We start from the raw sequence: 57671 nt of genomic DNA, 5'->3' as shown, positions 1-57671 counted from the left end.
ATATTTGCGTAAATAAAAATCACAATGTGTGATATCCGGCAGTCTATTTGCCTCTGGCGATTTTTGCTCCGGTTCTGTTCAATTTAAGGTTGTTTTCAGCCGTAGGCTAGCTTATGGCTCCGGCTGGAGGTTTATATTATGGAAGTATTATGGCTGGCTCAGGACGAAGTAAAAAGTGTTATGGATATGCATTCTGATATGCAGGTAGTGGAAAGAGCTTTCAGGCAGCATGGGCTTGGCAGGGTTCAGATGCCTCCCAAATCCTATCTTTACTATACGGCTTACAACGGGGATCTGCGGACAATGCCTGCATATCTTGAAGAAGAGAATATTACTGGCGTAAAAATCGTAAACGTCCACCCCGGGAATCCGGATCGCGGGCTTCCCACTGTAATGGCGCTCATCATCCTCATTTCTCCGGAAACAGGCGCTCCTGTAGCAATTATGGACGGAACCTACCTGACCGATATCCGAACCGGAGCCGCAGGAGGAATTGCCGCAAAATACCTTGCAAGAAAGGACTCAAAGGTCATCGGCCTGGTCGGGACCGGAAACCAAGCAAAGACCCAGCTCGAAGCTCTTTTTGAGGTTTTTGATCCCGAACTGGTAAAAATCACTTCAAGGACAAAAGAGAGCTGCGAACGGTTTATCCGGGAAATGGCAGACATTACTCCCTGCGAAATCCGTTACGAAGAAGAAGTTGAGGAGGTCTGCAACTGCGATATCCTTGTCACGACCACTCCGACCAGAAAACCAATCATAAAGGCCCAGTGGATCAAAGAAGGCACTCACATAAACGCAATAGGGGCCGATGCTGTGGGAAAAGAAGAACTTGACCCCGAACTTTTAATCCGCTCAAAGATCGTTGTGGATGATATTGTCCAGGCACTCCATTCAGGAGAAGTAAACGTTCCTATCTCCAAGCACTACATTTCGGAGAATGATATTCACGCTCAGCTCGGCGAAGTGATCACCGGCCTGAAACCAGGCAGGACAAGTGAGGAGGAAATTACGATTTTTGACTCAACAGGCCTTGCCATTCAGGACGTTGCAAGTGCGCATCTGGTTTATGTTAGGGCTGTCAGCAAGAAGCTTGGCAGGCAAGTCCGCATGTTCTGAAAATCGCTCAATATCTTTTTTGAAAATAAGTTTCATCAGGGTTTCATCAGGTATTCTGTTTAGAAGCACCTGAACATCCTGATGCCTGTATTTTTCAGACCCCTATTATCTCGTAGATTTTTTTCATGTCAAGATTCCGCTCGACCATATTTGCGAGTTCTTCATAGGCGTCGTTTTCTGTCGTGATATTTTCAGGCCTGTACTCAAGCCCTTTTTTCTCGAAGAGGTACTGCATAAGGGCATCTCTTACATTTCTGTTGTCAAAAAGTCCGTGCAGGTAAGTGCCAATTACCAGGCCGTCCTCGTCAATTGCACCGTCGTCCCCGAATATGTTGCGGCAGGAATCGGTGACACCCATATGGATTTCATACCCTTTGATCTCCTCCCCGTCTATGGAAGCCAGTATCGGGCCGCAACCATTCACTTTTTTCGTGACCTGGATTGTTTTCTTTTTGTATGCTCCGAACTTTGTCCCTATATCCAGAAGCTTCAGGCCTTCGAATTCTGCTTCAACCCCGTTTTCGATCCCAGAATCAAAAATTGTCCTGCCCAGCATCTGGTAGCCGCCGCAGATCCCGAAAATAGGAATTTTTCCTTTAAATGTCTGGATTTTCCCAGCCATGCCGCTTGCCTTAAGGTCGAGCAGATCGTTAACCGTATTCTTTGTGCCCGGGATCATGATCGCGTCCGGGGTTCCGAGTTCTTCGTCAAGATCCACATAGCGGATTTTAGCAAGCTCCTCCAGAGGTTCAAAGTCCGTGAAGTTAGAGATCCTGGGTAAGCGGATGACTGCGATCTCGATATCCTTTTTGGTTTCTGTGCTTTCTTTATCCTCAAGCGAAACCGAATCTTCTGAAGGGATATTAAGTTTGAAGTAAGGAAGGACTCCTAGTACCGGGATTCCGGTCTTTTCTTCAAGCTGTTTCAGGCCGGGTTTCAAAATTTCCAGGTCGCCCCTGAACTTATTGATAATAAATCCTTTGACGTTTTTCCGTACATCGTCAGGCAGAAGTGCAATTGTGCCGTAGAGGCTTGCAAAAACGCCTCCTCTTTCGATATCCCCTACAAGGATTATCGGAGCCTGCGTAAGCCTTGCAGTACCGACATTTACAATATCTCTTTCGTAGAGATTGATTTCGGCAGCTCCGCCCGCTCCTTCCATGACAATGATATCATGTTCCATGGAAAGCCTTTCAAGAGCTCCTTCAAGGACAGCATTCATCTCTGCAATGGAATCGTAGTACTGGCCTGCGCTTTTGTCAGCATAAGGCTCTCCTAGCAGGATTATCTGGGAAACACAGTCTCCTTTGGGTTTTAGAAGAACAGGGTTCATGTCGGCAGTGGGCTCGGTACCTGCGGCTTTTGCCTGGATTGCCTGGGCGATCCCGATTTCCTTTCCGTCCTTTGTGATCCAGGAATTCAGGCTCATATTCTGAGCCTTGAAGGGTGCAACCCTGTACTTTCTTGACAGGATTCTGCATATGGCAGTCACGACTGAACTTTTCCCAACATGGGAAGCGGTTCCCAGAATCAAGACGCTTTTCTTTTCCATTTTTACCACACCTTCTGCTCGGGCACTCATTTTTATATAATTTCAATAAATCGACAGTGATTCTTTTTCCGGCGGATGCAAATCAAGTAAACTTGTTTTCTTTTAATATTTATCTTCTTATACTTTAACTAAAGAATAAATACTTTCGGATTCACTTCAGGTTTTGTTTATTTACTCTGAAGAAATCTCGATTTTTCAGATTTTTTATCTTCTCAAGCTTTGTTTTTTTACTTTTATCTACCTTCCGTGTTTTTTCTCTACTTTCCACCCTTGTTCAGATTTTATTTTTCGTTTCTTTCCTTTTAATCGGGAAAACTGTAATTTCATCCGGTTACATTTCTTTTAAATAAGATCAAAACAATCTTTTTGATAATCGAATCGGGGAAAACAGACGATGAAAACCGCGCTTTTCTTACTTATTTTATCTATTATTTCAGCCACTCCAGTGTTTGCAGCAAATGGCTCTTCTGTCGGAGAAGCGAGCACAGCTCGTATAGCTGAACTTTATAGCGATCTTGAGTCCTTTGACGTGACTCTATATTCTGACCAGTCTGAAGAAAACCTGAGTCTTGAGATTCTTCTTGTCAGTTCCGAAGGAATGAATGAGAAAATACTTTCCAGACAGGTGTTTTCTGTTGACAGTCTTCCAGCGAATGCCGGAGTTATGAAGGTCGGCTGCTGGGATATAAGAAACCCTGAACGCGGAGCTTATGTCTCGAGGGCAAAGCTTCTTGAGGGGAAGCAGGTTCTTTCAGAGGCAGAGTATAACTTTGTTTACGGCAGCAACTCTGCATCGAGGCTTCAGGTTAATGACCTTGTCCCGAACTCCCAGGGAATCAGCGTTGCACTCTCTCCCAGGGAAGCCTCACTTTTTGATATCGAATATATGCTTATGAACGGCTCAGATGTCGCTTCTGTCACAAAAACCGAAAAATTATCCCTTACCAGTGTCCCGGATGTCTTTTCTACAACCTGGGGGACTCTTCTTGAAAACAATAAGGAGTACGTGGGCAGGGTAAAAATTCAGGTATATTCCCCGGAAAGAGATTTTATAACCTCAACAAGGAGGTTTACTGCCCGAGATAATGCTGAGATTACTGACATATTCCAGGATGAAACCGGAGCCAGTGCAACTGTTTTCGGGCGTTCTCAGGTACCTTTTGAAGGAAACCTGGTCTTTTCCGTATATGAACTGGCTGAGGTTTCAGGTAAAGTAAATTCCGAGCCCGTAGAATCTACCTTAGCAAGGGTTCCAGTGCTGCTAAATAATGATGATGAGACCGTTGAAGTTGCCTGGAGCCAGAGGCTTACGGAAGGAGTCTACAGGCTTGAGATAGAACTTCTCGGCAACGATGGAGATATTATTGAGCGCAGGGAAACCATAATCGAGTCCGATCTTTTCCCCTCTAATACGAGTGTAATAAACAGTTCTAATAACAGGGCAGTGAATCAGAGTGAGAAAGGTGGAAAAGACGTTCCTGGATTTTCTTTAGTTACAGGAATTACAGGGCTTGTCGCGTTAGCGATTTTTTTGAGGCAAAATAGAAGGTGAATGTTTTCACTTTACCTGCATGGCAATAAGAAAACATACACCTGCATACCGATATGGATACATAGAATATAAGATTAGATTCGAAGAAACTGCAAATTAAATTTGAGAGGAAACCCTTAGAAACAGAGCCGTGAACCCGATGCATTACGAACTATTCATTTCGCTCAGGCAGATTCGGGCAAGAAAGTTCCAGACCCTTCTATCAGTGGGAGCTATAGCCCTGGCAGTGATGGTGCTCACAGTTTCTCAGGCACTTATGGTTGGTTTTACGGGAGAACTTTATAACACTACCGTAAATAAACTTCCGCATGTCTCGATATCTCCAAAGGAAGGTGAAGATTACATTTACCTTTACAGGACACTTATTGAGGATATCAGCAAAATTGAAGGTGTTACTGCAGCTTCTCCATTTCTCACAGGAAAAGCTTCCTTCAGGTTCAAGACAAATTCCCGTAATGCCGAGCTGAAAGGAGTAGTCCCTTTACAGGAAAATTATATAAACTCTATTGAAGCCGATATGGTGGAAGGGAATTTCAGGGAACTCGAGTTTTCAAGAAATACAGTGGTAATTGGCTCGAAGCTGGCAGATAAGCTTGAGGTCAAGCTGGGCGATTCGGTTGATGTATCTTTTCCCAATGCAAATCCCCTTTCCCTGAGAGTTGTCGGCACCTTTCATACCGGCTCTCCTCTGGACGAGTCCCTTACTTATACGTCCCTGGATACTGCACAGGAGTTCTACAATATTTCTGATGTGGTTAATGGGATCTCTGTACGTCTTGAGGATTTTACCAGGGACAGGGAAATTGCTGCAGAGATCGGAAAAACAGGTTATAAGGCAAAAGGCTGGACAGAAACCAACCCGGCAATCCTTCGCACAATCGCTATCGAAAGCACTTCCAATAATGTTGTCCTTGGCCTGATTGTCGTCATCGCTTCTTTTGGCGTGGTAAGCACCCTGAACCTCTCGGTCATCGGCGCCACAAGCCAGATAGGCATGCTCCGTGCTATGGGTGCCACAGTTTCAAGTATCCGGACAATCTTCATTCTTCAGAGCGGCATTCTCGGTCTAGCGGGTGCCCTTGTGGGTACACTTACAGGAATTGTAATAGCCCTTGCAATAGGCCAGTACGAAATGCCAGCCGCTTCGTCAGAACTTTACGGTGGCCTTACAACTATTCCTATTATAATCCGAGTCGGGGATATTCTTGTCATTATTATTGCTGTTTTTCTGCTGAACTTGATTGCAGGAATTTACCCTGCCCAGCAGGCGGCAAAATTGGATCCTGTGAAGGCTATAAGTTCGAGGTGAATCGAGTGGAATATATTCAACGGTTCTTTTCATAATCTGGCTAAATTAAATTTAAAAATACTTTAGAGATATCTTGCAAATTATTAACAGATTTTTCTTTCATTTTTCCGTTTTTGCGCGTTCACTCTATATAATTTACATCAGTAAAAAAATAGCAACGCGGTTAAAATAATTGCTCTCATTAAACATTTCAACGTCAACTAATATCTCTCCAGGCTTAAAATTTAATTCCCGTTAATTATATATCGTTTTTGACTAATGTTTACATACTTCAGTATAGCGAACAAGAGCGAACAAAAAACCTTGTGCAGAATTCTCATCAACTGATCACTGTATGAGAATTCTCTTTTTCCGTTTTTTCTATTATATAAGATCCGAATAATCCTTTCATATATTTTATATATTATCTTTAATAATCTTTTTATATTGTGATTGATATTTTTTTTATATTGTGATTTTTACATAATTTACTTTTATCTCGAAAAAATTTCTAATTTATTTATTCTCTTTAATATCTGGAAGAATCTGCAGTAAATCGTATCAGGCAGAATATATTTATAAAATCTTTTAAACATAGGGCTGATCCCAAAACTAAAAATTCCGTCTCTAAATCTCGTATTCTGAATAATCAATCAAGATTTCCGATCGTGAAAATTATTTCTGAAACTTTTACTGATTGAGAATCAAACTGGTTTTGGGATAAGCTCATATTTTAATTAGTGGTGCTCAATACAAATATTTATATTGATTATTAGATATATATAATGTAATGGACAACAGTATAGAATACCATCTTTACCGTGAAGCCCTTGATAACGAAAGATCTGCATGGGGAAGGAGAACTGCCATAAAACGGCTCTGCGACTGTAGAACCGAGGAATCTCTATACTACCTTAATGAGATTGTAGTTGACAGGTATTGTCTGGTGCCTGATTGGCTCAAAAGGATTGCAAGAGAATATTACGTATCTCTGTGCCTCGAATTTCTTTGAATATTAATTTTTTAAGAGGTCAGATTTTGCAGGCTTTCTTTTGAAAAATGTATATCTCTGCTGAACAATAATGCATGCCGTATTATTCTTTCTGTTTTTTAAGATAACCGATTTTCAAAATAAGAGATTATCGGTTTATCTGATACCTGCGGGATAGTAATTACCTAAAGTTTATATGGAATTACCCCAATTCTTTGATAATTCTCAGGAACCGCTACGTTTAAGCTATACAGATTTACCTAAGTTATACATGTTTCATTTACTCCTGAGCTACCATCTTCGGTTCCTGTAACGAGCCAACAAGTAATTATTTCCATTAAAAATTTTAATTTAATATTTAATAATTTTATTAGATTTTGGGTTTTTTGTAAATGAGCTGGTCCTAAAACTAGAAAAATTCCGTCTCTGAATCTTGTATTCTGAATAATTATTCAAGGTTTCTGATCATGAAAATTATTTCTGAAACTCTTAATGATTGAGAATAAAATTGGTTTTGGAATGAACTCAATATTAAATCTTAAGTTGCTGGTAACTATCGCAGGGTGGATTGTACGATGAGCAGGGATACTGAAAAATCTTTAGGGGGCCCGGCAATAGTCTTGGTGGGCATTGGAGCTGTATTAGATGTTATTTTATTCTACTTTATGTTTAAATATGCTGATGAGGAAAACCTGTTTATGGTTCTCTTAAGTGCAGCTTTGATAGGAGTTATTGCAATAGGGATTGCTAAAGGCCTTATTTCTATATCCAGGCGTAGTTATAATAAATGATTTCGAATAAGTGGGACTGAATAGTGAATAAATAGTGACTGAAATCAGGGCAACTAACATATTAAAGAGTAATAAAAGCATTATTCCCATCTAACTTCTATTCTTTTATTCCGTTTAGTTTCCATTCTTTACTCATTCAAGGCTCGATTTAAGGTATTGGAAGAACCCTTTTCTTAAAATTTTGAAATTTCTTAACAGCTATTTTTACGGAATTACTTAAAATAATATGAAGGTTAATATGTTACCTCAGTTTATCATTTACTCTTCATCTTCTAAGTTTTTCTTAAGGCTTGGCTAGCGATTTCAGCACCCAGAAAAAACAGAACGTCTGGATTCAGGGGAAATAAATTATAATGACAAACTTACAATCATATGATAACTAAATGGAAGGAATTTATTCATGCAGTTAAAACTAGAACATTTTAACATAAAAATAGGGCAGCACAAAGCTTTGTTTAATATTGCCGATGCTAAAGAACTTGGAATTTATCCGGGAGATAGGGTCCGCATCCGCGGACACAACAGCCTTTCCGCTATTGTAGACACGACAGATGATATGGTTCCTCCAGGTACACTGGGAGTCTTTTCCGAAGTTTACGAGCATTTTCAGGATTGGGACCAGCCGGTCGAAGTTGTTCCGGCATTCCGCTCAAAATCTGCAAGCGTTATCAAGAAAATTATGGATAAAAAACCTGTTGTGCAGGATGATCTTAAAACGCTTGTAAACGATATAGTGGAAGAAAACCTCAGTGATATCGAACTCTCAGCTTTTATAACATCTTCTTACATTCACGGAATGACCGATGACGAGGTCGAATGGCTGACGAGGGCTATGATCGACAGCGGGGACAGGATTGAGTTTGATACTCATCCCATAATGGACAAGCACTCGATAGGAGGAGTGCCCGGAAACAAGATCTCTCTCCTGGTCGTTCCCATTATTGCCGCAAATGGGCTTCTTATCCCAAAGACAAGTTCCAGGGCAATCACAGGTGCAGGTGGGACTGCAGATCTCATGGAAGTGCTCTGTCCCGTAGAGTTCAGCTCCCAGGAGGTCAAGGAGATAACAGAGAAAGTGGGAGGTGCTCTTGTATGGGGCGGGGCTACCAATATCGCACCTGCCGATGACAAACTTATAAGAATTGAGTACCCTCTTTCTATTGATCCTTACTACCAGATGCTTGCCTCAATTATGGCAAAAAAGGGAGCCATAGGGGCCGACAATGTGGTAATGGATATCCCAGTCGGGCCAAGTACAAAAGTTCCAACTGTTCAGGAAGGGCAGAAATTGGCAAGAGACCTGATTAACCTTGGCCACAGGCTCGGAATGAATGTCGAATGTGCTATAACTTACGGTTCGTCTCCTATTGGAAGGAAAGTAGGACCCTCGCTGGAAGTCCGGGAAGCTCTGAAAGTGCTGGAAAGCATGGAAGGCCCAAACAGCCTTATTGAAAAGAGTTCTGCTCTTGCGGGTATCCTGCTGGAAATGGGGGGTGCAGCTCCAAGAAACCGTGGAAAGGAAATTGCACTGGAAACACTAAGGAGCGGAAAAGCTCTCGAAAAGATGAAGCAGATTATCGAAGCTCAGGGAGGAGATCCGAATATTACATCGAATGATATTCAGGTTGGGCAATATACTGCTGAGATTCTTGCTTCTACAGAAGGATATGTTATCGAATTTGACAATAAGTGGATTATTGAAATTGCCAGGCTTGCAGGGGCTCCCAGCGACAAAGGAGCCGGGGTTGCTATCCATAAGAAGATGGGGGAATCAGTTAAAAAGGGAGACTCGATCCTTACGATCTATGCTGAAAAAGAGTTCAAGCTCGAGACCGCATTGACAACAGCCCAGAGAACAAATCCGATAATTGTCGAAGGCATGCTTCTGAGAAGAATCCCTGGAATTTATGGGTTCCAGTAATTTTCTCCCATTTTCTTTTTTAGTGAAATCCTTTAATACCTTGTCCGGGTTTTAGCACGAGCATGAAAAGGATTGTTTTGTTGCGCCTGGGGCACCGCCCCGAAAGGGATAAAAGAATTACCACTCACGTCGGATTAACTGCCAGGCTGCTAGGTGCAGAGGGTATGCTCCTCGCTTCGGATGACCTCGGAATAGTGCAGACTCTTGAGGATGTTGTCAGGCGCTGGGGTGGGGACTTCTACATTAAAAATAATGTCAATTTTAAACAGGAAATCAGGGAATGGAAAGCTGAAGGTGGAAAAGTCTGCCACCTTTCTATGTATGGGGTCAATCTGCCCGCTGTTACTGATGAGCTTAAAAAGTGTGACAGACTTATGATAGTTGTTGGCGCCGAGAAAGTTCCTCCTGAGATTTACCAGCTCGCTGACTGGAATGTTGCAGTCGGAAGCCAGCCGCATTCTGAAGTTGCGGCAGTTGCGATTACCATGGATAGGATTGCAGATGGTGAGCCACTTGAAAAAGAGTTTCGCGGTGCTGAACTGACGATTATCCCTACAAAAAGGGGCAAACAAGTTATCGAGAATATCGGGGACTAACTCAGCTCCCTTTTCACTTTCCTTATAATTCAGATCCTTTAATGCTCCTTTAATTCTTCAGTATACTTTTTTTGCGGCTAATTTGTTCATTTCCCCCTCTCTGATCTTTTTATTTTTAGTGGAGATTTCCATCCTCATTAAGAATCTTAAGGAGCTCAATGATCGAATATGAAGCTCGTGTAATTCCCATGCTGCGCCTGTCAGTATCCGTGCCTGCTACATAGAGGTTCTGGATGGGAGTTCGGATATCTGCGAACTTTCCGTTAATTGTGACTGCGGCTTTTTCGGGAATCAATGTTTGTTCATGCTGCATATCGATATGTTTCTCAATATTTGGAAGAGCACGAAAAATAGTGCCATAGGCTTTTTTGAGTTCAGATTCTTCACTATTGTTTTCGTCGATCACGAAGGAAAAGCCTATAAGCTGTTTGTCTTTGGGAGCAAGTGAAGGGTCGTAATTACTGATGGGCGTTGCCCAGTAAGCAAAATCCTTAAACCAAATCTCTGAGCCTGTATAATTAAATTCCGGAAGCTCTTTTTTCATGCCAAGCCATATAGTCAGACTTTTGCTATGGACAATTCCATTGAGATCTTTAACATACTCCGTGGGAAGATCCTTTATCAATTGAGAAAGATCTGTTGCAAACCCCGTGTAAATTACGAGGTCAGAGGTATAAATCTCGTCGGCTTCCACGCCTGATACCTTTCCTTCCTGCACAAGGATGGATTTAACCTCACATTCCTTTTTGATTTCAACACTTTCAGGGAGAGATCTGAGGGTGGCATTGAGTAGGGCTTTTAATCCTTTTCTGGGGTATCCCTGAGAGTGATTTACATCATTTGTTGCAAGCCTTTCCAGAGATGTAAACGGCTGGGTGACTCTGGTCATTCTTGCCTGAAGAGACGCATGGAGATGATACGGAAGGATTGAGGCAAGAATTGACTCCGCAGAAGGACGTTTTTTTGACTCCAGTTTCCCTATCATGGAATCAAACTGTTCCTGGGTAATACTATCCCTGACAAAACTACTGCCTGAAAGTACACGCTGAGCCGAGGTCTCTTTCATAGACTTTCCAGAAAGGGAAATGGACATTGTGTCCACAAAATCGTAGGTATCCTTTGAAAGGTTTTTTGGCAGGAAATCATACACTGATTGGTCTGAGAGGTCTATGCCGAATGAGGAAAGGGTAAAAGCCTTTGTAAGGGTCTGAGAAAGCATAAGCCTGTCCTTTCTCGGAAGTACGTCAAAAGTCACGAAATCTTTCAGATTGGAAGGAACTTTGACAAAAGCGTTTTCAGTCCTAATGTAGTAATGCCCATAGTCCTCAAATACAGGCAGAAAATCAAAGTAGTTATCCATCAACATCTTCAGAGGCCCTTCAATCAGATGAGTAATTGCGTGTACTCCTGTGTCTACCTGATAGCCGTCTACCATGTAGCTGTTGCAGTTCCCACCCAGATGCTGCCTTTTCTCAAGAACAAGGACCTTTTTCCCATGCTTTGAAAGCGTCAGCGCCGCCAGAAGCCCGCTTATACCTGCCCCGACAACAATTACATCGTATTTTTTCATTTCCAAAACTACCTCTATTTTTTCCAGTGAATTAATTTTTCATTCAATGCAACTATTTGTAAATGTTCTATTTGTAAATGTTACTACTCTTTAGTTTCTATTTTTTTAACAGTACCAGACATCCCCAGAAACGAATAGAAGTACATAAATTAAAATAGTAGCAAAAAGTAAGGGTGTGTGACCCTTATGGATTCACTAGTGAAGGATATATTTTTTATGGCAGGATGTGCCTCTTTTTTTCTATTCCTGCTCCTGTTTCTTAATCTTTACAAAAGCAGGTTACTCTCCCATTCTCTGAAATTGTGCAGCTGGATCTGCGGGATGGCGATCATTTCGGACAGCCCCTGGGTTAAGATGTTTGTACTTCATCTTGTATTCTCCATCCGGCTCCTGATGTACCTTGCTATTATTTCCCTCGAACAGGTTGATAAGCTGACTGCCTGGGGCATTTTGAGGCGTTACGCATCAGGCACCAGATTTGTCCTGTCTGAATACATTTTTGCTTTCCTTCAATCCTCAGAAAAGTTTGAAAGGTTTATTCTCAGCTCTAATCCCAGGCAGATAGATACAAAAGATCAGGATCCAGGGAAATAAACTCTTCAAATTCAACCCTTTTATAAATCTTTTAATCTTTTTTAAATCCGTAATCCAGCTTTCTCATAGATCCCAATTTTTTGGAGAAATTATGGATTTTTGCTTTTTGTCTATCTGGCAGGTTTTCGGATTTTACGAAATTCTCCCTTATTTTTGTCAAAATAGTAACTAACGGCTGGATAATTTCGGTCCTGACTGCAATTTTAAATTCTAGCTTATAATTATTGGCTCTTTCCAGATGAATGATGACGTTGTATATTTTATATAGCTGGAGAATATATTTTGTCCGGGTGATTTGTCATCCACAGGTCCTTATGCCGGGAAACTTCAGGCAACGGATCCCCTTATATTAGAGCTGGGGAGGGTGCGGGAATGAATATAACATTTATTGGTATGGCAGGAGCGGGAAAAAGTACTATTGGCAGAGCACTTGCAAAGAGACTTGACTATACTTTTATCGATGTTGATAGATTGATCACGGAAAAAACCGGAATGCCACTTCAGTCCCTGATTGATAAACATGGAGACCCCGCTCTGATCAGGTTTGAAGAAGAAGCAATTCTCAGGCTCGGACAGGTGGACAGGTGCATTATTTCCCCTGGCGGAAGTGTGGTTTATTCCGAAAAGGCCATGGAACACTTAAAAAGTATGTCAAAAATAATCTTTCTGGACGTTCCTTTCAGGAACATTATGAAAAGGCTTTTCAATGCAAGAAAAAGAGGTATAGTAGGACTCAGGGACAGAAGCCTGAAGGACCTTTTTGAAGAGAGGATAGTCCTGTACCAGAAATATGCTGATTTTTCAATAAAACTCCAAGGGAAGGAGAATATTCCGGGTCTTGTTGAAACTATTATTGAGCTCTGTTTTAAAGAAGATGCCTGATATTTGTACCGGACTTAAATTTGTTTATTTTAAGTCTCAAGCTGAAATTTTAAAAATTTGCACTTTTTTGATTTAGCTTTTTTCGATTCGTATTAGATTCATATCATCTTGAACTTCCTTTAAGAACGGTTTACTTTAAGAATGGTTTACTTTAAGAACGGTTTACTTTAAGAACGGTTTACTTTATTAGCTATTAAGTCTTCAATCTGAACAAAATCTTTCAGTTCAGTCTTCAATAAGCATCGGCCTACAGAAAAAGGTCCGAGCAGCAGGAGATATATAATGGCATCAAGTCGTTTCATTATTACGGTTATAGGCAGCGATAGGGTAGGGATTGTTGCCAGGATCACTACTGTGATGGCGGATTTCAACGTAAACATTGTCGATATCAGTCAGACTATTATGCAGGGAATCTTCACTATGATTATGCTTGCAGAAGCTCCACAGGATAATTTTGACCTTGCGGCTTTTCAGGAATCCATGGGTGCCGAAGGAAAGAACCTTGGAGTCGAGGTCAAGGTACAGCACGAAGACGTCTTTCGCTTCATGCACAGGGTCTGATCGAAAGAACAGGAGGATTTTCATGCTTATAAACCCGAATGAAATCCTGGAAACAATCCAGATGGTCAGGATGGAACATCTGGACATCAGGACCGTGACAATGGGAATCAGCCTCAGGGACTGCAGCCATCCTGATATTGAAGTTTTCAATGAAAATATTTACGAAAAAATAACTGCCCGTGCAAAAGAGCTAGTTCGCACAACGAATGAAATCCAGAGCCTTTACGGAATTCCCATAATCAATAAACGAATTTCAGTAACTCCGATAGCCATAGCAGCCGAAAGTTGCAGGTCTCCTAATTTTGTTTCCGTTGCAAAAACTATGGATGAAGCTGCAAAAGAATCCGACGTGGATTTTATAGGAGGCTTCAGCGCCCTTGTCCATAAAGGCGCAACTTCAGGCGACCTGAAGCTTATAAATTCGATTCCTGAAGCCCTTGCAGGCACGGAAAAGGTCTGCTCGTCGGTAAATGTTGCTACCACAAGAGCTGGAATTAACATGGATGCCGTCGGCCTGATGGGCGAGGTCATCAAAAGGACTGCAGGACTGACTGCTGATAGGGATGGAGTAGGCTGTGCCAAACTTGTGGTCTTTGCAAATGCCCCGGAAGATAATCCCTTTATGGCAGGAGCCTTCCATGGAATAGGTGAGCCCGAATGCGTTATCAACGTTGGCGTTAGCGGGCCCGGTGTTGTGAATGCTGCTATCCGCGAACTTGAAAACCCGAATCTCACTGAAATTTCGGAGACTGTAAAAAAGACAGCTTTCAAAATAACCCGTATGGGAGAAATGGTAGGAAGAGAAGTTTCACGGAGAGTTGGAGTCGAATTCGGGATACTTGACCTTTCTCTGGCTCCGACTCCGGAAATCGGGGATAGTGTTGCTGCAATTCTGGAGGCAATGGGGCTTGAGCGCTGTGGAACCCACGGCACGACCGCAGCCCTTGCCCTCCTGAATGATGCAGTGAAAAAAGGCGGGGCAATGGCTTCATCCTCAGTAGGCGGCCTGAGCGGGGCTTTTATTCCTGTCAGTGAGGACGCAGGCATGATCAGGGCCGTTAAAGACGGAGCTCTCAGCCTGGAAAAGCTTGAAGCCATGACCAGTGTCTGCTCAGTCGGCCTTGATATGATCGCAGTGCCTGGAGATACGCCTGCCTCCACCCTTTCTGCAATCATAGCTGACGAGATGGCAATAGGAGTAATTAACAAAAAAACTACTGCAGTCAGGATCATCCCCGCGCCTGGTAAAAGAGTTGGAGACTCAGTGGAATTCGGCGGGCTGCTTGGAAGTGCCCCTATTATGCCGGTAAGCAACTTCAGTTCGGAAGTTTTTATAAAGCGGGGAGGAAGAATTCCGGCTCCGATCCAGTCCCTGACAAACTGAAATCAATCTCTATTTTATTTTTATAAGTCAGGGCTCTTGATAGGGTTTTCAACCCTATTTAATTTTGATTATTCTCTCTTTCAATAAATTGAATATATTTCTCGTTACTCTTAATTATCTATCTACATAGAACATCCTTATTTTTATTTTATTTTTTTATTTCGTTATCTACCCAGAGCGTTCTCATCATTTCCCTTATTTCTTCTATCTTTTTTATATTAGCTTCATCATTTATTATATCAAGCTCGTTGAAGGACTCAAGGGCGACCTTAGTTGCTATTGAGGCGTCGTTAAGGTATCTGTTTCCTGCATTGCTCATGATGGTCTGGAGGGCAGAAGCTGCCTGAAAAACCGCGTTTTCCATATATTCTTCCTCAGCGTTTTTTCTAATTTCTTCAATAGATGTTGCAATACTTCTTACCGTATTTTGGAGGTTTTCTTGCATGGCTGCCACAGCCATCTCTTCGAACATCAGTTCTACTCCCACTGCAGCCTCTTCGAGACTTTTCTGAGCCGTAAGTTTTCCCATATCTCCAAGACATGAGATACATATTGCAGCATTTTCCGAAATATCAGGGAATCTTATCCTTGCAACTGCTTTTCCGATTTCTCCAAGCCCTATGACAACTGCGATTGTTTCTCTTTCCCTGTTAAGGAGGGCTGCAGTATTCCCGCTTTTCCCAAGCACTGATGCTGCAAGTTTGGCTACCATTTCCAGGTGCTGTTCGGCAGCCGTTTTTCCTATAGCTCCAAATGACAGTAGCACTCTGACAGTCGTACCCTGCATATTCTGCTCTATGGAACACTGCAGTACCTTCTCAAGAGCCCGGATAGCATTGACCGCTGCGTTCTCCATCCCCTTAAGTGCAGCAGCCTTTCCGATTTCCTTTATGAAAACCACCATTTTTTCAGCTTCTGGCCCTCTTTTTTTGTTGAGGTAGCCTGTGCATATTTCTGTCAGAAAATTGAGGGCCTGGTTCACTCCTTCGTCGGACCTATCATTAATAGAATTAAACCCTAAATTTACCATTTTGTCTTCTTCCTTTGAAAACATGGCATGAGACTCCTTTTCGGGACTATTCTTTTTATATTAGACTCGCGAGCACTTTAAAATAGGTTTTTCTCAAAGATTCTTTTATTTCCGTCAATCCCCGTCCCTACTTATTTTTCAGATACTTTTTTCAGATACCTTGATTTATGGTTTCCTTGATTCAAATATTTTCATGTAATCATGTGAGTTTTCAGACGAATTAATAAGCCATCAAATTGATAAATCCGTTAGAAAAGATCCTAGTACTGGGATTCCAAAGTAAGTTCATAAAACTTGACTTTTTAATAGATCCGAAGATCACGGATTTTTCCAGGAAATAAGGAGTTGATTTTGGAATCGAAGCACTAGATTTCACCTTAAATATCCGTCTAATTTAATAATACATGCCCTTAAATCCAGGCTAACATTTTTGAGAAATATCCGTAAGCGGCTCAGGGCATTAAGGTTAAATTATTAATTCGCATTATCCGCAGGCTACAAAGAAGGTAGAAGGCGATTTATCTGATGCAAGAAAGGAATATACGGTTTCAGCAATCCCGATACTCTCAGGTAGAAAAGGACTCATTCAGGTGTGAGCTTATAAGTTTTAATGGTGTTTTGCGGCTTTCCAAAATTCTTGCCCGAAAAATCAAAGCTTCTGGCTATACTCCTGACCTGATTGTCGCTATAGGAAGGGGAGGCTATGTTCCTGGAAGGCTGGTTTCCGACTTTTTGCTCTTCAATGACCTTACCTCAATGAAGATCGAGCATTACACAAGAGCTGCAGATATGAGGAAAGAGGCAAGGATAAAGTTCCCCATTTCTGCGGATATAAAAGGAAAAAAAGTGTTAATTGTTGATGATGTGACCGACACCGGTGAGACACTCAGTCTTGCAGTGGACTACGTCCGGAGCCTGAATCCGGCAAATGTCAGGACTGCAGTGCTCCAGCACAAGATCTGCTCTCCTTTCCTGCCTGATTTTTATTCCCGGAAAATTCTTAAATGGCGCTGGATTATTTATCCCTGGGCCCGGTATGAAGATCTTGCTGGATTTGCAGAAAAAATCATCCTGGATAGGGCCCTTGATCTCTCCCAGATTACAGTCGAATTTAAGGACAGGTATGAGCTGGCTATCAAGAAGACAGAGCTTCTCGAGATTCTGGACGACCTGACTGAAAGGGGAGAGATTGAAAGCATAGAGGGAAATATACCGACATGGCGGGTTTTGAGAAATAATGTACAACCTAATAAGGAGCAAGATTTCTAATTACATTACCGCTTCAGTGACCAGTTCCATGTTTCCCTTTGAAAATACTCTGGATACCCGAACTTTCCAGTTCCCGTCTGAATTTTCGTTATCTGCCTGGATCAGGTTATAACACTGCGTGGTTTTGCCTCTGGTTTTGGAAGAGCATAGTGTGCCTGCATTTACTACAAGCATATTGTTGAGGTTCCAGACCCAGGGAATATGACAGTGTCCGCAAAGGACAAGGTTCACCTTACAGCGGTTCAGAAGTTCGAGGACATCTCCTGCATCTACAAGGACATTATTTTCCCTGCCAGCCAGAGGGATAGGGACAAGGTGGTGGTGCAGAGCAAAGACCTTGAAATTCTCTCCGGAAAAGGCTTCTTTGATCCAGCCGTAGTTTTCCCTGCCTATGTGGCCTTCGTTAATGTCCGGTTGCGAAGAGTCAGCCCCGACAACTGTAACATCCATAAAGCTCTGAGAAGAAAACCGATTCTCGAAAAGGTCTTCAAAGTGCAAATAGCCGGCATTTTTCGAATCATGGTTGCCCGGGACAAGGACTTTGTTTTCGCATTTGATCCTGTCAATAAACCGTTTTACTCCATCATATTCGGCTGAAAACCCGTTTTCTGTCAGGTCGCCTGTAATCACCACAAGATCCGGTTCCAGCAGGTTTATGCTGTCCACCATGGAATCTGCGATTTCAGGAATAAAATACGCATCTGAATAATGAATATCTGATAGATGTACAATCTGTATAATTTTTACTTCCTCTTTTCTATGAATTTTATAATATAAATCTTATTAGTTATGTTCAGTGCACAGGAGTTCTGTCCCATTATATATATGTATCTTCTAAATTTACATACTTTTAGATATCTAATTATAATTCGTTAAAAAAGAAGGTTTACATCTCAAAACCCTTTTAATCGCTATAAATATTTATCTAATATTTATTCATGATAATATCCATAAAAATTACAAATTATGATTTATTCAGCATATTTCAGTTCCAGTTTTCAGGAGTGGCCACCGAATGCGCGGCGAAATTTTATCTCTATAAATACAGAAATTATAGCAATTATTCCGATCCAAAAAAACATTACTTGCCCTTCAAGCTCTTACTCGTTGAAAAGTTCAAAAGAAATCAGAAACCTGGAAAAGTAAAAACAAGGTAACTTACCCATAAACTAGTCCGCTTGATAAAGGAGAAAAGCACTTTTTTAATGCCATAAATTAGTCCTCTTGAGCGAGCGAAGCGAGTGAAAAGGACAGCGTACTCCCGAGGCGCAATTCGGGTGGTGCAACAAATACATTAATAATGAGTTATGACTATTCACCTACGTTTCAGCTTCATCCTTACATTTTCATTTAATTTAGTCCCAATTAAGGTGAATTTATGTCTTTAGCAAATCTCAGAACACATTATACAGCCGATGTCGAGCCTGAAAAAGTTGATAACGGTCAGAAAATCACTCTTGCAGGTTGGGTCCATGAGGTCAGGGACCTCGGAGGGATCTGTTTCGTGGTGCTCCGGGACCGGGAAGGAAAAGCCCAGGTCACACTTGTAAAGAAAAAAATTGATAAAGACCTGTTCAATGCTGCAAGAAGGCTTGTCCGTGAGTCCGTAATCACAGTAACGGGCAATGTAAAATTCGAAGAGAAAGCTCCAAACGGATATGAGTTGCTTCCTGAAGAGATCAATATTCTGAATGTTGCAGGCTCTCCATTGCCAATGGACACTACAGGAAAGGTGGACGCCGAACTGGACACTAGGCTTGACTCCCGCTTTATCGACCTCAGGCGAGCCGAGACAACTGCGGTTTTCAAAATAAGGCACGAGGTTCTCCAGGCTATCAGGGAATACTTTGTAAAACACAAATTTCTCGAAACAGCAACTCCAAAAGTCGTGGCAACCGCAACCGAAGGTGGAACCGCACTTTTTCCGATCACCTATTTTGACAGGGAAGCTTTTTTGAACCAGAGCCCCCAGCTCTTCAAGCAGATCCTTATGAGCGGCGGTTTTGACAGGGTATTTGAAATCGGCCCGATTTTCAGGGCAGAAGAACATGATACTCGCAGGCATCTGAACGAAGCAACTTCTATCGACGTTGAGGTCAGCTTTGCCGACCATTTCGATGTAATGGAAATTCTCGAAAACCTTGTGGCTTACGCCTATACCCAGGTTATCGAAAACTGTAAGTCTTCTCTTGAAGTTCTCGGCGTTGAACTGAATATCCCAAAAACTCCTTTCCTTAAGCTCACCTATAATGAAGTAATAGAAATCATAAACGCCCGCTCGGAAGAAAAAATGCACTGGGGAGACGATCTTGGCACTCTAGGAGAGCATACTGTGGGCGATTATGTCTACGAGACCACAGGAGAATCCCACTACTTCATTATTGACTGGCCAACTGAGATTAAACCTTTCTATGCCATGCCTTATGAAGACAGGCCTGAATTCAGCAAATCTTTCGACATGATGCACCGCACAATGGAACTTTCCTCAGGAGCCCAGCGTATTCATATTCCTTCTCTGCTTAAGAGTCGGATAGAATCACAGGGTATGGATCCCGACGGCTTTGAGTTCTACCTGAAGGCTTTCGAATACGGGATGCCTCCACATGCCGGCTGGGGTATGGGCTGTGAACGTTTTGTCATGACCATGCTCGGGACTGACAATATCAGGGATACCGTGCTCTTCCCCAGGGATAGGAGAAGACTTTCTCCCTGAAATCCCAATTTTTTAAATTTTGAATGTTTTTTCCAATTTCAGACCTTATGATTCTGTTTTGAGGATTCGGACCGGAAGGGGACATAGCATGACAGAAAGAAATAAATCCGCTGATTCCGCGGAAAAACGTGCAGCAGGCATTGCTGCATCCCGGGCTGTAGAACCGGGGATGGTGGTAGGGCTTGGAACGGGCTCAACAGTTGCATACGCCATAAGGGAACTCGGCAGGCGGGTCAGGGAAGAAGGGCTTGAAATCCTGGGTGTTGTCACCTCATATCAGTCCGAAATGCTTGCTATAGAAGCCGGCATCCCGCTGACCACCCTTGCCCAGCATCCGGAATTGGATATTGCTATTGATGGGGCTGACCAGATAGATTCAAATCTGTATGCAATCAAAGGAGGGGGAGCTGCCCATACTCGGGAAAAGATCGTATCGATATCAGCAAAACGTTTTCTGGTTGTAGCTGACGAATCAAAAACGAGCTTGCAGCTTGATAAAGCCGTGCCAGTCGAGGTTCTTCCTTTCGCAAAAGAACTTGTGACCAAAAAGATACGAAACCTTGGAGGAAAGCCAGAACTGAGACTTGCTCTGCGAAAAGACGGACCTGTGATAACCGATAACGGAAACTTCATACTTGATTCGAGTTTCTGTGTAATAAATGACCCTGAAAGTCTTGCCCTCAAACTTTCTACAATTCCTGGGGTTATTGAGCACGGAATTTTTTCCAATGTGGATGAGCTCTATATTGGGAAAAAAGATGGATCAGTGGAGATCGTCAAGAAATAACAGTTCAAAATTGTTGCTGAATTAGATATAACCATAAGGTGATCAGACGTTCTAGAATTATTGAGGAGAAAAACACTTCAGGGGAAAGTATAGCAGATAACTAACTGCTTTTTCGGTTTTATTTCCGAATCTGATGCGGAAACAGAATTTAATCCTTCAGAATCGACATATACCCGGTATGTTTTTATAGAAGTATTATCAGTAATTTCCTGATCAAATACTGCTTTAGATAAGGCAATTAACGAAATCACGTTTTCAGGCTGATATCGGGCTAAAAGTGACTGTAAGCCAAAAACAACTTCAAATTATCCGGTAAAAGTTCTTCGATACATATATCATATTTTAAGGAGGCTTTGGTTTAGATGGAAAAAGGTGGCCAGCCAATCATAATAATAGATCCTCGGAAAGAGGAGACAAAAGGAAAAGAAGCGCTCAGTATGAATATTGCGGCCGCAAAAGCAGTGGCCAGCATAGTCAAAAGTACGCTCGGACCAAGAGGAATGGACAAGATGCTTGTCAATCCTATTGGGGATATCACAATCACAAACGATGGTGCTACCATCTTACATGACATGTCCATCGAGCACCCGGCAGCCAAGATGGTAGTTGAGGTTGCACAGTCGCTTGAAAACTCGGCAGGCGACGGTACTACAAGCGCTGTTGTGTTCACAGGTACTCTGCTGGAAAAGGCAGAAAACCTTATTGACAGTGGGGTTCACCCTACAGTTATTATTAAAGGATACAGACTTGCAGCCGATAAGGCTGTTGAACTTTTCGAGAACCTTGCAGTCTCAACTGGCGAGGACGAAAAGAAGATGCTTATAGAAGTTGCCAGAACCTCTATTACGGGCAAGGCTTCCGAAAAATACAACCGTTTGATTGCTGAACTTTGCGTGGATGCTGTTCTTGCTATCAGCGAGAGGGGAATAGCGGACCTTAAAAACATCATCATTACAAACGATATCGGCGGCAAGATTGAAGATACAGAGTTCGTCGAGGGAATCGTAATCGATAAGGTTGCCCTGGATAAAGAATTCCCTCTCAGGATTCAGAACCCTAATATCGCTCTGATCGATACGCCCATGGAAGTCGCCAAGACTGCAAACAAAGCAAAACTTCAGATCACCACTGTAGGAGAGATTGAGAGTTTTGTAAAGCAGGAGGAGGCAGCCCTCTTCGAAATGGCTGACTACATTATCAGGGCAGGTGCAAATGCTGTCTTCTGTTCCAAGGGCATGGATGACAAAATCGCAGCCTACCTGCAGAGCAGGGGAATTTATGCCACTCGCAGGGTTAAGAGTGAGGACATGCAGCACCTTGCAGACGCCACAGGCGGAAGGCCTGTCCGGAATATCAGGGAACTGACTGATAAAGAACTCGGGCATGCAGGGCTCCTTGAACAGGACCGGGATGGCGACCAGGGTAAAACCTACCTCAGAGATTGCAAGGGTGCAAAATCCGTATCAATTGTCATTCGCGGCGGAACCGAACACGTTGTTGACAACGTGGAACGTGCAATTGATGATGCCCTCAAGGTAGTGAAATGTGTGGTAGAAGACGGCAAGGTTGTTGCAGGCGGCGGGGCTTCGGAGATCGAAGTTGCACTCGAACTTCGCTCATATGCTTCCAGCATAGGCGGGCGTGAGCAGATGGCAATCAGAGCTTTTGCAGATGCCCTTGACGAAATCCCGAGAACAATTGCCCGAAATGGAGGTCTTGACACTATTAACTCTATAGTGAACCTCAGGGCAAAACATGCAGAAAACAAAAACGCAGGCTTAAACATCAACACAGGCGCTGCAGAAGACATGTTTGAGAAAGGTATAGTTGATCCTCTCAGGGTTAAGGTCAACTCTATCAAAGCAGGTTCCGAAGCTGCGGTAATGGTGCTCCGTGTGGACGATATACTCCGTGCACAGAGTTCCTCCATGCCGGACGTCAAACCCGAGCACATGGCAAGTACCTACGATGGCATGTCAGCCCCTCAGCTTAACATGCGCAGGTAAACCTGAGCTTTTAGAAAATTAGATCATACATTTGAAAAAGGAAAACTGCAGGTTCTATTCTGCAGCTCAAGTTGCACTTGCAGAGTTGCGGCTCTGCAGTGCGCTGTCCGTTTCGGTCGAGTTCCGGCTCGACGATGCATTACCCGTTTCACTCGCTTATTTATAGAGGAATATATAACGCAAGTTCTTCTGGATGTAATGGTGCGAAAGCAAGGTGGAACTCGCTGAAGGCTTTGAGAAAAAGAGCAGGCATTCCTGAAAACGGATTCCGAGCTGAAGACTTTGCGAAGTATGGATAAAAGCCTACTTCAAATTTCGGGACTGTATTAGATTTCTCCGTAAAACCGCTGATAGTCTTCGATTGCCTTTTTGGCCTGGGCAGGAAATTCTTTTTTCAGGTATTCGATAAATTCATCCCTTGATTGAGTTTCCTTGAGGATTTCAAGCATATGGGTGGTAAATTTTCTTGATTTCACATTCCCTTTCTGAAGCTCAAAAGAAAGGCAGAGGGCTTCCCTGGAAAAATTCTTTTTCCGGACCCAGGGAGAAACCGAGCCAAGTAGCACTCCTTCTTTCAGGATGCTATACGCAGGCACTCCTATTAGTTCAAGCCTGTTCTTCCCTGCGAGTTTTTCAAGGTTTTCCCTGGAATAGGAATGAAGTTCGATGTAAGTTTCAGGTTTTAACTCTTCAATTGCTTTGAGGATTTTTTTGCCTGTTCCTGAATAGTAATTCGGATTCAGGGTTGAGACGTACTTTCCGCGGTCTACAAGCGGGATCAAGGCCAGAGTACCGGTTTTAGGAGGCTTGATATTCTTCAGGATTTCAGTTGTATCTTTCCATTCCTCCCCATGCAGACCCGCAACAAAGAGGCGGACTGGCCTTCCACTGCCGTAAATCTTCATCCCGAGACCTGCGTACGTATCTGTGCATTCATGCCTGTCAGGAAGGGAACCTTCTATTCCATCAGCGTTCATCCGTTTCGATACCTCTGAACTCTTCCTCTCCGGTCGGCTCTTTCTCTTCGGACCGCTCTTTCTCTTTGGGCAGGAGCTTTCTTGCTACCACATAAATTTCCTGTTTTTCCGATTTAATAACCTGCTGAATTTCAAGTCCCAGGTTCTCTATTCTGTTCAGGATGGGCTTAGGATTTTTCTTTTTTTGAATTTTGATTACTTGAAGCAGTTTTCCCCCTTCTTTCAGCAGGGGTAGCACTCTAGAAAGAGCCTTAATGGAGTTTTCAGGTTCCATTGTCATGTCCGAAAGAATAACATCGACTGGATCTTCTGAAAGTATATTCAGCGGTACGGTAAAGGCGTCTCCGAACATTACCTCAACGTTTTCCCTCTCATATACGATTTTTCCAAGTTCGCTCCTGAAGTCCCGGCTGAATTCTATACCTTTTACATGGCCTGCAATCTCTGACGCAAAAAGGAGAAATCCACCCGCGCTGGACCCAAGGTCAAGAACCCTGTCTCCTGGTTTAAGAATGCCGCTTTCCTTTTGAACAAGCTGGAGTTTGAAATAACCCTGGGGCTGGTCCAGGCCCTCAGCGACTTCAATTACATCATCGGTAGACACGTCCTTCGAGGCTTTTGTTACCGCCGTGCCATTGACCTTAACATTTCCGGCAAGAATGGCAGTTTTGGCTCGCCCCCTTGACTTGAAATGTCCCATCTCTACAAGGTATGCATCCAGTCTCATGGGGCATTGTATCCGCAGAGCCTGTATATATAGGTTGCAAGTCGAGGTTCTGTAAAGGGAACAGGGAAAACTGTATTTCGAAATTAAGTACAGTTTTAATATATATCGTAAATAAATAGATATATTTTTAAATGACAATTTTATTTATTTTTTATTGAGATTTATATTCAGTTCTTTATTTTAAATACTACAAGGTATTTTGAATGAATAAAGTGCTGTTTATAATTTACATGATTTGTGAGAATCTACTTTATTATCGTCTACCTGATTGACCTCTCTTACTTACGCTTCAGGCATGATCCTTATCTGTAAATCTGGTGAGACAGTGTATAAAAAAATTCTTAAAAATTTCACATCGTTATTTCCCCTATGGGCAGTAATTTTGTCTGCTATCGCATATGTTTATCCTGAATACTTCGCCCCACATCAAGGTCTTATTGTACCATTTTTAAGCCTGATTATGCTCGGGATGGGAGTTACTCTCTCGGTGGACAGCTTCCTTGAAGTGTTAAAAAGGCCTTCTGTTATTTTTCTGGGCACTGTAATGAAGTATACCATTATGCCCCTTTCCGCATGGCTAGTCTGTCTGGTTCTAAGACTACCTGCCGATCTTATGACAGGTGTTATCCTGCTGGGCTGTTGTCCTGGAGGCACGGCTTCCAATGTAATCTGTTATCTTGCAAAAGGGGATGTGGCTCTTTCAATAGTCCTTACTTCGGTTTCCACCTTGCTGGCTTTTCTGGCAACTCCGTTCCTTACATGGGTCTTTATAGGGCAGACTGTGGAAGTCGATGTTATGGGCATGCTCATAAGTGTTGTAAATGTAGTAATCGTGCCTGTAGTGCTAGGGCTTGCAATCAGTTATTTCTTTGAAAAACAGATAAGAGCGGTCAGAGATATTTTTCCGGCAATTTCAGCTGCTGCCATAGTTATAATTATCGCTGTGATTATAGGGACAAATAGTGCGAATCTCAAACAGAGCGGTTCGTTAGTCCTGCTTGCGGTAATACTGCATAATGGGCTTGGCCTCGCAGGGGGCTACTTGGTTGCAAAGGCTCTGAAACTCAGTGAAACAGAAGCACGGACTCTGGCAATTGCTACAGGAATGCAAAACTCCGGCCTGAGTGTTGCCCTTGCAATAAAACACTTTACTGCTGTTGCAGCACTTCCGGGTGCAATTTTCAGCATATGGCACAACCTTTCAGGAGCTTTCCTTGCGGGGCACTGGTCAAAAACAGGTGTATCCGATATCGATAAAAAGGAGAAAAGTGAGGTGCCCGCAAAAGTGGGCATCTACAGTAAAAAGTTGGGGTGAAATCTTTCCGGATTTCACCAAAAATAACTGAATTTTGGAACAGAATCTAATAAATTAGTATCTTATTATGCTGTAAATTTGATTTAACTCACCAAAGTATCATACTTGATCGGTTTTCAGCATTATAACATCATATAACGAAAATAATTTGAATTCGGCTGCAGCATTTCTGACATATTCATCAGATTCCTCGCGGATTTCTGCGTATTTTGAGAGCATTTCCTGATTACCTTCGCCTTCTGCAAGTTTTCCGTACATCCAGACAAGCCAGTCAGCTTCACTGGAGTCTTTATTTTCGAGATATGCAGCTTCTATTTGCGGGAGAAGTTTCTCAACTAACCGCTTGTGCTTTCCACCCTCAAGTTCAAAGGACTCATCAAATTTATCGCACATTTCTTTAAGGTTTTCTATTGTCATATCTATCACCAATATGATTTGAAGGGAATTAAAACATAAATTTTTATTGTATATACCTTTCGCTATTTCTTTCTTCTATGGTGACTATCACTCCATGAAACTATATTTTGACATATAATATTCCATCAGAAAGAATCTCAAATCAGAAATAATAAAGGATAGTACTGGTTAATAAGGTAAAAGAGAAACCTATTAATTAATCCTGAAAATGTTGACAAGCTGGTGTCCTGGTAATTTAATTCTTGAGTATATTCTTTGGTAGCTTTACTGTGACTGCTAGCTTCAGGCTGTTTTTAGGAGAATTTTCACGCAATAAATGGTCTTACTTTCAGCAACTTACTTAAAATTAAAGTGCTCATTTCAAACATATTAATTGGCTTTAAATGCTCCTTTTTCACCTTTTTACTCCATTCTCCTATTCATATTCAGGTTATTATTTTCACTCTATATTCCGGTTTTGTACTTATTGCAGCATCTCTTATTTCGGATTTCTTGGCATGCGGACTGAATGCGGGGTTGCTAAGAGGAAAGTACAGATATTATTCGGTTTTTCAAAAATTAAGGCTTCCGGAGAGTATGCTTTTACGCTCCAGATCAAGATAGCTAAAGATTCAAAACCGGAGAAAATAAGAAAAATAAATAAAAAAAGGTTACCTTGCACTCATGTCAGGCTGCATTATCCCGAATATATTTTTTTCTGTGTCCAGGCAATATGCAAGCCAGCCGATGCCAGGTATCGGACCCTTTTCCATAGTCACTTTGCCGCCATGCTCCTGTATCTTTTCTAGGTATCCATCGATATTCGGGACATCTATTGTGCAGACATAGGTGGTTATCGGAGTGTCTATTCCCCGCTCTCCTCCCTGCCTTTTCATCAAGCCGCCGTTGATCCCCGGCTCTTCCTGGTTACCGGTTGTTATGTTCCAGTACTCCATTGGACCTTCCCATTTCTCTATCTTCCAGCCGAATACATCCTCGTAGAACTTTTTTGCTCTTGCAACATCTTCTGCATGGATCTCAAAATGGATTACTCTTGGTGTGATAACTACCCCCTTATTATATAATTTGGCTGGCATTTTATATATTAATTTAGGCTTGCTTCTTTAGACATTTAATTTTCTCAATTGGATGGGTATAAAGAGATCAGGTAATCAGAGAATCAAGGCCTTTTTGCCCTGTAGTTCAAAAGGTAGCTCTTTTTCCTTTTGTGCTGGCGATGCCGAAGGTTTATGGATTAAATCAGGTCTCAGCGGTCTTTCTTGAACAAACGATACTTTTCGCTATACAGCTATCGTCGATAGGTTGTGCTCTTCTATATAAAATGTATATAGAAAATATCTTTTTAGGTATCGTAGGATTTTTATAGGAGGTTACAAAATTTTATAACTTATTAAAGCATTTTAAAAAAAGCAATGAATCACACAATATCGTATAGTGTTCCAGATACGGTATATTCTTCGGCTCTTACCGCTTTTGGAATCCCTGTAATCGATATTATAATTTTTATTATTTTTATAATATGCATATATATTTTATATTTACTTTATAAGAGATTTAGGAAATAACATGTCTCCCACATTATTAATCGAAAGTTTACAGCATTTGGGATTTCCTGAAATATACACAATGATTTTAATTATTTTTATTTTATATTTATTTTATAAAAAAATTAAAAAATAATGTTAGCCTGCGCAATTTTTCCAAACTATATGCTCTAATTAACACCTCAGGCTGAATAGTTTGTAATTTTAAGTCCAATAAAAGCAAACCTCAATTCTACCTTTGAATTTTTTACATTCTCTTTTTTCAAGTCTCAAAAGCACCAGGCCTTCTATTTTCAAGACAATTCAAAAAATTTAACCACACAAATAAACAAACTATTAATAAAAGTTTAAAATAGTATTTCGAAAAGAAGGTATATTGCCCTGCGAGATGCTCTGGGTAAGCACAATGTCAGGGCCAGGAAGAAGCGTAAGCGCCGCAGAGGCTGCAATAAAATAGATTAGCTGCGGCTGTTCTATCAAATTTCTCACTTTTCCTTTTATATACCATTGTTCAAAAAAATTAATTAGATCTCCTGTAATAAAGGATTTCTGCAGAACATTCGCGTATTATTGGATTTCCTGCTTAAGAATCTCATAAAATCTCTCCTTTGCCTCTCTTTCAATCCACGGCTTGTGCCCGCATTTTTGCATTAAAATGAACCTGAAGTCTTTCAAAATCCCTGAAAGAGGCTTCCTGACTCCTTCAAAGGGATGTGGGTCGTAATTTCCATGAACTGCAACTACCTGGCAGCAGATGTTTTTTCCGAGTTCAAGAAGTTTTCCGCTGGTTCTCAACTTACTGGCTTCTTCCCACACGCCTTTGAAAATCTTGTAGTTACACTCAAGCAGCTCATCTTCCTGGAGAAGAGAGGCATATGTGTCTGATTTCGACATCAACTTTCCAAAATTGCACAGGGCTTTGTCCCTGTTTTTAGCTGAGAGGTTGTTCAGAGTTTCAGTCAGGCGAAGAAGGCTTTCCAAATCTTCTTTTCCGAGCCGACTTATCCGGGTTTTCATTATGTTTGCGGCATACTTTTCTTCGTAGGGACCGCTTCCGATTATAATTAGTTTTTTTACGAACTGAGGGTAGCGGGCTGTAAAGATGAAGCTGAGCATTGCACCCCAGGAAAAACCAATTAATGTTACCGGCAGGTCGGCATGTTCTTCCAGCACTGCTTTCAGTTCCAGAACCTGGCCTTCAAGGGTTGTTTTAGTCTGGAAGGGTTCAAGAACTCCCCGACCGGAGGCGAGTTCCCTGGCAACGGGGGCCATTTCACCGGGGGCGCCGGGCCCTCCATGGATAACGGCTACAGTAAAGGGCAGGTTTCCGTATTTTCTCAGACTTTCCATGCTTATACAGGGTTTAAGCTTTTTTAAAGCAAATAGGTTTTCAAATTTATTGATTTTCATCTTTATATCCGTAACCCTTATATACAACTCAATTCTTTCGATAATCGTTCAGCTTAGTTACATATGTAACCATTTATCTGACTAATAACCAATTAAATTACCACCCAATGATTGAACCCATTTTCCACAGAAGTCCACAAAAATGCCACCGATTTTCTCAATATGGCAGTAGCTTAAAAAATAATCTCCTTTATAATGAATAATAGTACAAATCGGCAAATAAATTCTACATATGTGGACATCTGCGGAATGTCTTATTAAAAACAAAATCGGGTTTTGCTATGGTTTTTCAACAAAAAAGAAATGATAATATAAATAATTCTAATGAAAATTCAAAAAGAAATTTGAAAGGAGCCGTCCCATTACTGGCTCTTCTGACAGCTTTTCCTGCACTATCCACGGATATGATCCTGCCCGCAATTCCATCTCTTGCCAAAACCTGGAATCAGCCTCTATCCGTCATGAACCTGACCCTGGTCTGTTTCTTTGTTACCTATGGTTTTTTCCTTCTTTTTTACGGTCCCGTTTCTGACAGGTTTGGCCGTCGCCGCCCACTCCTTTTCGGGCTTGCGGTATACATAGTGGCAAGCCTGCTCTGTGCCTTTGCATCCAGTGCTTCCATGCTGATTGGTTTGCGCATACTGCAGGCTGCAGGAGCTGCTGCCAGTTCATCTATCTCTATGGCTATGACCAAAGATATTTTCTCCGGACAGGAGCGAGAAAGGATTCTGGCTTACATAGCGGTTATAATGGCTCTCGCCCCTATGCTTGGTCCGGTCCTTGGCGGCTGGGTCCTTGCAAATTTCTCCTGGCCCTGGATCTTCTTCATTCAGGCAGTTATGGGCTTAATAGGGATGATCCGGGTTCTCCACTTTCCGGAAACGCTCCCCCAGGTATCCGATACTCCTCTTTCAAGAGTAATGCACACCTACGGCAGGCTGCTGCTCAACCCTTCTTACATAGTCATGGTCCTTGTCATGTCAACAAGCCTTTTCCCCCTGTACAGTTTCATTGCAGGTTCTTCTGACATCTACATTAACGGGTTTGGCATGACTGAGCAGAAATACAGCTACTTCTTTGCCTTCAACGCCATGGCTCTGATGGTCGGTTCCTTCGCCTGCCTCCGGTTGACAGGAAGTATCAGTTCAAGGCATCTGATAACGGTTGGATTTGTGGGAATTTTCCTGGGAGGAATTTTTCTTCTTCTCACCGGACAGCACGGCCCCTGGAGCTTTGCGCTCCCGATGTTCCTAATCACATTTTCCCTGGGTCTGAGCCGCCCTCCGAGCAACAACCTTGTACTTGAGCAGGTCGACCGGGATACAGGCTCAGCTTCTTCTTTGCTGATATTCAGTTACTTTACTCTCGGGGCTGTTGGTATGTGGTTTATCTCCCTTGAATGGGCGGATAAGATTCCTGTGCTCGGGGCAATTGCTCTCGGCTGCGGAGCTCTGGTTCTGGGCGCATGGGTCGTTTTGCAGCGAAAGGGTATAGGAGGTGTCGCTTGAATTTTTATAGGGCAGCCTTGCAAAAACTTCAATAGAACAACTTCAAAATAGAACAGGTTCTGATGTGTCGGATATCTGAAAAAGGAATTCTAGTGTTGTTTTTCGGTTTGCTTGTGGAGGGGCCTGGAGGGTTAAGAACCTCTCCCCGGATTTTCCACAATAACTCTATTTACAGATATTATGTTGCATATACATTTATAGTCAGGTTACATACAACCCTTACATTTGGAACAATCACCGCAGGTTGTTGCTTCCGTATAGTCACCGCCTGTAATTTTGAATGTACATTCAGATATCCTGTAGTCGGTTGTTTTAGTACCATCATCAATGATTACAGTATCATCACCAAAGAGTAATTTAATCGGCACTTTTTCATATTCCTCCATCAAGCCCGGTTTTAGTTTTGGGAAGATGACTTTCTTTTCACCATTGCTTTTTTTGGCCATAATGATATCAAAGGTAGCAAGACAAGTTAATCTACCGTTTATGTCAAAGCCCAGGGAGTTTTTATCCGCATCGATACCCACTGCATTCGTATCATATGCATTTATCGAACCAATAGGAGTCTCAACGTTGACTGGGGCTGCCGGTTCTACGGATTCTATGCTGCCATCTTCAAAAAGCTTAAATCCTGCTCGGATGAGGATTTTTCCTGCCGGGGTATCAATTGTGATTCTTTCGGTAGGCCATAAAATCAGGCTCCTGACTTTTCCGTTCGGATAAAAGCGCAAACCGATTATCTTTGCACTGAAGTTGCCAAAAGGAAATGTAAAATCATATTTTTGCGCCAGAGCACCTTCTTCTTCTTCCGACCAAAAACCGCTGATTTGCCCGTTTAAAGGGAATAAACTATTGATCGAGCTATTTTCAAAAAAAGTAACCAGTTCTGCGGGAAATATTCCTATTGAGGTGCTTATTTCAGTTTGCTGCTCTAAATAAATACTTTTAATTTTCCCGCTTTTATGGAAAGACAAAATATTTAACTGCTTTGTTCTAACTCCGGGATTTCCATACTGCGGAACAAAATCGCCGTATTTTGTGCTAATCAAATTATAATCTTTAAGCTTACATTCCTTCAGTTCTCCACCATCATATGTGGTAAAGCTCGTTATCCCTTTGATTCCGCTTGTTTCAACAGTTAACATATGCACCATCCATTATTAAAGAATGAACCTGACTTCTTTCCTTTGCCAGGATATCAAAGCCTTAATTCTGTTGCGCGTCCAACCGGCTTTCATCGTAAGTACAGCTTCAAGGCTCCGTTGTCGCAGTATTTTTGTTGGACGCTTACTCATATATACTACCTTGGCTAAAGGAGCACAGAATCCTTTTTCCTATTTATTATTATATATAGTTATTCCTAACCCGTGCCATCAAATATTCAGCAAGAAGGTATTTTCTACCATTCTAACTATGAAGAGAATTCCAAGTTTACGGTTTTTCATATTTGAGGACGAACATGAAGCAGGTACCGGACCTGGAAGCTTTGCCCTGCCCCTGTTGTTACTTTTTCCCTGGATCCGAGCCGGCCGCCGGACAATAACTTTGTGTTAGAACAGGTGGCTAGAGATACAGGTTCAGTTTTTCCCTGCTGATCTTCAGTGATTTTACCCCCGGAGCTGTGGAAATTGGCTATCTCTCTGGAATGGGTAGATAAGATCCCTGTGCTCGGGCAATTACTCTGGGCTGCGAAGCTGTGGTTCTCTCGGCATGGTTTATTTTGCAGAGGAAAGAGCTCATAAAAACTGCTAAACCCTTAGACAGTATCCTGGAATACTCGATAAGAACAGAATAACTAATTAGACAAAGTAATCGAAAAAACTCAAGCGTGTAAACAAAACCGAATTGAATACTATCTGGAAAATATTTATTTGCCAGTGTATTTTTTTGTTTATTTTGTGGGGTTACGAAGCTAGCACTCCTGATTGACTTCTAATTACAGAAACCGGCTTTATGGCTCCTTTTTTGATATATCTGATTTTATCGTTTTAATTCTATATCTTTACAGCTTTTTGTCGCTTTACAAACCTGGCTCCCATTTCAAACGCTTTCTCACAGTCCTGCGGGAACACTTCTTTTCGCCTGTTTGCCTTTTCCCCGGGGTCAAACGCAACATACTTTGAATAATCATCGAACTGGTATGTATCGGTACTGTACAGCGATTCGGAATATCCGAAGATTCTCGTTGCAATAGTTTCATTTAATTCAATTGTTTTCTTGAGCCCAAACATATCGAAGTTTTCTTCCTTTACCCCCATTGTGTAGATGAATCCAACAGGGATATTTTTCGGATAGAGCGAGGGTAAGTCAGTAGAGTAAACGAGAAAAGGAAATACATAGCGTTCCATGAACGACCTCATCTCGCCCGTAGAATTTCCTAGATAAATTGGGGATCCGAGTATAACTGCATCAGCGTCTTTCAGCTTATCAAGCACAGGTGACAGCTCATCCTTCATTGCACACTTTCCATAGCTTTTTCCCCCCTTTAATTTGCAGGCAAAACAACTTGTGCAGCCTTTAAAGTTGAGGTCATAAAGGTGGATTATTTCTGTTTCTGCACCCTCGGAGGCTGCGCCTTCAAGAGCTTTCTCCAGCAGGGTCGCTGTATTCCATTTCTTTCGAGGACTTCCGTTTATCGCTATCATTTTCATGATTTTTACCTCGTACTTTCAACTTCTTTTATACTTATATTCTCAATGTGGGTACCTGAGTTTTCTCTATGCGATCACTATGGTTATAGGTTTCATTATGGTTATAGGACTTACGCACTTGAAGTACCAAATCAAGTACAAGCAGCATCATCGGAATTAGTAGGATTTAGACAGTTAAGTGTTTAGTGTTGCTGTTTTTCTGTTCAACTGCGTAAGTCCTAGGTTATATATTATTATGATATCCTCTCAATGGCCAAACATAGAAAAGCCTGGAAAGAAGAGCAGTTCTTTATAAATTTCTTCTCCGAAATGAGGTAGTGAACTTCGACCGAAAAGCTGAGGAAGAAGTTAGCTAAATAATTAGCAGGCTGCGGATCCTCGGGAAAGTTTCCGAACTGTATGTGTTAGTCTGCTGACGTTGGTCTGCTGACCTGTGCTTTTCACTCTAATTATAAAGATTTTTCAAACAGCTTACAAAAGAAACACAATTTATTTATTAAGTTAGTATGTTTAATATAATGTTATGAAATGCTCTGATTTACCAACTCCTATTTGTTAAAATTCGAGATTTTATTCGTAACACCGACAGAGTCTTCAGTTTAATGATTCTTTTCGCAGGGTTGAAGGTTTCATGAATAAGCAAAAAGCCGTACTGATATTATTATTGCTCCTTCCTCTTCTTCTTGTGCTGTGTTTCTTCAGCCCTTTTCTTATTTATGCACTTTTTGACAGTTCCTGGTACTATTCCGAGGAAATTGATATCGGGTCTTTAAATTATAGTTCCGTACTTACGAAAGCTGAGAAAGCTGGTTATGAGGTAGAAGGTTCCTGGCCCTGGCCCGGAAACTTTTCGGGCTTTAATCCCGGGGATGTCCCGGAGATCCGGGAAAGCTTCGGAAGTGCTGCTCTTGTGCAGAATATAAGGCTTAACTATAATGAGAACTCCGAGCTTATGGTCTTTGTATGTGAAGACGGAACAGAAGCAGGGATCGGAACTTATGTTGCCGTCTCGAACTTCAGCCACTCCGATCCCCATTCCCCCTTACAGCTATCGGAATTCCCGGATGACTCCTGGATGCTTGAAAAACTCGGGCTCCTCTTCGGCCCGGATGAAAAAGCTCCGGAGAAGTATCTTGAGGCTCTGAAAAAAGCCACACAAAACCAGACATGGGATACTAAAATACAGGTGAATGAGTCTCCAGATTTCCCGGCTGTATTTGCCTATCTTACTGAAAGCAGTAACGGTTCAAATTACGAGTCTGGTTTGGGTTTTAATGCATATCCCACAGAAGTCTTTTTTATAAATGGGAAACGGATTGGCTCCGTAAAGTACTTAGTCCCAGAGGCAAGGGTAGTAACTTATGATAACGGGAACAAGTACGTAGTTGAACTCGATTCCTCTGGAAAAGTAAGGCTTGAAATCATAATGCATGTCGGCAGCAGCAGAGATTCGATACCTGAAGAGAAATACCGGGCGGTTTTCAGGGAGATGTTTGAAGAAATGGGACTTTCTCCTGAAGCGGTAGATAGCTTTGAATTTTCTCATAGCTCTTCAAAGGTGTGGTGAAATTGCCTCAAGCTTAATAAATTTCTTTATCTTCCAGGAACTGGAGTTTGTAAATTATTTGATAAATGTAAAAGTGGGATAGGAGACAGGAACTCTGAAATAGGTATAACTAAAGATATATAATATGTAAACTACACTTATTTTAAAATTATAGCTAGTGTTTCCCACAAAAACTTCAGGCTAATGACAATATGATACGTAAAAGACTTCATCGCTATGCCATGTTGAAAAGATATGGCCAGATAATTGAGGTTCTCCAGAAATATGGATTTGGATATATTGTTGACCAGATAGGTTTGAGCAGTATCAGGGATCTGACCTACAGGTTCAAGAATAAGGATAAAATGGATAAACTCAATACTTCAGGCCCTGTTAGAGCACGCAAGATACTTGAAGAACTGGGTCCGACATACATTAAATTCGGTCAATTGCTGAGCATCAGGCATGACGTTGTTCCTCTGGAATATGCTACCGAGTTTGCAAAACTTCAGGACGAAGCGCCTTCTTTTGAGTTTGAAGAAGTTGAGCTAATTATAAGAGAAGAACTCGGCCATTCCATCGAGGAATTATTCGATTTTTTCGAGGAAAAACCACTTGCTTGCGCCTCTATAGGACAGGTACATCGGGCAAAAACAAAAAGCGGTGATGACGTTGTCGTGAAGGTCCAGAGACCTGGCATAAAGGAAGTAATTCAATCCGATCTGGATATCATGTATAGTATAGCCAGGCTTCTCGAAGAGCACATACCCGAGGCAACACTGTACAGGCCAGTGGAAATTGTTGACGAGTTAGCACATAGTATTCTTGCAGAAATAGATTATACTCAGGAAGGCTGGAACGCAGATCGTTTTGCGGACAATTTCAGGGAGAATAGTCAGGTTCATATTCCAAGGGTTTACTGGGACTATACAAATACACGTGTATTGACGCTGGAATATATCAAAGGTATAAAAGGTAGCCATGTGGATTTACTGAACAGGCAGGGCTTTGATAGGAGTAATATAGCTTCTGTAGTAGTAAAAGCTTTCATGCAGCAGGTATTTGAAGATGGTTTTTTCCATGCAGACCTGCATCCCGGAAACATCCTTATAATGGAAGACGGGACCGTAGCTTTTCTTGATTTTGGAATGGCAGGTCACCTTTCCTCGGAAATATGTGATATATTTCTGGATGGCGTAGTAGCTTTAGTTAATGGAGATAGTTCGTCGTTCATCGAATTACTCCGGGATATGGGTTGTATAGACTCTTATGCAGACACAAGGCCATTGAAAGTGGATATTGAATCCTTTCGCTCCAAATACTATGGTAAGGCTCTGAAAAAGCTTGATGCCTCCATAATAATTGAAGAATTAATAGGTACTTTAAGGGATCATCAGGTTACGATGCCTCATAATATAGCCTTACTGGTTAGAGGTATAGTGGCTGTTGAAAGTTTTGGACTTATAATTGATCCTGATTTAAATTTTAGCGAACTTCTCGAACCTTATGCAAAAAATGAATTGAAAAAGCGTTTTTATCCGCAAAACCTGGCTCGCAAGGCCTACAGCAATATTTCAAGCTGGGCGCGTCTTTTTCAAAAAGCGCCGACTAAAATCTCACATATACTTGATCATGCTGAAAATGGCTATTTGAAAATAAAACTTGAATCTGAGGAAAGTAACCGACTGGTATCCGAGATTGACGTTGCAAGTAATCGGTTATCTATCAGTCTGATTATCTCTGCTCTGATTGTCGCTTCCTCTCTGGTCATTCAGACACATATGAAACCTTTCATTGGGGGCGCACCTCTTCTTGGCACATTCAGTTTCGTTATTGCCAGTATCTTTGGACTGTGGCTTGTATTCAATATCTTCAAGACGGGGCGGGTATGAATTCGTCTACAATGGGGTTTTCAAATTCAGCTTTGTTGTGGTGGGATGGAAGGGATAGATTACATTTCTGGAGTCCTTAACCTACCCCATCTTTGACATATATCCCTATCCTGTCATGGACCTATCATGTACTTTAATAAATTCAAACATTCTGCGTAGCTGCAAATCCATTTCCTGCATACGACACTACCGGCCTGGGAAGGTCAATATCCAGTGCCTCTTTTAAGACCTCCTCAATGGTCTCTACGGGTATGAATTTAAGTTCGCTTCTGACATCATCAGGCACATCCTCCAGATCTCTTTCGTTTTCTTTCGGCAGAATTACCTTTTTTATACCAGCTCTGTGTGCTGCCAGAATTTTCTCTTTTATGCCACCCACAGGCAATACTGCACCACTTAATGTTATTTCACCTGTCATGGCAAGTTTTGGATCAACCGCTTTGCCCATAATCAGGGATGTCAGAGCAGTAAAGAGTGTTATGCCCGCTGAGGGTCCGTCCTTAGGTGTTGCACCCGAAGGCACGTGGATATGAATGTCGCTTGAAGTAAAGTCAAAGCTGTTTGCAGTGTTTGCAAGCCTAGACCTGACAAGGCTCAAAGAGATCTTAGCAGACTCCTTCATCACATCCCCAAGCTGGCCTGTAAGCGTAAGCTTTCCGTTGCCTGGCATAAAGGTACCTTCGATGAAGAGAATATCTCCTCCTACAGGTGTCCATGCAAGTCCTGTGACCACGCCAGGCACATTCTCTTTTCTGGCTTCTTCCTGCCGGATCACCTCTTTTCCGAGGATCTCTTTAAGCATATCCGCCTTGACCACATAAGGAAAGTCAACCTTCCCTGACACGATCTTCTCGGAAACAAACCTCGCAGTCTTTGCAAGCTGTTTTTTAAGCTGCCTGACTCCTGCTTCGCGGGTATATTTTTCGATGATTACCTTCAGGGCTTCATCTTCAATTTTGAGTTTATCCGCATCGAGGCCGTGTTCCTCCAGGGTACTGGGGAGTAGGTGGTCTCTTGCAATTGCAAACTTCTCGTTCTTCGTGTAGCCCGAGATCTCAATCATTTCCATTCTGTCAAGAAGTGGCCAGGGGATATTTGCCACGGAGTTGGCAGTGGCTATGAACAATACTTCAGACAGGTCATACGGGACTTCCAGGTAGTGGTCTGAGAATGTGCCGTTCTGTTCGGGGTCAAGGACTTCCAGAAGGGCACTTGCCGGATCTCCTGCGTAGGAGGATGAAAGTTTATCGACTTCATCGAGGATAAATACCGGATTTTTCGTGCCTGCTTTTTTCATTCCCTGAATAATTCTTCCGGGCAGAGCGCCTACGTATGTCCGTCGGTGTCCCCTAATTTCTGCTTCGTCTTTGACACCCCCAAAGCTGACCCGGACGTATTTTCTGCCAAGAGCATCTGCAATACTTTTTCCGAGGCTCGTTTTACCGGTACCTGGAGGCCCTGTTAAGAGCAGAATTGAGCCCTGCTTCTCCTGTTTTAATTTCATTACCGCCAGATGCTGGATTATTCTCTCCTTGACTTTTTCGAGTCCATTGTGATTGCTCTCAAGCACATGGCGGGCTTCAGCAATATCGATGCTCTTTTTCTCTTCTGTTACCCAGGGGAGGTCCAGCAGGAGGTCCAGATAATTTCTGATAACGTGGCCTTCTGGATTATGAGGACCTCCGGCTTCGAGTTTCTTTAACTCTGACAATGCCTTCTTTTTTACCTCATCAGGCATCTTCAAATTCTCTATTTTCTCCCTGTATCCGGCATCGCCTGAAGCGGAATCATCACCTTCATTGAGTTCTTCCTGAATTACCTTCAGCTGCTCGCGTAGCATCGCTTCTCTATGTGACTTACTAATCTTATCGGTAACTTTTTTTGCCATTTCGACCTGGATGTTGATATTCTCTTTCTGGTTTGTCAGAATATGAAGAAACATAAGATACCTTTCACGAACAGAAACGATCTCCAGAAGGTTTTGCTTTTCTGCAAGTTTTACAGGTATGTACGGCATGACAAATCCCATTATCTGGTCAATGGAATCCATCTTATCAATTGGGCGGGTAAACTGTTCAGCCCCCTGAAACCGGCTGCTTATCTCATGAATTGTCTTTTTTATATTCACCATCACTTCTGCCTGAGTATCCTCGTCGAAATCCGACAGATCATAGATAGGCTTATATGAGGCATAGAACAATCCGTCCTTCTGGTACAGAGAAACAGCCTCTATTCTTTCGAGAGCCTTTGCAATGACAAGATATCCGTCATCAGCAGGCTGTACAAATGTTACCTTAAGCAGATTTCCGGTTTTATATAAATCGTCTTCTGATACGTCAGAAGGTTTTGTGCCACTCTTTACTGTCAGCCCGATAGCATTCACGAATTCGCCATTTTTCATCTCAGTTAATAGCATTTCTCCGGTGATTTTATCAGCCAGGAATTTTGTCCGGCTTTTCGGGTAAACCACTATGTCAAAGAGTGGTATTACGATGCTCTCTCTATTATCCTCGGTTTTTTTTGAATACATTGTCAATCGTCCCATTATTATCTCAAATATTTATTGTCTCAAATATTTAGTTTAAATTAACCTAACTATTTCGGCGGACAAAAAAAATTACCTTATCTTTTCCAGGATTTTGATAAGTGTATCCATCTCTTTTTCATCCAGTGAATTCGCCATCTTTTCAATAACCTTCAGCAAAGCATTCTTTTCGGCATGGGCTATCATCTGCCCTTTGTCTGTTAGACGAATGTAAAAAATTCTGCCATCTTCCGGAGACTTTTCTCTGTAAACACATTCCATTTTAGCAAATTTGTTGATCATCTCAGTGATCGTAGGTTTTGAGTTTCTGGTGATTTTAGCAAGCCTGCTAAATGTTACTTCCCCGTGTTCATCAATGGCTTTTAAATATCCGATCTGCTTCAGGGTGATATCCGATAATCCGCATTCAGAAAAAATCTGACAAGAGCATTCGCTTTTGATATTGATCAGGTTTTCAAAAACTATGAATAAATGCTCTTTTTTCTCCATCGTATCCTTATCCTTCTGGTTAGTTAGGTTTATCCTAATTATATACTTTTCGGTTCTGTCGGGTTTACTGGCTCCAAAAAGCAGGGCTAAGAAAAAATCAGGGCAGAACCTACCGTGGATATTTCGGTTTCTCGTATTTTTAAAGATAACCCGAATAATATATGCCCACTCTACTTCCGACCAGCAGCAAAACCTTGCCAGTATCTGTTCTGTATACATTTTCTTAACTCATTAATTCCGAAATTTATGTCCTTACTTGAAAACAGGTCAAATTACCGCTCTTATTCAGTTAAACCCGTAACTATTATATGTATCTAAATCTTACAGAGTGCCAGCAGATTAGTTTCGTATGTAACTATTTCTCAGACACCTTTTATTTCAGAATAAACCCCCGGCTTCATACAAATCGAGGATAAAGTTATGGAAAACTCAAGAGAAATCTGCGGCCCGATCGCTTATATCTACTGGAGTCCCCTGGCATATATAGCAAAAGAACTCGAAGCTTACAGGAATGGAAGTTTCCAACAGATTTGAATGAAGTCCGAGTGTGAGAAAAGAAGTGCGAGAAATCGATTTCTCTATACCCTTTATCTTTTTCTTGTCTTTATTCCCCGCATGGAATAATATTTAGAATCATTGTTTCAAAAGCAGTTTGAACCTGAACTACATACTTTTTCTATCACACAAATTGGGGTGACATAAAATTAATTGCAGCGAATTGAAAGATGGTCAGGTTCTTACTTGTGAAGGGTGCGGATTCGAGCTAAAGGTAGTAAACGAGTGTGGAGCTTCCTGCTGTGCTACGGATACTTGCTGTACAGGCAACATAACGTGTTGCGGAGAACCAATGAAATTAAAACGATAAGTTACTAAAACGATATAAGTTCCTAAAACGATAAGTCACGTAAATTAACGAATACATAAAAAATATTTTAAAGAAAAGACTGAAAAAAGAGCTTAATTAGGGTTTTTTCTGGAGTATGGAATCTCTAAGCTTATTTTTACTATCTTTTTTCTTTTTAACTCTCGTACCTATAGTTTTCCCTTATCTCGGATTCTTTGAGGACCTTAATCCCCAGTTTCTCAAGGACTTCGGAAATTCTGTTCCGATCTTCGCTTTTCATGGATTTCCGGTCAAAATAAGCAAAATCGGCCTTTGATTTCTCAACAGCCTGCCTGACTAGAGCCTCGTCCACGAATTCCAGCTGGTACTTGGGAAAATTGTGCCCGAAAGAGATCCCGGTTTCAAACAGAAGTCCTGTCTGACGCATGGCATAATGTCCTCCTCCAAAACCAAGAGCAACAGGCACTTTTTCAAGGGAGACTGCAAGGATGGCTTTTGCAGCAACCTCACCTGCTTCCTCATCTTTCCACTGTATTTCAGTGCTTCCTATTTCGGCATAAAGGGACGGGACTGAAAGTTCTGTAGGGCCGTGATGGGTTACTTCGAGGGTAACATCGTACTTCAGATTTTTTTGATCAACCAGAAGCTTCATCTCTGTCAGAATGGACTTCATTGCAGCAGGAGAAGAAACTGCAAGTGATCTCGGGCAGCCTCCAAGCCGTGCCTCTCCCGAAGGGTTTCCTGTGCAGTGCACGGTGAGGGAATTTATTTCCTCCTTACTTCTATGCTTGGATGCGAAAATTATAAGGGAAGCTGGCAGCCCTGCGGCTTCAAGTTTCTTATCCAGCCCATCCTGGAAGACATGTATCTCTTCAATTTCGACAAGCCTGAATTTCCCGTCCGCTGATTCGCGAGCTGTAGAAAATCCGGAGTTGTCTGGAAGTTTAAGAAGTTTCCATTCCCTAAGGCTCAAAAGGTGGGTTTTAATGTTCTGGCTGGCAAGGTCTGGGGCAGAACATATGATCGTTATTTTCGGATCATTTTTTTCGGGACTTTTTCCTTCCTTAGTGTTTAAGTTTTTTGGATTGCTTTCATCGTTCATTTTGATCAATCCGGGTTTTATTGCTTTTGCCCTATAGATTCCGTTAAAATAGATAAAGCCGACCCAAAAAGTTGTCTTCTGGTTTGCAAAATTACATAAAAACTTAAGGATTTCATTAAAGAGTTAAATTCCGAAGCGGAGCAGATAACTGGATACATGAGCCGGAATAGATAATTGGACCGAAATTTTAGACACCTATTCCTTAAAAGCAGATTGGAGAGTAATTCTGAAAAGCTTCAACGTATGAAGTTATTCTTAAAAAATCTTACAAAGGTGTGAGGAAAAATTATTTGTGCAGGTTCCTCTCCCTGGGGGGCGGGAACCATGCATTTTTCTGGTGGAAAAAAGAAAAAAGGTTTTATTAAAGTGCTGGAATTTGTATCAGCCAATGTGGAAATAAGCGTCCACAAGTTTCCTGATTTCTTCGTTCTTCCCGTAGAGCCTCTCACTGAGCTGATAGTCGTCAAGGGCCTCGAGGTCTTTTGTGGTATCGTTAATCATACCTTCGGTAAAGACATCGTACTGCATGAAAATATCCTTCTGTTTCTTCAGGGCCTGGGCGGACTCATAACAGGAAGCAGGAAGGTGCTCGAGCTCGGCAAGCCTGTCTTTATGTTCGTCCTTGAAGATGTTCACGTTGATGTAAAGGTTCTTTGCAACCTCAAGGGCATTTTCCATCTCAAACCCGTGGCGAATACCTACAGCGAAGGCTGCAAAGAGGAGATAAAGGTCAGCTGAAGGGTCTGCAGCACGGAATTCAAAGGTTGATTTGTAACTGTGGTTCCTGAGCTCCTCGCCGTAGTTAGGGTTGGCGATAGTCACCATCTTGCTGGATCCTTCGGAGAACCAGCCAAGGGGCACGCGGATAAGGGCAGAGCGGTTCCTGTCTCCCCAGCAGATGTTGGTAGGAGCTTCCTGGTGAGGAACAAGGCGCAGGTAGGATGTGGGGATCCTGTTTCCAAAGGCAGTAATTCCTGCTGCGATGTCAAGAATGCCAGCCATTGCACGCTTTGCAACGTCGCTAACATCACCATTCTCGACCATAACGCTCTTTCCGTCCTTCAGGAGTTTCATATGGACGTGCAGCCCACTTCCGGCTTTCCCGACAGTGATCTTCGGGGCAAAACTGACCCTTACACCATACTGCTCGGCAAGCATCCTGAGCATCCACTTTGCAATAAGCAGACGGTCGGCACTGTTTTCAAGTGTGTCAGTCTCAAATTCGATTTCGTTCTGCTCGTAGTAGTAATTGTCATCGGTGAAATTCCCTACTTCAGAGTGCCCGTACTTTATTTTTCCGCCAGCTTCGGAGATGTACAACATTGCTTCCTTCCTTAGCTGGTCGAATTTGGTGAAGGGATTAGATTCGTGATATCCTCTCTGGTCAACGGCCGGGAAATTCATGTTGACTTCATCTTTGTCGGCAATGATGTAGTATTCGAGTTCGCCCATTGCCTGAAGTTCATAGCCTGTCTTCTCGGTCAGGGTCTGGCCAGCCTTCTTCATGACGGTTTCAGAAGCGCTTTTGAGGGGGGCTCCTTCCTTGTCGAAATAGGAACAGAGAATGTCCAGAGTGGGGATTTCTTCGAAAGGATTTAAAAAGGCAGTCCTGTATTTAGGCATGACATAGAGGTCGCTTGAGTCTGCCTCAATGTATGAAAAAAGACTTGATCCGTCCACTCTCTCCCCGGCTGAAAGTAAGTTGTCAAGGTGCTCTTCGTCTCTAATAACGAAGGCGAGAGCTTTAAGTCTCCCATCCCCGCCAACATAGCGGAAAGTCAGCATTTTAATACCGTTTTCCTTGACGAACTTTATAATGTCCTCTTTGGTGAATTCGCTTGCTGGTTTATTGAGGTACTGTACCAGTTTGTTCGGATTCAGTTCTACAGATGATGTTTTCATTATTATCCCTTCTTTTTTAATTCGAATATCCAAGTATCAAAGCCTTATTTTAATACTGAACTTTTTTAGGCTTACTCGTTGCCACATTAACCATAATTTTGTGAATTCTTACGTGATAGGAAGAAGATAACTGACTGCTGTCTATATAAAGTTTTTCTTTTTTTAATTTTTCGAAAAAAATATTATGACTAAAGGGCAACGCAGCTTTATTTTGCATTGTTTTGCATAATTCTATTTTTCTCATTAAATGGAGATGTCAAGTTAAGGGTTTTGCCTAATAAATATATTGAACGAATACAATATAGTCATTCAGTAAAAATAGTTATCAGATTGATAGAGCAGCCAGAGATTTCTATCTGTTTCTTATTTCGATCTATTTTTATTCGTCAGGGAGGATGGAGGAAAAATATGGAGATTTACAATATTCCTGAAATTGCCAAACATGTTTACTGGGTTGGTGTAAAAGACTGGAACCGCAGAATGTTTGATGCTTTGATTCCGCTGCCTCAGGGGACAAGCTATAACGCCTACCTTGTGAAAGGAGAAGAGAAAACGGCCCTTATCGATACCGTGAATCCTGGTTTTGAAAAGGAATTCGAAGAGAAAATAAACCTGGTTTCCAGCCTGGAAAAGCTGGATTATCTTATCATGAACCATGCCGAGCCCGATCACTCCAGTGCAATTCGTTATATCATGGATAGGGCTCCTGACTCGGTGCTTGTTACGACGGAAAGAGGCGTGAAAATGGCAAGTCTTTACCACGAGCTGCCTGAAGCTCGGATTAAAATTGTTGCTGATGGAGATAGCCTCGAGCTGGGGGGAAAAACCCTTCGTTTTATAGAAGCGCCCTGGCTCCACTGGCCTGAAACCATGTTCACATACCTGCCTGAAGACAAAGTTCTTTTCCCATGTGACTTTTTCGGAGCTCATACTGCTCAGGGAGTCTACGATGAAGATATTGAAGACCTTATTCCTCTGGCAAAACGCTACTATGGGGAAATCATGATGCCTTTTGGGAAAATGGGGGCAAAAGCTCTTGAAAAAATAAAGGACCTTGAGATCGAGATCATTGCCCCCAGTCATGGACCTATCTACACAAATCCACAGCGTATACTTGAACCCTATGCAAAGTGGACTGCAGGAGAGACCGAAAATAAAGCCCTTATCGTCTATGTTAGTATGTGGGGTTCCACAGCAGAGATGATCAGGACAATTGCAGAAACCTTACTAAAAGAAGGTATAAATGTTAGAATTTATGACCTTGCAGTCTCTGACATAGGAGACGTTGCAAGGGAACTGGTCGATTCGCGTGCTATTATCCTTGGAGCTCCGACCGTCCTTGGAGGCATGCACCCTCTTGCCCTTTACGGCACATACCTGGTAAAAGCTCTCAATCCGCCTGCAAAGTACGGGGTTGTACTGGGGTCCTTTGGCTGGGGCGGAGGCGCACTTAAACAGGCAGGGGAAATTCTGGTACCTTCGAAAATGGAGATTGTGGGAACCCTTCAGGTGAAAGGCAGAGCCAGGGAAGAAGACTTAACAAAGGTTAAGGAAATAGGCCTGGAGCTTGCTCAAAAAATGAAATCATAACCTGAAAAGTCTCTGCCTAAAGATTCATGCCTGAAGAACCTTTTAAGCATGCACTCAGGCTATTTCAGTCCGGTAATATATTGCAGTTAATCTGGCCGAGAGACCTTACATAACCTTTTCAGCAGCATGTGTAAATATCCATAAAGGGAGATCCCTAAAAACGCTCCCCATAAAGGCATGAGGCTTTCAACTCCTGCCCATCCTTTTAGGGTTGCGAATAAAACTGCACTCAACAGAGCTGTCAGTTGAGCTGCATGGATGCGAAGCGGGTCTAAAGGAATTCCTGTAAGATCTCCTCTTGATTTGATTTTCCGGGAACTGAGAAGCTGTGGAATATATAGGAAAGCTGCTGCAAGCATGAATAACCCTAACTGTGTATTCATCAAAATGCTTTCTTTTCCTGCAGTTCTCATAAAAACGAACAATGAAATTAGAAATGCGATGCCCCCAAAAATGCGGTTGCACCGATTGGGTTCCGGAAGGAAAGAGTCCAGGAAAAATGCAAGTGCTGTAAATAAGCCGAAAAGCCATTCTCCCTGAAATGAAATCCAGCCTGAAAGCAGAAGTATCACCAGAGAATCGGAAGTTTTTGCAGCCAGGCCTGTACTCCGGTTTATTATACGGATAAGCAGGAGTTCCAGAAAAAGGGCTAGCAGGAAAGGGGAAGGAAAAAGCAGGAACCCTGCACAACCCAAAAAAGCCGCAACAAAAGCTGAGAGCTCATTGTCAGTATCCAGCTCCCTTGCAAATGCCCAGGCAAGAAATACCGATACTCCTGCCCTTAAGCCGGAATCCGAAGCCGACGAAATCTCTTCCCCCAGGAAAAGTTGAAGGCCTGTGGTTCCCAGGAGAAAAAGGAGGGTAATTATTACAATCGCCCTGTTTGTGGGATAAGCAAGGTTTATGGAGCGAGCAACTGAGCTTAACCTTTCAATCTTCATTTTTATCTCTGATGGCTTAAAATGTTTAATTTTTATGTTATTTTGTTTTTAACAGAAATTAAGAAACACAATTTCTATGGTATAGAATGTTTGAAATTAAACATGATTTAGGGAACTGAGTATTATTGTGGGGAAAAAAAATCATTCTATGAATTTCTTTTGAGAACCGGGTGAATAGGAGTCTTATCATAGTCATTTCATGAAACAGTCTTTTTAATAGGCATTAACGCCCATATTTATGTTTATATCTATATTCCTGAATTTCAAGTTTAAGATGCAGGAGTTTCTTATGGAAGGGGAGGCCGAACTAAAAAAAGAACTGAATTTACTTGAAATTACTTTGGTAGGAATTGGCAACATTCTGGGAGCCGGAATTTACGTCTTGATAGGAAAAGCTGCGGGGCTTGCAGGCAATATGGTCTGGTTTTCCTTTCTGTTTGCAGGAGCTACTGCTGCGCTTTCGGCCCTGAGTTATATGGAACTCTCTTCCATGTATCCAAGGGCAGGAGCTGAATATGAATTTGTAAAAAGAGCGTTTGGAGAGCGTGTGGGCCTATTTGTGGGGCTGCTCGTCATTGGGGTTGTGGTAATAACCAGCTCTGCAGTTGCCCTTGGGTTCGGAAGGTATTTCAGTACCATTTTCGGAGGTGGAAATCTAGTAGGAGCGGTGAGCCTGTTTTTTGTCCTTAGTCTTATCATGGTTTATGGAATAAAGGAATCTGCAAGGCTGGCTATTTTCATAACTCTGATAGAACTTCTGGGACTTTTAATTATTATTTACGTGGGACTCCCTTACCTTGGTACGGTAAATTATTTTGAGGCGCCGGAACTTACAGGGATATTTGAGGCTTCGACGTTGATTTTTTTTGCATTTCTCGGTTTTGAAGACATTGTAAGGCTGTCGCAGGAGACACAGAATGCAGAGAACACGACTCCTAAAGCCCTGCTTATTGCCATATTCTTTACTGTTTTCCTTTATATTTGTGTGGCAGTAACAGCCGTAAGCGTGCTCGATTTTCGGGTTCTCGGCCTTTCAGTTGTCCCGCTTGCGGATGTTGCAGCTGTCGAGCTTGGGAATGGTGCTTTTGTCCTTCTATCCTGGATTGCCCTTTTTTCTACGATGAACACGGTACTCGTAGTTATGCTTGGGGGGTCAAGGATTGTTTACGGCATGGCATATGCGGGTTCGCTTCCAAAAAGCCTCTCAAGAGTACACCGCCGTTACCAGACTCCATGGGTTGCAATTTTCGGAGTTGCATGCCTCTCAATCCTGTTTGTCCTGCTTAGGGATATTACGACAGTAGCAAATATTGCTAATTTTATGATTTTTATTGTCTTTTTTATGGTCAACCTCTCCCTTATAAAGCTCCGTTATGCCGACCCTACAAGAACGCGCCCTTTTAAAGTTCCTTTTAGTGTTGGCCGCCTGCCCCTGCTTCCGTCGCTTAGTGCCCTTTCTATCGTATTTCTCTTTTCCCGACTAAATGCGGAAGTCATAGCTTATGGGCTTGTTCTCATAGGGATCAGTGTGCTGATAGTGCTGCTCAAAACCCGAAAGAAAGGCCTGCCTGCTTAATTGTATAATTTTTCATTAAGTTCTGAAAATTGACCTGCTGTAAAAATGCTTAATACAGATTATTTATCCAAAATATTGTAAATTAAAGCTTTTATTGCCAATTAATCATTACAATATGTCTCGATTCTTTCTCAAGCCTATAATATTCTTTTTTATGGGTGAAAATCGCCCATGCATATTTTTGGATCATCTACGATTTCTCGTTTGCGCTGTGGGCTTGTAAGGGATTTTACGTTCCTTAATAACTAAAAGAAGCTTATTAAAGCTTTTTTTGAGAATGTGACTATTTATTTTAAATATTTATTGATTTCAGTTAATTTGGCATCTTTATATTCACCAATAATTAGTTTTATATACATTAAATCCTATTTGAATCGCTTTATTTTACGGATTATCAAAATAATTCATTATGGATTCAATAATTGATACAACCGATTAGATTCTAAAAATTATTAATCAGAATTAGCATAAGTTTAATTACGGATCAGTTTAAATTTAACAAGGGAGTAGATATGAGAAAAGAGCATTATGAGTTTCCGCTGGAGGATTTCGTTGCAAGAGACGATTTTAACAGAATTAAAAAGTTCTCCCGGGATAAAGAAACACCATTTTTGATCGTTGATCTGCAAAAGATAGAGCAAAGTTACGAAAATCTGGTAGAGCACATGCCCTTTGCAAAAATTCACTATGCTGTAAAGGCTAACCCTATGGACGAGGTTGTGCTTGCCCTGAAAAACAAAGGCTCCAATTTTGATGTGGCAACGGTTTACGAACTTGATCAGCTGCTCGGGCTCGGGATAGAACCTCAAAGGATCAGTTACGGCAATACTATCAAAAAAGAAAAGGATATAGCTTATGCATATGAAAAGGGAGTGAGGCTTTTTGTTACTGACTCTGAGAGTGATTTGAAGAAATTATCCAGAAGAGCTCCAGGTTCCAGAGTATTTTTCCGCATACTCACTGAAAGTGACGGTGCTGACTGGCCTCTTTCAAAGAAATTCGGTTCGCACCCTGACCTGATATACAAGCTTATTCTGAAGGCCGAAAAACTGGGGCTTGAGCCTTATGGGCTTTCTTTCCATGTTGGTTCCCAGCAGAGGGACATTGGCCAGTGGGACAATGCAATTTCCAAATGTAAATACCTCTTTGAGGCCGTGGCTGAAAAAGGCATCCATCTGAAGATGATCAATCTTGGTGGGGGTTTTCCTGCAAAATATCAGGCACAGGCTCATGATCTTGAGACATATTCTCGGGAAATCCGTCGCTTTTTACATGAAGACTTTGGGGAAGAGCTGCCTGAAATTATTATAGAACCCGGGCGCTCTCTTGTAGCCGATGCAGGTATAATCGTAAGTGAAGTCGTAATGATCTCCAAGAAGGCCAGATTCAACCAGTACAAATGGGTTTATCTTGACATCGGCAAGTTCGGGGGCCTTATCGAGACCCTTGATGAATGCATTAAATACCCTATATTCTGCGATAAAAAAGGTTGTGCCGAAGAAGTAATCCTTGCGGGTCCGACCTGCGACAGCATGGATATTCTTTACGAGCAATACAAATATGCCTTCCCCCACACAATGAGAGAAGGAAACCGCGTATATATCTTTACAACAGGCGCGTACACTCAAAGTTACAGTTCTGTGAGCTTTAACGGCTTCCCGCCCCTCAGGTCTTATCTTATTTGAAAGGGCTGTTCTAGCCCGTTTCTATATTTATTTTCCTGTCGTCTCGATTAATGCTTTTTCTCGATTACTGATTATATGTATTATTATGGAGTTATAATTTTTTTGTTTTATTGAAATTTTTGATTGAGGCAAAAATATACGTTGGATCAGTAAATTTAATCAGAAACTATTTTTCAGACGGATTATACTATATATTTACAGGATACTCTGAGAGAATGCAGGTTGAGAGTTTAGAGTGTTTCCTCTCAATCTAAAGGGGTTGGGATTATCGATAGGGCCCCGCTAAATGGGAACAGGGCCCTTATCATCTATTCTTATAAACTTTTTTTCAGGCATCCTTAATTTTGCTATATTTCTTTACTCTGTTTACGCTGATACAGAGTTTTTTTGCGTTAGAGCTAATCCCAAAACTTATAATTGATTCTCTGATCTCGTATTCTGGAGAATTAATTAAGGTTTCAGTTCATGAAAATGATTTCTGAAACTCTTACTGATGGGATAAAATTGGTTTTGAGATCAGCTATTAAATAAAACACGCAACTATTCAGAGACCATGAAATGAGCCAATTGATGCTGATTTTGACCCTCTGGGTAACCAAAATTAGGGATTCATAGCAAAATTAAAAACGCCTTCATTTGACATCAGAATCTAAAATAAGCTTAAGTATAACAGACATTACAGTCCACGTAAATTACGGCTTTTGATAGTGATTATTGGGTAGCTGAATAGTTACTAAAACACATGAGAAACCTGAACCTCTTTTCCGGTTTTTGTTCTCTGGAAGGCAGCTAAAAATATAGTCCTTTACTAAAATATATCTCTTATTTGTAGATCTCAGAAGTATTTAACGCTATTAAAATTTTAGAAGGAGAAAAATTATTTAATTCTATTGAAATTTTAGATCAAAACAGATTTTTTGGATCGGTTATGATATATATGTACACATGATTATAAAATGAATAGATTAAGAGTAATAGGGTTTCCTCTTAATCTTTGGGTTGGATCGCAGGTAGGGACCTGAGAATAGGGACTCAGACCCTACCATCTACTTCTATGCTGTTTCTCTGCTGACAATTGCTTTTAATGTAATTGCTTTTAATGTAATTGCTTTTAATGTAATTGCTTTTGACGTAATTACCTTTTAACTTCTCTTCTATAATTCTTCCTTTTTTTCGCAATGTCTTTAATTTTTATAAAGCTTATGATTTTTTCTGGATTCCTAAAGTTCTTTTATGGCTGCTTTTTTGGATCTGTATTATTTCGAAATTTTCCGAGTAGTCAGACGAAGCTTTCAATGAAATTTATCTGCAATTTAATATTGTTAATAATACTTAAATTAAATATTTTAACGTCATTAAAAGTTTCGCTGCAAAACAAATGTACAATATATTTGAAAATTCAAATTACAAATTGTTTTTTAGGTCGGTTATGATATATATCTTAACGTCATTATAAATGTATAGATTAAGAGTAATAGGGTTTCCTCTTAATCTTTGGGTTGGATCGCAAGTAGGGACCTGAGAATAGGGACTCAGACCCTACTATCTACTTCTAACTTGATAAACTACTTTTAAATACTGTCTGTTAACAGTCTGTTAACAAAAACTTTAAAAAATATTTTCTACAAGTCTTTCTTTTCCTTACAATGTATTTGGCTTTAATAAAGCTTATGATTGATTTCAAATTTATGCATAAATTTAACTTTCCTTTCTGTTTTGGAAAATTGTACCTTTTGCTTGCGTTTTTTATAGATTTCCATTCCTTAGGAGCAATTTCCTGGACAAGATAAACATGCAAAAAAATATCTGATATTAGAACAATTAAAGACGGTAAAGTCAGCTGAAAGTATTTTAATTACAACAATTAGTTTACAGAAGTAATAAGAATTTACTGAAAAATTGATGAAAAAATACTGAAAAAAGCTAACAGGTAGAGAAAGATATTCCTCCGCCTGTTTATTCATAGAAATCAGTTTTTCTTAAATTCAGTTTTTCTTCAGATCTTAACGTTTTCTCTGGCCCACTGTGCCCCTGCTTCGAGAACCGTCTGATTAAATTCAATAACTTTAGGTTTGCCTGCAAAGTTTTCGGCAAGAGCATCCTTGAAGGCTTCCTCTTCCAGGCCTGTTGCGTTAAGGCCCATAAGGACTCCGAGCATAAAGGAGTTGGCTGCTTTCTCAGAGCCTGCTTCTTTGGCTTTTTCGGTTGCAGGGACTGCAACGGCTTTAACACCTGCAGGCGTCTTGGCTTCGCCTATGGAGGAGTCATAGAGGATAAAGCCTCCTTCTCTGACTGCCCCTTCGAACTTTTCCAGGGAAGGGCGGTTCATAGCTACCAGGATGTCAGGGGTGTAGACAGTAGGAGAGCCTATCGGCTGGCCTGAAATCACAACCGAGCAGTTGGATGTGCCCCCTCTCTGTTCCGGGCCATAAGACGGGAACCAAGAAGCGTTGAGGTTTGCTTTTACCCCTGCCTGGGCTAGGATAATACCCATACTGAGGACTCCTTGCCCTCCGAAACCTGCAATCTTGGTCTGGATCGGGGCAAAGTCCTTTCTGGAAGGTTTTTCTTTGGCATCCGCTTCAATACCATAAAGTTTCTCAAGGGTTTCAGTAGTAAAGTCACTGACTCCACGGTGCAGGGGTTCGGTTTCTTCGGAGTTATCCCTGAACTTCTTGAGAGGGAATTCCTTTTCCATTTCCTCATTAATGAAACTGACAGCCTGTTCGGCATCCATCTTGAGGTTAGTCGGGCAAGCAGCAAGAACTTCGACAAAAGAATATCCTTTACCGTCACGCTGGATCTCAAGCGCCTTTCGCACGGCTTTTCTGGCTTTTCTTATATGGGAAATATCAGATACCGAAACCCTTTCAATAAAAACAGGAGCTTTCAGGTTGTCCAGAAGTTCGCACATATGCAGAGGGTAGCCTGCAAAACAGGGGTCACGGCCTTCAGGGCAGGTAGTGGTCTTTTCACCCACAAGAGTTGTCGGGGCCATCTGTCCGCCTGTCATTCCGTAGACTGTGTTGTTCACAAAAAAGACTGCAAGCTTTTCACCCCTGTTTGCTGCCTGAAGAGTCTCGTTCAAGCCTATTGATGCGAGATCCCCGTCTCCCTGGTACGAGATAACCACAGCATTTTCTTCTGCTCTGGAAACCCCTGTCCCTACTGCAGGGGCACGTCCGTGGGCAACCTGGATATTGCCTGCGTCAAAGTAATAGTAGGCAAAGACCGCACAGCCCACAGGGCTGATCATAACTGTCCTGTCCTGAATCCCGAGGTCATCAATTGCTTCGGCAATAAGCTTGTGAAGAACCCCATGCCCGCAACCAGGGCAGTAGTGAGTGGCTGTCGAGGCTACCGCTCCTTTGCGAGGGTAGTCTGCGTAAAGGGCTTTTGGCCTTCCTATTACTTTTTCTCCATTAATGATTTCCGCTGCCATTTTCATGCCTCCCCTGCAATTTTCCTGATTTTATCCATAATCTGGTCAAGGGTGATCAGGTTCCCTCCCATACGATTTACAAGCTCTACAGGCTGTGAGCAGCAGATTGCAAGCCTGACATCATCTATCATCTGTCCATTACTCATTTCCACGGAAATAAAGGAGCAGCCCCTATCTGCCAGGGCTTTCAGCGGTGCCTCAGGGAACGGGGAGAGAGTTTTCGGCCTGAAAAGGCCTACTGTGATGCCTTCCTGCCTGGCAAGGTCTACGGCTGATCTGCAAATTCTGCTACTGATCCCATAAGAAACAAGGACAATTGAGGCATCATCTGTCAGATATTCTTCATAATCCACTTCATTCTGCCTGATCAACTCGTACTTTGCCTGTAGCTTCTCATTGAACTTTCCGAGTTCATTGAAGTCCAGGTAAATTGAGGTTATCAGGTTAGGCCTGGTTTCGGCTGTACCGTTAATTGCCCAGCTGGTATCGATCTCAGGTACAGTAGCTTTCTGCGGGAACTCGAGAGACTCGATCATCTGTCCGAGCACACCGTCTGCGAGTACCACAACAGGATTCCTGTACTTGAAGGCAAGCTCAAAGGCTTTCATGGTAAAGTCGCACATTTCCTGCACGGAATTTGGGGCAAGCACGATATTTTTGTAGTTGCCGTGCCCTCCGCCTTTTACCACCTGGTTGTAATCCGCCTGCTCAGGCCCTATATTTCCGAGTCCAGGGCCTGCCCGCATGACATCTACAATCACACAGGGAAGTTCTGCGCCAGCAAGGTATGAAAGCCCTTCCTGCATCAGGCTGATTCCCGGGCCTGAAGAAGAAGTCATGACCCTGTGCCCTGCAGATGCACCTCCGTAGACCATGTTAATTGCCGCCTCTTCGGATTCGGCCTGGACGAATTTTCTCCCTATTTTCGGGAAGTATTTAGACGCATCATGAAGGATCTCACTTGCCGGGGTTATTGGATATCCGAAGAAACAGTCACATCCGGCATAAAGTGCACCGGCGATCACTGCGGAGTTGCCTTTTATCAGTTGTGTTGCCATATTTTTTCCTCCCTTTCCGCCTTTTATCTGGCTTCCTCTTCTTTCATGGGAATATGAATCTCGATTGCAAGAGGTTCAGGACAGGTATAATAGCAGCTTGCACAGCCTGAACAGTCCTCTCCTTTATATTCCACATAATGGTAGCCCCGAGAATTCAGGTTTTCACTCATGAAAAGTACGCCTTTGGGACAGGCGAGGAGGCAGCGCCCGCAGGCTTTGCACTCCAGAGTGTTGATAACAGGATATGGTTCTTTTTTATCGTTCATTGACATATGGGGGTCCTCATTTCGTTTATTTTTCAATTATCCTGTGGTTCTTCTCAGCTTCCAGGCCCGTCCTGGAGTCCAGGACCATCTGGAGTTTTTATTTTTCTTTTCCCAGATTTTTCCCAGTCCCTATTTTTCTCCAACCGGTTTTGTGTGACAGAAAGAAGAGCCTTCGGTTTCCACGTATTTTTCTTAAATTCTATAATTTGTTATATACCTTACATTAAAGGAAAATTGAGATAAGACTTTAAAGCAAGTCCGGAACCACATTTTTTTAAAACAAACTTTTCAGAAAAAGTTAAAGCTACTTATTTCTTTCCTTTCTTTTCCTTTTTCTGATTTAATCTGAATTTTTCTTTCTTTTCTGACCAGATCTGATCCATTTGCTTGTTTAATTTCATCTAAAACCATTTCAGATTAATTTTTATTTCTGGTTTACGTCTGGTCTTTATCCCGGATCTCAACCCTGCGGATCTTTCCGCTAATGGTCTTCGGAAGTTCATCCACAAACTCTATGATACGCGGGTATTTGTAGGGAGCAGTGACTCTTTTTACATGTTCCTTAAGCTCTTTTTTAAGTGCTTCTCCCGGCGCGTAACCTTTTGTGAGCACAACCGTTGCCTTAATAACCTGGCCCCTTACAGGATCCGGAGCACCTGTAATTGCACATTCGAGCACTGCAGGGTGCTGGATAAGGGCGCTTTCCACTTCAAAAGGCCCTACTTTATATCCCGAAGTCTTGATAATATCGTCAGCTCTTCCCACAAACCACAGGTAGCCGTCTTCGTCCATCCAGGCCATATCTCCTGTATGGTAATAGCCGTCGTGCCAGGTTTCTTCAGTCTTCTCCGGGTCTTTTCCGTAGTGGACGAAGAATCCGACAGGTTTTCCTCCTTTTGTGTTGATAACGATTTCTCCTTCTTCTCCTACTTCACAGAGCCTACCGTCCCTGTCCATAAGCTCAATTTTATAGCCAGGAGATGGCTTTCCGATAGACCCGGGTTTTGGTTCCATCCACGGGTAAGTTGCGATAGTTACAACAGTTTCGGTCTGCCCGAACCCTTCCATGAGCTTTATTCCAGTGAATTCAAGGAACCGATTAAACACCTCAGGGTTCAGGGGTTCGCCTGCAACGACCGCATATTTCAATGTACCGAATTCATACTTACTCAGGTCTTCTTTGATCAGAAAGCGGTAGATTGTCGGCGGGGCACAGAAAGTTGTAACACCGCATTTGGAAGCTTTTTCAAGCATGTTTTTGGCTTCAAACCGGTCGTAGTCATAAACAAAGACCGCACAACCTGCTATCCACTGCCCATAGATCTTTCCCCATACGCATTTTCCCCAGCCGCTGTCTGCAACCGTATAATGCAGCCCGTCATCCTCTACATTCTGCCAGTATTTTGCGGTAAGAATATGTCCAAGAGGGTAGGTAAAATCGTGTTCCACCATTTTTGGGAAGCCCGCGGTTCCTGAGGAGAAATAAACCAGAGAAATATCATCATTTGTAGTTGTAGCCTTACCGGCAGGACGCTCAAAGTCAGGGGAAGCCTCCTCAAGTTCTTTTCTGAAATCAATCCAGCCTTCCCGAGGTTTACCTCCAACAACTGTTTTTTTAAGCGGGATATCCCCACACTGGGAATGAGATTCGTCCACCTGCTCAGGAACTTCATCCTCTGATATGCAGACGATCATTTTCAGGCCGGCTTTCTCTATTCGATATACTATATCTCGTGTCTTGAGCATATGGGTTGCAGGCACAGCAATGGCTCCCAGTTTATGTAATCCCAGGATACAGTACCAAAACTCATAACGGCTCTTTAAGGTAAGCATTACATAGTCGCCTTTTCCTATCCCGTGCTTTGCAAAGAAATTTGCAGCCTTGTCGCTGTAGTATTTGAGGTCTTTGAAAGTAAAGGTTTTTTCTTCTCCGTTATCGTCGCACCAGATCATTGCAAGTTTCTCAGGAAAATCTCTTGCATAGGTATCGACCACGTCATAGGCAAAGTTGAAATTTTCAGGAACCAGGATTTTAAAATTTTCCTGGAAATCCTCGTAAGATTCGAAATCGGTTTTGGAAACAAATTGGCTCAGCAAGGAAGTCATTCTGGACACCCGTTTTATCTGCTTATTATTCATCTTTCCATATTTTTAAAGGCTTAAGGGCCTTTGTGAATTTCAAAGTTTTTAAAATTTTATCCCGCATATCAAGTTTTTATCAGATTTGAGATCAAATTACGTTAAATCAAATTACGTTAAATCAAATTACGTTAAATCAAATTACGTTAAATCAAATTACGTTAAATCAAATTACGTTAAATCAAATTACGCTAAATCAAATTACGCTAAATCAAATTACATTAAATCAAATTACGTTAGATCAAATTACATTAAATTACATTATAGCTGCCAGGAACTTAGCAGGCTCTCCTTCAAGAGCTTCCATGGCGTGTTCGTATGTGGAGTCAAAATAAATGGAGTCTCCTTTGTTCAGGGTAATTTCATTATTGTGGATATAGACTTTAAGGCTTCCTTCAAGCACGTAATTAAATTCCTGCCCTGGGTGGGAATTGGTCTCAGGCTTTGTCCCATATGATTTGGGTTCAACCGAAACTATGAAAAATTCAGCTTTTTTGTGAATGAAATTTTCAGCCAGGTTTTGGTACCGGTACTGTTTCCTCCTTTCAACGCTGACCCCTTTTTCGTCCCTTGTAACGGTAAAAATATTCATGCGCGGCTCTTCACCTGTCAGGAGGGTAGCCATGTCTACGCGCAGCTTGTGTGCAATTTCAAAAAGTATACTTGCCGGAATATCCTCACTTCCACTTTCATATTTCTCATAGATTTCATCGGATACCTGCATATATTCTGCCATTTCTTTGACCGTGAAATCCGATAGTTCCCGCAGTTCACGGACTCGAGCTGCAATTTCTTTTATTTTTTCCTGCATGATATATCTTCTCCAGCTGGATTTTTCAAGAACTAACTTGAGATTTGCTTAAAAACCTTTGGCTTTACCCAGGGTTAATGCTTGTTTGAAAGGAGATTTTTCTTCCAGAGCCATTGAAAATTATAATTAATATACATTATCATTCATAGTTCTTCACAATTCCTATTATTTATTATAACAGGATTGGATCTATAGTAAACCTGCATTGGTCTCGAGTAACGAATTTTATGCACAACTTCGAATACCAAGTATAGCGATTTTTCCAATATAATTCTTATATATATTACATAAAAAATAACACTTTTTAGCGTTTTGCACCTTGACCGAAGCCACATGAGTAAACCTGCAACTTTTAAAGATAAGAAATTTTGTCTGGCTATCAAAAATAACCCGGTTAAATTCTAATTATTTAGAATACAACCGATTGAGCGACCATTAATAAGATTCAGCCTGCTTAGCTATTGTAGTTTGAAGAATAAGGCAGAGCATTTGCCGAAAGAAATCTGTGATATGTCGCGACCTGTATGCTGGAATGTGGGAATTTAATGCTTTGGGGATACCATAACTTTTAGAGACCAACTTCTCACATCATATGGAAGAAACCAGAGATTTCAGGCTAGGACCGGGGTAGTTCAGGCTTGATCTCTTTAAAAAACAGTTTTTAAAATTATTGCATTGTTAACTAAAC

The 57671-nt window shown here is 41.9% G+C and carries 45 protein-coding genes; 22 read left to right on the top strand and 23 right to left on the bottom strand.

The genetic code is table 11. The features are described 5' to 3' along the window. The first annotated feature begins 138 nt into the window (after positions 1 to 138). Entirely contained in the window at positions 139 to 1119 is a 981-nt protein-coding gene (ala, locus tag RG963_RS02315; protein ID WP_310574663.1) for an alanine dehydrogenase, read from the top strand. 94 nt (positions 1120 to 1213) lie between these two features. Here ala and RG963_RS02310 read toward each other — a convergent pair whose 3' ends face one another. Continuing rightward, positions 1214 to 2671, bottom strand: coding sequence for a cobyric acid synthase (locus RG963_RS02310; protein WP_310574690.1), 1458 nt, complete (start codon positions 2669 to 2671; stop codon positions 1214 to 1216). Between the two features lie 394 nt (positions 2672 to 3065). Between RG963_RS02310 and RG963_RS02305 the strand changes: the two genes are divergently transcribed. The 6 genes from RG963_RS02305 (at position 3066) to RG963_RS02280 (ending at position 9810) form a co-directional block, all read left to right on the top strand. Continuing rightward, positions 3066 to 4223, top strand: coding sequence for a hypothetical protein (locus RG963_RS02305; protein WP_310574662.1), 1158 nt, complete (start codon positions 3066 to 3068; stop codon positions 4221 to 4223). 139 nt (positions 4224 to 4362) lie between these two features. Then, positions 4363 to 5532, top strand: coding sequence for an ABC transporter permease (locus RG963_RS02300; RefSeq protein ID WP_310574661.1), 1170 nt, complete (start codon positions 4363 to 4365; stop codon positions 5530 to 5532). A 769-nt stretch (positions 5533 to 6301) separates the two neighbouring features. Continuing rightward, the gene (locus tag RG963_RS02295; protein ID WP_310574660.1) at positions 6302 to 6523 is read left to right on the top strand and encodes a hypothetical protein; all 222 of its coding nucleotides are present in this window, start codon (positions 6302 to 6304) and stop codon (positions 6521 to 6523) included. A 554-nt stretch (positions 6524 to 7077) separates the two neighbouring features. Then, a complete protein-coding gene (locus tag RG963_RS02290; protein ID WP_310574659.1) occupies positions 7078 to 7293 on the top strand; it encodes a hypothetical protein in 216 nt (71 codons plus the stop codon). 400 nt (positions 7294 to 7693) lie between these two features. After that, entirely contained in the window at positions 7694 to 9214 is a 1521-nt protein-coding gene (locus RG963_RS02285; protein ID WP_310574658.1) for an AMP phosphorylase, read from the top strand. Between the two features lie 62 nt (positions 9215 to 9276). Next, positions 9277 to 9810 carry a tRNA (cytidine(56)-2'-O)-methyltransferase gene (locus RG963_RS02280; RefSeq protein WP_310574657.1) on the top strand — a complete coding sequence of 178 codons (534 nt, stop codon included), beginning with the start codon at positions 9277 to 9279 and terminating at the stop codon, positions 9808 to 9810. Between the two features lie 115 nt (positions 9811 to 9925). On the opposite strand, the gene RG963_RS02275 is transcribed toward RG963_RS02280, so the two are convergent. After that, positions 9926 to 11380, bottom strand: a complete 1455-nt coding sequence (locus tag RG963_RS02275; RefSeq protein WP_396654684.1) for a phytoene desaturase family protein — start codon at positions 11378 to 11380, stop codon at positions 9926 to 9928. 186 nt (positions 11381 to 11566) lie between these two features. Here RG963_RS02275 and RG963_RS02270 point away from each other — a divergent pair, with 186 nt between their 5' ends. From RG963_RS02270 to RG963_RS02255, 4 genes are all read left to right on the top strand, one after another. Further along, positions 11567 to 11974 (top strand): hypothetical protein, encoded by a 408-nt coding sequence (locus RG963_RS02270; protein ID WP_310574655.1) that lies wholly within the window; start codon positions 11567 to 11569, stop codon positions 11972 to 11974. A 372-nt stretch (positions 11975 to 12346) separates the two neighbouring features. Beyond that, complete coding sequence (locus tag RG963_RS02265; RefSeq protein WP_310574654.1) at positions 12347 to 12856, top strand: shikimate kinase; 510 nt, start codon at positions 12347 to 12349, stop codon at positions 12854 to 12856. 282 nt (positions 12857 to 13138) lie between these two features. After that, on the top strand, positions 13139 to 13417 hold the full coding sequence (locus tag RG963_RS02260; protein WP_310574653.1) for an ACT domain-containing protein: 279 nt from the start codon (positions 13139 to 13141) through the stop codon (positions 13415 to 13417). 22 nt (positions 13418 to 13439) lie between these two features. Next, entirely contained in the window at positions 13440 to 14801 is a 1362-nt protein-coding gene (locus tag RG963_RS02255; RefSeq protein WP_310574652.1) for a PFL family protein, read from the top strand. A gap of 148 nt (positions 14802 to 14949) precedes the next feature. Here RG963_RS02255 and RG963_RS02250 read toward each other — a convergent pair whose 3' ends face one another. Beyond that, positions 14950 to 15855: a hypothetical protein gene (locus RG963_RS02250; RefSeq protein WP_310574651.1), complete on the bottom strand. Its 906-nt coding sequence runs from the start codon at positions 15853 to 15855 to the stop codon at positions 14950 to 14952. 594 nt (positions 15856 to 16449) lie between these two features. Between RG963_RS02250 and RG963_RS02245 the strand changes: the two genes are divergently transcribed. Further along, positions 16450 to 17100: a phosphoribosyltransferase gene (locus RG963_RS02245; RefSeq protein WP_310574650.1), complete on the top strand. Its 651-nt coding sequence runs from the start codon at positions 16450 to 16452 to the stop codon at positions 17098 to 17100. Here the strand turns inward: RG963_RS02245 and RG963_RS02240 are convergent, their stop codons facing one another. After that, positions 17101 to 17790, bottom strand: coding sequence for a metallophosphoesterase family protein (locus RG963_RS02240; RefSeq protein WP_396654683.1), 690 nt, complete (start codon positions 17788 to 17790; stop codon positions 17101 to 17103). It abuts the gene before it with no gap. 688 nt (positions 17791 to 18478) lie between these two features. Here RG963_RS02240 and aspS point away from each other — a divergent pair. The 3 genes from aspS to thsA all read left to right on the top strand — a co-directional run bounded on the left by aspS (position 18479) and on the right by thsA (position 22606). After that, positions 18479 to 19813, top strand: a complete 1335-nt coding sequence (gene aspS, locus RG963_RS02235) for an aspartate--tRNA(Asn) ligase (protein WP_310574649.1) — start codon at positions 18479 to 18481, stop codon at positions 19811 to 19813. An 88-nt stretch (positions 19814 to 19901) separates the two neighbouring features. Further along, on the top strand, positions 19902 to 20600 hold the full coding sequence (gene rpiA / locus RG963_RS02230) for a ribose 5-phosphate isomerase A (RefSeq protein ID WP_310574648.1): 699 nt from the start codon (positions 19902 to 19904) through the stop codon (positions 20598 to 20600). Positions 20601 to 20962: 362 nt separating this feature from the next. Then, a complete protein-coding gene (gene thsA, locus RG963_RS02225; protein ID WP_310574647.1) occupies positions 20963 to 22606 on the top strand; it encodes a thermosome subunit alpha in 1644 nt (547 codons plus the stop codon). A 326-nt stretch (positions 22607 to 22932) separates the two neighbouring features. Here the strand turns inward: thsA and RG963_RS02220 are convergent, their stop codons facing one another. Beyond that, positions 22933 to 23583 (bottom strand): DUF2119 domain-containing protein, encoded by a 651-nt coding sequence (locus RG963_RS02220; protein WP_310574646.1) that lies wholly within the window; start codon positions 23581 to 23583, stop codon positions 22933 to 22935. Further along, positions 23573 to 24310 (bottom strand): S4 domain-containing protein, encoded by a 738-nt coding sequence (locus RG963_RS02215; protein ID WP_310574645.1) that lies wholly within the window; start codon positions 24308 to 24310, stop codon positions 23573 to 23575. Before RG963_RS02215 ends, RG963_RS02220 begins: the two co-directional genes overlap by 11 nt. A 337-nt stretch (positions 24311 to 24647) precedes the next feature. Here RG963_RS02215 and RG963_RS02210 point away from each other — a divergent pair, with 337 nt between their 5' ends. Continuing rightward, positions 24648 to 25625 (top strand): bile acid:sodium symporter family protein, encoded by a 978-nt coding sequence (locus tag RG963_RS02210; protein WP_310574688.1) that lies wholly within the window; start codon positions 24648 to 24650, stop codon positions 25623 to 25625. A 99-nt stretch (positions 25626 to 25724) separates the two neighbouring features. Here RG963_RS02210 and RG963_RS02205 read toward each other — a convergent pair whose 3' ends face one another. The 3 genes from RG963_RS02205 to RG963_RS02195 all read right to left on the bottom strand — a co-directional run bounded on the left by RG963_RS02205 (position 25725) and on the right by RG963_RS02195 (position 28936). Continuing rightward, positions 25725 to 26042 (bottom strand): hypothetical protein, encoded by a 318-nt coding sequence (locus tag RG963_RS02205; RefSeq protein WP_310574644.1) that lies wholly within the window; start codon positions 26040 to 26042, stop codon positions 25725 to 25727. A 650-nt stretch (positions 26043 to 26692) separates the two neighbouring features. Beyond that, complete coding sequence (locus tag RG963_RS02200) at positions 26693 to 27118, bottom strand: VOC family protein (RefSeq protein ID WP_310574643.1); 426 nt, start codon at positions 27116 to 27118, stop codon at positions 26693 to 26695. Between the two features lie 1035 nt (positions 27119 to 28153). Further along, positions 28154 to 28936 (bottom strand): alpha/beta hydrolase, encoded by a 783-nt coding sequence (locus RG963_RS02195; protein WP_310574642.1) that lies wholly within the window; start codon positions 28934 to 28936, stop codon positions 28154 to 28156. A gap of 341 nt (positions 28937 to 29277) precedes the next feature. Here RG963_RS02195 and RG963_RS02190 point away from each other — a divergent pair, with 341 nt between their 5' ends. Continuing rightward, positions 29278 to 30504, top strand: a complete 1227-nt coding sequence (locus RG963_RS02190) for a multidrug effflux MFS transporter (protein ID WP_310574641.1) — start codon at positions 29278 to 29280, stop codon at positions 30502 to 30504. Between the two features lie 206 nt (positions 30505 to 30710). On the opposite strand, the gene RG963_RS02185 is transcribed toward RG963_RS02190, so the two are convergent. Further along, a complete protein-coding gene (locus tag RG963_RS02185; protein ID WP_310574640.1) occupies positions 30711 to 31553 on the bottom strand; it encodes a hypothetical protein in 843 nt (280 codons plus the stop codon). 945 nt (positions 31554 to 32498) lie between these two features. Next, positions 32499 to 33155, bottom strand: coding sequence for a flavodoxin family protein (locus tag RG963_RS02180; RefSeq protein ID WP_310574639.1), 657 nt, complete (start codon positions 33153 to 33155; stop codon positions 32499 to 32501). 631 nt (positions 33156 to 33786) lie between these two features. On the opposite strand from RG963_RS02180, the gene RG963_RS02175 reads away from it, so the two are divergent. Further along, the gene (locus RG963_RS02175) at positions 33787 to 34722 is read left to right on the top strand and encodes a hypothetical protein (protein WP_310574638.1); all 936 of its coding nucleotides are present in this window, start codon (positions 33787 to 33789) and stop codon (positions 34720 to 34722) included. 191 nt (positions 34723 to 34913) lie between these two features. Continuing rightward, positions 34914 to 36593, top strand: a complete 1680-nt coding sequence (locus RG963_RS02170; protein WP_310574637.1) for an ABC1 kinase family protein — start codon at positions 34914 to 34916, stop codon at positions 36591 to 36593. A 142-nt stretch (positions 36594 to 36735) separates the two neighbouring features. Here the strand turns inward: RG963_RS02170 and lon are convergent, their stop codons facing one another. The 5 genes from lon to RG963_RS02145 all read right to left on the bottom strand — a co-directional run bounded on the left by lon (position 36736) and on the right by RG963_RS02145 (position 43719). Next, positions 36736 to 39123 (bottom strand): endopeptidase La, encoded by a 2388-nt coding sequence (lon, locus tag RG963_RS02165; RefSeq protein ID WP_310574636.1) that lies wholly within the window; start codon positions 39121 to 39123, stop codon positions 36736 to 36738. A gap of 87 nt (positions 39124 to 39210) precedes the next feature. Beyond that, entirely contained in the window at positions 39211 to 39846 is a 636-nt protein-coding gene (locus RG963_RS02160; protein WP_310574635.1) for a MarR family winged helix-turn-helix transcriptional regulator, read from the bottom strand. An 800-nt stretch (positions 39847 to 40646) separates the two neighbouring features. Next, entirely contained in the window at positions 40647 to 41573 is a 927-nt protein-coding gene (locus RG963_RS02155; protein ID WP_310574634.1) for a D-aminoacyl-tRNA deacylase, read from the bottom strand. Between the two features lie 381 nt (positions 41574 to 41954). After that, the gene (locus tag RG963_RS02150; protein WP_310574633.1) at positions 41955 to 43475 is read right to left on the bottom strand and encodes a glutamine synthetase family protein; all 1521 of its coding nucleotides are present in this window, start codon (positions 43473 to 43475) and stop codon (positions 41955 to 41957) included. A 49-nt stretch (positions 43476 to 43524) separates the two neighbouring features. After that, positions 43525 to 43719 carry a hypothetical protein gene (locus RG963_RS02145; RefSeq protein ID WP_310574632.1) on the bottom strand — a complete coding sequence of 65 codons (195 nt, stop codon included), beginning with the start codon at positions 43717 to 43719 and terminating at the stop codon, positions 43525 to 43527. A 164-nt stretch (positions 43720 to 43883) separates the two neighbouring features. Between RG963_RS02145 and RG963_RS02140 the strand changes: the two genes are divergently transcribed. Next, positions 43884 to 45065, top strand: a complete 1182-nt coding sequence (locus RG963_RS02140) for an FprA family A-type flavoprotein (RefSeq protein WP_310574631.1) — start codon at positions 43884 to 43886, stop codon at positions 45063 to 45065. A gap of 86 nt (positions 45066 to 45151) precedes the next feature. On the opposite strand, the gene RG963_RS02135 is transcribed toward RG963_RS02140, so the two are convergent. Then, positions 45152 to 46006 carry a hypothetical protein gene (locus tag RG963_RS02135; protein ID WP_310574630.1) on the bottom strand — a complete coding sequence of 285 codons (855 nt, stop codon included), beginning with the start codon at positions 46004 to 46006 and terminating at the stop codon, positions 45152 to 45154. A gap of 289 nt (positions 46007 to 46295) precedes the next feature. Between RG963_RS02135 and RG963_RS02130 the strand changes: the two genes are divergently transcribed. After that, positions 46296 to 47582: an APC family permease gene (locus RG963_RS02130; RefSeq protein ID WP_310574629.1), complete on the top strand. Its 1287-nt coding sequence runs from the start codon at positions 46296 to 46298 to the stop codon at positions 47580 to 47582. 512 nt (positions 47583 to 48094) lie between these two features. Next, on the top strand, positions 48095 to 49267 hold the full coding sequence (locus tag RG963_RS02125) for a type III PLP-dependent enzyme (protein WP_310574628.1): 1173 nt from the start codon (positions 48095 to 48097) through the stop codon (positions 49265 to 49267). Positions 49268 to 51263: 1996 nt separating this feature from the next. Here the strand turns inward: RG963_RS02125 and RG963_RS02120 are convergent. From RG963_RS02120 to RG963_RS02095, 6 genes are all read right to left on the bottom strand, one after another. Beyond that, complete coding sequence (locus RG963_RS02120; RefSeq protein ID WP_310574627.1) at positions 51264 to 52709, bottom strand: 2-oxoacid:acceptor oxidoreductase family protein; 1446 nt, start codon at positions 52707 to 52709, stop codon at positions 51264 to 51266. 2 nt (positions 52710 to 52711) lie between these two features. Further along, positions 52712 to 53767 carry a 3-methyl-2-oxobutanoate dehydrogenase subunit VorB gene (locus tag RG963_RS02115; RefSeq protein WP_310574626.1) on the bottom strand — a complete coding sequence of 352 codons (1056 nt, stop codon included), beginning with the start codon at positions 53765 to 53767 and terminating at the stop codon, positions 52712 to 52714. A 23-nt stretch (positions 53768 to 53790) separates the two neighbouring features. Continuing rightward, the gene (locus RG963_RS02110; RefSeq protein WP_310574625.1) at positions 53791 to 54039 is read right to left on the bottom strand and encodes a 4Fe-4S dicluster domain-containing protein; all 249 of its coding nucleotides are present in this window, start codon (positions 54037 to 54039) and stop codon (positions 53791 to 53793) included. Positions 54040 to 54321: 282 nt separating this feature from the next. Continuing rightward, positions 54322 to 54444: a hypothetical protein gene (locus RG963_RS02105; RefSeq protein ID WP_310574624.1), complete on the bottom strand. Its 123-nt coding sequence runs from the start codon at positions 54442 to 54444 to the stop codon at positions 54322 to 54324. A 24-nt stretch (positions 54445 to 54468) separates the two neighbouring features. Beyond that, positions 54469 to 56139 carry an AMP-binding protein gene (locus RG963_RS02100; RefSeq protein ID WP_310574623.1) on the bottom strand — a complete coding sequence of 557 codons (1671 nt, stop codon included), beginning with the start codon at positions 56137 to 56139 and terminating at the stop codon, positions 54469 to 54471. A 289-nt stretch (positions 56140 to 56428) separates the two neighbouring features. Continuing rightward, entirely contained in the window at positions 56429 to 56983 is a 555-nt protein-coding gene (locus RG963_RS02095) for a helix-turn-helix domain-containing protein (RefSeq protein ID WP_310574622.1), read from the bottom strand. Positions 56984 to 57671 lie beyond the last annotated feature (688 nt).

Origin of the sequence: Methanosarcina baikalica, from assembly GCF_031461075.1 — an archaeon.
GTDB classification, from domain to species: domain Archaea; phylum Halobacteriota; class Methanosarcinia; order Methanosarcinales; family Methanosarcinaceae; genus Methanosarcina; species Methanosarcina baikalica.
Note: the sequence above shows the minus strand (reverse complement) of the source record. Positions and strands in the feature narration are given on the sequence as shown.

What these genes read in the sequence shown, in the direction of transcription:
- ala (WP_310574663.1), top strand. Translation starts at nt 139, where the DNA reads ATGGAAGTATTATGGCTGGCTCAGGACGAAGTAAAAAGTGTTATGGAT.
- RG963_RS02310 (WP_310574690.1), bottom strand. Translation starts at nt 2,671, where the DNA reads ATGGAAAAGAAAAGCGTCTTGATTCTGGGAACCGCTTCCCATGTTGGG.
- RG963_RS02305 (WP_310574662.1), top strand. Translation starts at nt 3,066, where the DNA reads ATGAAAACCGCGCTTTTCTTACTTATTTTATCTATTATTTCAGCCACT.
- RG963_RS02300 (WP_310574661.1), top strand. Translation starts at nt 4,363, where the DNA reads ATGCATTACGAACTATTCATTTCGCTCAGGCAGATTCGGGCAAGAAAG.
- RG963_RS02295 (WP_310574660.1), top strand. Translation starts at nt 6,302, where the DNA reads ATGGACAACAGTATAGAATACCATCTTTACCGTGAAGCCCTTGATAAC.
- RG963_RS02290 (WP_310574659.1), top strand. Translation starts at nt 7,078, where the DNA reads ATGAGCAGGGATACTGAAAAATCTTTAGGGGGCCCGGCAATAGTCTTG.
- RG963_RS02285 (WP_310574658.1), top strand. Translation starts at nt 7,694, where the DNA reads ATGCAGTTAAAACTAGAACATTTTAACATAAAAATAGGGCAGCACAAA.
- RG963_RS02280 (WP_310574657.1), top strand. Translation starts at nt 9,277, where the DNA reads ATGAAAAGGATTGTTTTGTTGCGCCTGGGGCACCGCCCCGAAAGGGAT.
- RG963_RS02275 (WP_396654684.1), bottom strand. Translation starts at nt 11,380, where the DNA reads ATGAAAAAATACGATGTAATTGTTGTCGGGGCAGGTATAAGCGGGCTT.
- RG963_RS02270 (WP_310574655.1), top strand. Translation starts at nt 11,567, where the DNA reads ATGGATTCACTAGTGAAGGATATATTTTTTATGGCAGGATGTGCCTCT.
- RG963_RS02265 (WP_310574654.1), top strand. Translation starts at nt 12,347, where the DNA reads ATGAATATAACATTTATTGGTATGGCAGGAGCGGGAAAAAGTACTATT.
- RG963_RS02260 (WP_310574653.1), top strand. Translation starts at nt 13,139, where the DNA reads ATGGCATCAAGTCGTTTCATTATTACGGTTATAGGCAGCGATAGGGTA.
- RG963_RS02255 (WP_310574652.1), top strand. Translation starts at nt 13,440, where the DNA reads ATGCTTATAAACCCGAATGAAATCCTGGAAACAATCCAGATGGTCAGG.
- RG963_RS02250 (WP_310574651.1), bottom strand. Translation starts at nt 15,855, where the DNA reads ATGTTTTCAAAGGAAGAAGACAAAATGGTAAATTTAGGGTTTAATTCT.
- aspS (WP_310574649.1), top strand. Translation starts at nt 18,479, where the DNA reads ATGTCTTTAGCAAATCTCAGAACACATTATACAGCCGATGTCGAGCCT.
- rpiA (WP_310574648.1), top strand. Translation starts at nt 19,902, where the DNA reads ATGACAGAAAGAAATAAATCCGCTGATTCCGCGGAAAAACGTGCAGCA.
- thsA (WP_310574647.1), top strand. Translation starts at nt 20,963, where the DNA reads ATGGAAAAAGGTGGCCAGCCAATCATAATAATAGATCCTCGGAAAGAG.
- RG963_RS02220 (WP_310574646.1), bottom strand. Translation starts at nt 23,583, where the DNA reads ATGAACGCTGATGGAATAGAAGGTTCCCTTCCTGACAGGCATGAATGC.
- RG963_RS02215 (WP_310574645.1), bottom strand. Translation starts at nt 24,310, where the DNA reads ATGAGACTGGATGCATACCTTGTAGAGATGGGACATTTCAAGTCAAGG.
- RG963_RS02205 (WP_310574644.1), bottom strand. Translation starts at nt 26,042, where the DNA reads ATGACAATAGAAAACCTTAAAGAAATGTGCGATAAATTTGATGAGTCC.
- RG963_RS02200 (WP_310574643.1), bottom strand. Translation starts at nt 27,118, where the DNA reads ATGCCAGCCAAATTATATAATAAGGGGGTAGTTATCACACCAAGAGTA.
- RG963_RS02195 (WP_310574642.1), bottom strand. Translation starts at nt 28,936, where the DNA reads ATGGAAAGTCTGAGAAAATACGGAAACCTGCCCTTTACTGTAGCCGTT.
- RG963_RS02190 (WP_310574641.1), top strand. Translation starts at nt 29,278, where the DNA reads ATGGTTTTTCAACAAAAAAGAAATGATAATATAAATAATTCTAATGAA.
- RG963_RS02180 (WP_310574639.1), bottom strand. Translation starts at nt 33,155, where the DNA reads ATGAAAATGATAGCGATAAACGGAAGTCCTCGAAAGAAATGGAATACA.
- RG963_RS02175 (WP_310574638.1), top strand. Translation starts at nt 33,787, where the DNA reads ATGAATAAGCAAAAAGCCGTACTGATATTATTATTGCTCCTTCCTCTT.
- RG963_RS02170 (WP_310574637.1), top strand. Translation starts at nt 34,914, where the DNA reads ATGATACGTAAAAGACTTCATCGCTATGCCATGTTGAAAAGATATGGC.
- lon (WP_310574636.1), bottom strand. Translation starts at nt 39,123, where the DNA reads ATGTATTCAAAAAAAACCGAGGATAATAGAGAGAGCATCGTAATACCA.
- RG963_RS02160 (WP_310574635.1), bottom strand. Translation starts at nt 39,846, where the DNA reads ATGTATACAGAACAGATACTGGCAAGGTTTTGCTGCTGGTCGGAAGTA.
- RG963_RS02155 (WP_310574634.1), bottom strand. Translation starts at nt 41,573, where the DNA reads ATGAACGATGAAAGCAATCCAAAAAACTTAAACACTAAGGAAGGAAAA.
- RG963_RS02150 (WP_310574633.1), bottom strand. Translation starts at nt 43,475, where the DNA reads ATGAAAACATCATCTGTAGAACTGAATCCGAACAAACTGGTACAGTAC.
- RG963_RS02145 (WP_310574632.1), bottom strand. Translation starts at nt 43,719, where the DNA reads ATGAGAAAAATAGAATTATGCAAAACAATGCAAAATAAAGCTGCGTTG.
- RG963_RS02140 (WP_310574631.1), top strand. Translation starts at nt 43,884, where the DNA reads ATGGAGATTTACAATATTCCTGAAATTGCCAAACATGTTTACTGGGTT.
- RG963_RS02135 (WP_310574630.1), bottom strand. Translation starts at nt 46,006, where the DNA reads ATGAAGATTGAAAGGTTAAGCTCAGTTGCTCGCTCCATAAACCTTGCT.
- RG963_RS02130 (WP_310574629.1), top strand. Translation starts at nt 46,296, where the DNA reads ATGGAAGGGGAGGCCGAACTAAAAAAAGAACTGAATTTACTTGAAATT.
- RG963_RS02125 (WP_310574628.1), top strand. Translation starts at nt 48,095, where the DNA reads ATGAGAAAAGAGCATTATGAGTTTCCGCTGGAGGATTTCGTTGCAAGA.
- RG963_RS02120 (WP_310574627.1), bottom strand. Translation starts at nt 52,709, where the DNA reads ATGGCAGCGGAAATCATTAATGGAGAAAAAGTAATAGGAAGGCCAAAA.
- RG963_RS02115 (WP_310574626.1), bottom strand. Translation starts at nt 53,767, where the DNA reads ATGGCAACACAACTGATAAAAGGCAACTCCGCAGTGATCGCCGGTGCA.
- RG963_RS02110 (WP_310574625.1), bottom strand. Translation starts at nt 54,039, where the DNA reads ATGTCAATGAACGATAAAAAAGAACCATATCCTGTTATCAACACTCTG.
- RG963_RS02105 (WP_310574624.1), bottom strand. Translation starts at nt 54,444, where the DNA reads ATGGTTTTAGATGAAATTAAACAAGCAAATGGATCAGATCTGGTCAGA.
- RG963_RS02100 (WP_310574623.1), bottom strand. Translation starts at nt 56,139, where the DNA reads ATGACTTCCTTGCTGAGCCAATTTGTTTCCAAAACCGATTTCGAATCT.
- RG963_RS02095 (WP_310574622.1), bottom strand. Translation starts at nt 56,983, where the DNA reads ATGCAGGAAAAAATAAAAGAAATTGCAGCTCGAGTCCGTGAACTGCGG.